This window comes from Aureimonas ureilytica DSM 18598 = NBRC 106430 (assembly GCF_000382705.1).
GTDB classification, from domain to species: Bacteria; Pseudomonadota; Alphaproteobacteria; order Rhizobiales; family Rhizobiaceae; genus Aureimonas; species Aureimonas ureilytica.
The window spans coordinates 389,673-446,267 of the sequence record NZ_ARQE01000004.1; the positions used below are offsets into that span (position 1 = coordinate 389,673).

At 69.0% G+C, this 56,595-nt stretch carries 49 protein-coding genes (1 of these 49 cut by a window edge); 24 read left to right on the forward strand and 25 right to left on the reverse strand.

Going from position 1 to position 56,595, the window contains the following annotated elements:
- The 7 genes from glgC to B146_RS0111880 form a co-directional block, all read left to right on the forward strand.
- Positions 1-672, forward strand: the 3' portion of a protein-coding gene (gene glgC, locus B146_RS0111850) for a glucose-1-phosphate adenylyltransferase (protein WP_026358554.1). Its footprint begins 597 nt before the window's first position; 672 of the gene's 1,269 nt are visible here — the last part of the coding sequence; its start codon lies off the left edge, out of view; its stop codon occupies positions 670-672.
- Complete coding sequence (glgA, locus tag B146_RS0111855) at positions 669-2,117, forward strand: glycogen synthase GlgA (protein WP_019996661.1); 1,449 nt, start codon at positions 669-671, stop codon at positions 2,115-2,117. Before glgC ends, glgA begins: the two co-directional genes overlap by 4 nt.
- Complete coding sequence (locus B146_RS0111860; protein ID WP_019996662.1) at positions 2,114-3,742, forward strand: alpha-D-glucose phosphate-specific phosphoglucomutase; 1,629 nt, start codon at positions 2,114-2,116, stop codon at positions 3,740-3,742. Before glgA ends, B146_RS0111860 begins: the two co-directional genes overlap by 4 nt.
- Positions 3,739-4,338, forward strand: coding sequence for a DUF2585 domain-containing protein (locus B146_RS0111865; RefSeq protein ID WP_019996663.1), 600 nt, complete (start codon positions 3,739-3,741; stop codon positions 4,336-4,338). The genes B146_RS0111860 and B146_RS0111865 overlap by 4 nt, the downstream gene beginning before the upstream one ends.
- Before the next feature lie 40 nt (positions 4,339-4,378).
- Positions 4,379-6,427 (forward strand): glycogen debranching protein GlgX, encoded by a 2,049-nt coding sequence (gene glgX / locus B146_RS0111870; protein WP_244498199.1) that lies wholly within the window; start codon positions 4,379-4,381, stop codon positions 6,425-6,427.
- A 122-nt stretch (positions 6,428-6,549) separates the two neighbouring features.
- Complete coding sequence (gene mutL / locus B146_RS0111875; RefSeq protein ID WP_019996665.1) at positions 6,550-8,490, forward strand: DNA mismatch repair endonuclease MutL; 1,941 nt, start codon at positions 6,550-6,552, stop codon at positions 8,488-8,490.
- A 136-nt stretch (positions 8,491-8,626) separates the two neighbouring features.
- Positions 8,627-8,848 (forward strand): DUF2093 domain-containing protein, encoded by a 222-nt coding sequence (locus B146_RS0111880; protein WP_026358556.1) that lies wholly within the window; start codon positions 8,627-8,629, stop codon positions 8,846-8,848.
- 42 nt (positions 8,849-8,890) lie between these two features.
- On the opposite strand, the gene lpxK is transcribed toward B146_RS0111880, so the two are convergent.
- From lpxK to B146_RS0111910, 6 genes are all read right to left on the reverse strand, one after another.
- The gene (gene lpxK, locus B146_RS0111885) at positions 8,891-9,916 is read right to left on the reverse strand and encodes a tetraacyldisaccharide 4'-kinase (RefSeq protein WP_019996667.1); all 1,026 of its coding nucleotides are present in this window, start codon (positions 9,914-9,916) and stop codon (positions 8,891-8,893) included.
- 2 nt (positions 9,917-9,918) lie between these two features.
- A complete protein-coding gene (waaA, locus tag B146_RS0111890; RefSeq protein ID WP_019996668.1) occupies positions 9,919-11,232 on the reverse strand; it encodes a lipid IV(A) 3-deoxy-D-manno-octulosonic acid transferase in 1,314 nt (437 codons plus the stop codon).
- Positions 11,229-12,038 carry a lysophospholipid acyltransferase family protein gene (locus B146_RS0111895; RefSeq protein WP_019996669.1) on the reverse strand — a complete coding sequence of 270 codons (810 nt, stop codon included), beginning with the start codon at positions 12,036-12,038 and terminating at the stop codon, positions 11,229-11,231. Before B146_RS0111895 ends, waaA begins: the two co-directional genes overlap by 4 nt.
- Complete coding sequence (locus B146_RS0111900; protein ID WP_019996670.1) at positions 12,035-12,271, reverse strand: DUF4170 domain-containing protein; 237 nt, start codon at positions 12,269-12,271, stop codon at positions 12,035-12,037. Before B146_RS0111900 ends, B146_RS0111895 begins: the two co-directional genes overlap by 4 nt.
- Before the next feature lie 72 nt (positions 12,272-12,343).
- Positions 12,344-13,129, reverse strand: coding sequence for a 3'(2'),5'-bisphosphate nucleotidase CysQ (locus tag B146_RS0111905; RefSeq protein WP_019996671.1), 786 nt, complete (start codon positions 13,127-13,129; stop codon positions 12,344-12,346).
- Between the two features lie 4 nt (positions 13,130-13,133).
- A complete protein-coding gene (locus B146_RS0111910; RefSeq protein WP_019996672.1) occupies positions 13,134-14,471 on the reverse strand; it encodes a TldD/PmbA family protein in 1,338 nt (445 codons plus the stop codon).
- A 92-nt stretch (positions 14,472-14,563) separates the two neighbouring features.
- Between B146_RS0111910 and B146_RS25850 the strand changes: the two genes are divergently transcribed.
- Positions 14,564-16,420 carry a monovalent cation:proton antiporter-2 (CPA2) family protein gene (locus B146_RS25850; RefSeq protein ID WP_019996673.1) on the forward strand — a complete coding sequence of 619 codons (1,857 nt, stop codon included), beginning with the start codon at positions 14,564-14,566 and terminating at the stop codon, positions 16,418-16,420.
- 84 nt (positions 16,421-16,504) lie between these two features.
- A complete protein-coding gene (locus B146_RS0111920; RefSeq protein ID WP_019996674.1) occupies positions 16,505-17,542 on the forward strand; it encodes a DNA topoisomerase IB in 1,038 nt (345 codons plus the stop codon).
- Positions 17,543-17,605: 63 nt separating this feature from the next.
- Here the strand turns inward: B146_RS0111920 and B146_RS0111925 are convergent, their stop codons facing one another.
- From B146_RS0111925 to B146_RS25855, 5 genes are all read right to left on the reverse strand, one after another.
- The gene (locus tag B146_RS0111925) at positions 17,606-18,481 is read right to left on the reverse strand and encodes a patatin-like phospholipase family protein (protein ID WP_026358557.1); all 876 of its coding nucleotides are present in this window, start codon (positions 18,479-18,481) and stop codon (positions 17,606-17,608) included.
- Positions 18,482-18,564: 83 nt separating this feature from the next.
- Positions 18,565-19,896, reverse strand: a complete 1,332-nt coding sequence (locus tag B146_RS0111930) for a M16 family metallopeptidase (RefSeq protein WP_019996676.1) — start codon at positions 19,894-19,896, stop codon at positions 18,565-18,567.
- Positions 19,897-19,919: 23 nt separating this feature from the next.
- The gene (locus tag B146_RS0111935) at positions 19,920-21,446 is read right to left on the reverse strand and encodes a M16 family metallopeptidase (RefSeq protein WP_019996677.1); all 1,527 of its coding nucleotides are present in this window, start codon (positions 21,444-21,446) and stop codon (positions 19,920-19,922) included.
- 205 nt (positions 21,447-21,651) lie between these two features.
- A complete protein-coding gene (rsmD, locus tag B146_RS0111940) occupies positions 21,652-22,212 on the reverse strand; it encodes a 16S rRNA (guanine(966)-N(2))-methyltransferase RsmD (RefSeq protein WP_026358558.1) in 561 nt (186 codons plus the stop codon).
- A gap of 12 nt (positions 22,213-22,224) precedes the next feature.
- Positions 22,225-23,775 carry a pseudouridine synthase gene (locus B146_RS25855; RefSeq protein WP_409359846.1) on the reverse strand — a complete coding sequence of 517 codons (1,551 nt, stop codon included), beginning with the start codon at positions 23,773-23,775 and terminating at the stop codon, positions 22,225-22,227.
- An 810-nt stretch (positions 23,776-24,585) separates the two neighbouring features.
- On the opposite strand from B146_RS25855, the gene B146_RS0111950 reads away from it, so the two are divergent.
- Complete coding sequence (locus tag B146_RS0111950; RefSeq protein WP_019996680.1) at positions 24,586-25,014, forward strand: nucleoside deaminase; 429 nt, start codon at positions 24,586-24,588, stop codon at positions 25,012-25,014.
- Positions 25,015-25,027: 13 nt separating this feature from the next.
- On the opposite strand, the gene B146_RS0111955 is transcribed toward B146_RS0111950, so the two are convergent.
- The 5 genes from B146_RS0111955 to B146_RS25860 all read right to left on the reverse strand — a co-directional run bounded on the left by B146_RS0111955 (position 25,028) and on the right by B146_RS25860 (position 32,895).
- Positions 25,028-25,672, reverse strand: coding sequence for a hypothetical protein (locus B146_RS0111955; protein WP_019996681.1), 645 nt, complete (start codon positions 25,670-25,672; stop codon positions 25,028-25,030).
- A 160-nt stretch (positions 25,673-25,832) separates the two neighbouring features.
- A complete protein-coding gene (gene ileS / locus B146_RS0111960) occupies positions 25,833-28,892 on the reverse strand; it encodes an isoleucine--tRNA ligase (protein ID WP_019996682.1) in 3,060 nt (1,019 codons plus the stop codon).
- Positions 28,893-29,135: 243 nt separating this feature from the next.
- On the reverse strand, positions 29,136-30,125 hold the full coding sequence (locus B146_RS0111965; protein WP_019996683.1) for a bifunctional riboflavin kinase/FAD synthetase: 990 nt from the start codon (positions 30,123-30,125) through the stop codon (positions 29,136-29,138).
- Position 30,126: 1 nt separating this feature from the next.
- Complete coding sequence (locus B146_RS0111970) at positions 30,127-30,966, reverse strand: TIGR01459 family HAD-type hydrolase (RefSeq protein ID WP_019996684.1); 840 nt, start codon at positions 30,964-30,966, stop codon at positions 30,127-30,129.
- A gap of 93 nt (positions 30,967-31,059) precedes the next feature.
- Positions 31,060-32,895 (reverse strand): pilus assembly protein, encoded by a 1,836-nt coding sequence (locus tag B146_RS25860; RefSeq protein ID WP_162141941.1) that lies wholly within the window; start codon positions 32,893-32,895, stop codon positions 31,060-31,062.
- A 289-nt stretch (positions 32,896-33,184) separates the two neighbouring features.
- On the opposite strand from B146_RS25860, the gene groES reads away from it, so the two are divergent.
- Positions 33,185-33,481: a co-chaperone GroES gene (groES, locus tag B146_RS0111980; RefSeq protein ID WP_019996686.1), complete on the forward strand. Its 297-nt coding sequence runs from the start codon at positions 33,185-33,187 to the stop codon at positions 33,479-33,481.
- A gap of 118 nt (positions 33,482-33,599) precedes the next feature.
- On the forward strand, positions 33,600-35,246 hold the full coding sequence (gene groL, locus B146_RS0111985) for a chaperonin GroEL (protein ID WP_026358560.1): 1,647 nt from the start codon (positions 33,600-33,602) through the stop codon (positions 35,244-35,246).
- A 102-nt stretch (positions 35,247-35,348) separates the two neighbouring features.
- On the opposite strand, the gene B146_RS0111990 is transcribed toward groL, so the two are convergent.
- Positions 35,349-35,813 carry a DUF29 domain-containing protein gene (locus B146_RS0111990; RefSeq protein WP_019996688.1) on the reverse strand — a complete coding sequence of 155 codons (465 nt, stop codon included), beginning with the start codon at positions 35,811-35,813 and terminating at the stop codon, positions 35,349-35,351.
- Positions 35,814-35,942: 129 nt separating this feature from the next.
- Between B146_RS0111990 and B146_RS0111995 the strand changes: the two genes are divergently transcribed.
- The 4 genes from B146_RS0111995 (at position 35,943) to B146_RS0112010 (ending at position 39,115) form a co-directional block, all read left to right on the forward strand.
- Entirely contained in the window at positions 35,943-36,719 is a 777-nt protein-coding gene (locus tag B146_RS0111995; RefSeq protein ID WP_019996689.1) for a sulfite exporter TauE/SafE family protein, read from the forward strand.
- Between the two features lie 87 nt (positions 36,720-36,806).
- The gene (locus B146_RS0112000; protein WP_019996690.1) at positions 36,807-36,998 is read left to right on the forward strand and encodes a CsbD family protein; all 192 of its coding nucleotides are present in this window, start codon (positions 36,807-36,809) and stop codon (positions 36,996-36,998) included.
- A 191-nt stretch (positions 36,999-37,189) separates the two neighbouring features.
- Positions 37,190-38,581, forward strand: a complete 1,392-nt coding sequence (gene fumC, locus B146_RS0112005; RefSeq protein ID WP_019996691.1) for a class II fumarate hydratase — start codon at positions 37,190-37,192, stop codon at positions 38,579-38,581.
- Between the two features lie 156 nt (positions 38,582-38,737).
- Positions 38,738-39,115 carry a DoxX family protein gene (locus B146_RS0112010; RefSeq protein WP_155897464.1) on the forward strand — a complete coding sequence of 126 codons (378 nt, stop codon included), beginning with the start codon at positions 38,738-38,740 and terminating at the stop codon, positions 39,113-39,115.
- Between the two features lie 56 nt (positions 39,116-39,171).
- Here B146_RS0112010 and hisG read toward each other — a convergent pair whose 3' ends face one another.
- The 4 genes from hisG to B146_RS0112030 all read right to left on the reverse strand — a co-directional run bounded on the left by hisG (position 39,172) and on the right by B146_RS0112030 (position 43,303).
- Positions 39,172-39,864, reverse strand: coding sequence for an ATP phosphoribosyltransferase (gene hisG / locus B146_RS0112015; protein WP_019996693.1), 693 nt, complete (start codon positions 39,862-39,864; stop codon positions 39,172-39,174).
- Complete coding sequence (locus B146_RS0112020) at positions 39,861-41,021, reverse strand: ATP phosphoribosyltransferase regulatory subunit (protein ID WP_019996694.1); 1,161 nt, start codon at positions 41,019-41,021, stop codon at positions 39,861-39,863. The genes hisG and B146_RS0112020 overlap by 4 nt, the downstream gene beginning before the upstream one ends.
- Positions 41,022-41,025: 4 nt before the next feature.
- Positions 41,026-42,528 carry a histidine--tRNA ligase gene (gene hisS, locus B146_RS0112025; RefSeq protein ID WP_019996695.1) on the reverse strand — a complete coding sequence of 501 codons (1,503 nt, stop codon included), beginning with the start codon at positions 42,526-42,528 and terminating at the stop codon, positions 41,026-41,028.
- Between the two features lie 118 nt (positions 42,529-42,646).
- Positions 42,647-43,303, reverse strand: coding sequence for a DNA-3-methyladenine glycosylase I (locus tag B146_RS0112030; RefSeq protein ID WP_019996696.1), 657 nt, complete (start codon positions 43,301-43,303; stop codon positions 42,647-42,649).
- Positions 43,304-43,430: 127 nt separating this feature from the next.
- On the opposite strand from B146_RS0112030, the gene B146_RS0112035 reads away from it, so the two are divergent.
- From B146_RS0112035 to B146_RS0112045, 3 genes are all read left to right on the forward strand, one after another.
- The gene (locus B146_RS0112035) at positions 43,431-44,195 is read left to right on the forward strand and encodes a DUF2927 domain-containing protein (RefSeq protein ID WP_155897465.1); all 765 of its coding nucleotides are present in this window, start codon (positions 43,431-43,433) and stop codon (positions 44,193-44,195) included.
- Positions 44,196-44,353: 158 nt separating this feature from the next.
- Positions 44,354-45,244, forward strand: a complete 891-nt coding sequence (locus B146_RS0112040) for a L,D-transpeptidase (RefSeq protein WP_019996698.1) — start codon at positions 44,354-44,356, stop codon at positions 45,242-45,244.
- Between the two features lie 145 nt (positions 45,245-45,389).
- Entirely contained in the window at positions 45,390-46,178 is a 789-nt protein-coding gene (locus B146_RS0112045) for a L,D-transpeptidase (RefSeq protein ID WP_019996699.1), read from the forward strand.
- A 58-nt stretch (positions 46,179-46,236) separates the two neighbouring features.
- Here the strand turns inward: B146_RS0112045 and glcF are convergent, their stop codons facing one another.
- The 3 genes from glcF to B146_RS0112060 are packed head-to-tail and all read right to left on the reverse strand — an operon-like array spanning position 46,237 to position 50,331.
- The gene (gene glcF, locus B146_RS0112050) at positions 46,237-47,580 is read right to left on the reverse strand and encodes a glycolate oxidase subunit GlcF (protein ID WP_019996700.1); all 1,344 of its coding nucleotides are present in this window, start codon (positions 47,578-47,580) and stop codon (positions 46,237-46,239) included.
- Between the two features lie 4 nt (positions 47,581-47,584).
- Positions 47,585-48,832: a glycolate oxidase subunit GlcE gene (gene glcE, locus B146_RS0112055; RefSeq protein ID WP_019996701.1), complete on the reverse strand. Its 1,248-nt coding sequence runs from the start codon at positions 48,830-48,832 to the stop codon at positions 47,585-47,587.
- Between the two features lie 5 nt (positions 48,833-48,837).
- Positions 48,838-50,331, reverse strand: a complete 1,494-nt coding sequence (locus B146_RS0112060; protein ID WP_019996702.1) for an FAD-linked oxidase C-terminal domain-containing protein — start codon at positions 50,329-50,331, stop codon at positions 48,838-48,840.
- 182 nt (positions 50,332-50,513) lie between these two features.
- Here B146_RS0112060 and B146_RS25865 point away from each other — a divergent pair, with 182 nt between their 5' ends.
- A complete protein-coding gene (locus tag B146_RS25865) occupies positions 50,514-50,720 on the forward strand; it encodes a hypothetical protein (RefSeq protein WP_019996703.1) in 207 nt (68 codons plus the stop codon).
- Positions 50,721-50,779: 59 nt separating this feature from the next.
- On the opposite strand, the gene B146_RS0112070 is transcribed toward B146_RS25865, so the two are convergent.
- Entirely contained in the window at positions 50,780-51,577 is a 798-nt protein-coding gene (locus B146_RS0112070; protein WP_019996704.1) for an SDR family NAD(P)-dependent oxidoreductase, read from the reverse strand.
- 184 nt (positions 51,578-51,761) lie between these two features.
- On the opposite strand from B146_RS0112070, the gene B146_RS0112075 reads away from it, so the two are divergent.
- From B146_RS0112075 to B146_RS0112090, 4 genes are all read left to right on the forward strand, one after another.
- Positions 51,762-52,517 (forward strand): 16S rRNA (uracil(1498)-N(3))-methyltransferase, encoded by a 756-nt coding sequence (locus B146_RS0112075; RefSeq protein WP_019996705.1) that lies wholly within the window; start codon positions 51,762-51,764, stop codon positions 52,515-52,517.
- A 182-nt stretch (positions 52,518-52,699) separates the two neighbouring features.
- Complete coding sequence (locus B146_RS0112080; protein ID WP_019996706.1) at positions 52,700-54,073, forward strand: glutamate--cysteine ligase; 1,374 nt, start codon at positions 52,700-52,702, stop codon at positions 54,071-54,073.
- Between the two features lie 167 nt (positions 54,074-54,240).
- Complete coding sequence (locus tag B146_RS0112085; RefSeq protein ID WP_019996707.1) at positions 54,241-55,083, forward strand: hypothetical protein; 843 nt, start codon at positions 54,241-54,243, stop codon at positions 55,081-55,083.
- A 157-nt stretch (positions 55,084-55,240) separates the two neighbouring features.
- The gene (locus B146_RS0112090) at positions 55,241-56,551 is read left to right on the forward strand and encodes a hemolysin family protein (protein ID WP_019996708.1); all 1,311 of its coding nucleotides are present in this window, start codon (positions 55,241-55,243) and stop codon (positions 56,549-56,551) included.
- The last annotated feature ends 44 nt before the right edge of the window (positions 56,552-56,595 follow it).

A 56,595-nucleotide genomic window follows, 5' to 3' on the forward strand; every position in this document is an offset into this window, starting at 1 on the left:
CCGGACACGGCGCTCGCCTCCATGGGCATCTATGTCTTCAACACGGCCTTCCTCGCCGACCAGCTACGCCGCGACGCGGCCGATCCGAAGTCCAGCCGCGATTTCGGCAAGGACATCATCCCCCATATCGTGAAGCACGGCACGGCCTGGGCGCACTCCTTCAACACCTCCGTCGTGCGCTCGGCCGCCGAATACGGCGCCTATTGGCGCGACGTCGGCACGGTGGACGCCTATTGGCAGGCCAATATCGACCTCACCGACGTGGTGCCGCAGCTCGACATCTACGACCGCGACTGGCCGATCTGGACCTATGCCGACGTGACGCCGCCGGCGAAATTCGTCCATGACGAGGACGGGCGCCGCGGCATGGCGATCTCCTCGCTCGTCTCGGGCGACTGCATCATCTCCGGCGGCACGCTGCATCGCTCCCTGCTCTTCACCGGCGTTCGCCAGAACAGCTATTCCAAGCTCGACGAAGCGGTGATCCTGCCGGGTTGCCATATCGGGCGCGGCACCCGCATCACCCGCGCGGTGGTGGATCGCGGCGTCCATATTCCGGACGGTCTGGTGATCGGCGAGGACCCCGAGCTCGACGCGCAGCGCTTCCGGCGCACATCCAACGGCGTCTGTCTCGTCACCAAGCCGATGATCGACCGGCTCAACTACAGATGACATCCGTTCTTTCCGTCGCATCGGAAATCTTCCCCCTGGTGAAGACGGGGGGCCTCGCGGACGTGACCGGCGCCCTGCCGCTCGCGCTGGAGCCGCTGGGCGTCGCCGTGCGCAGCCTCGTGCCGGCCTATCCGAGCCTTCTGGCGGAGGTGGGGGACACCGCGCCCGTCGCCGAGATCGCCGATCTCTTCGGCGGTCCGGCGCGGATACTCGCCGCGCGCCATGCCGGGCTCGACCTCCTGCTTCTCGACGCGCCGCATCTCTTCGACCGGCCGGGCGGCCCCTATGTCGGGCCGAACGGCTACGACCATCCCGACAACTGGGCGCGCTTCGCCGCGCTCGGCAAGGCGGCGGCCGAAATCGGGATGGGTCTCGTGCCGGACTATCGCCCCGACATCGTCCACGCCCACGACTGGCAGGCCGCGCTCGCGCCCGTCTATCTCGAGGCGGAGGGCGAGGAGCGGCCGCGCACCATCCTGACCATCCACAATCTCGCCTTCCAGGGCGCCTTTCCGCAGACGATCTTTGCCGAACTCGGCCTGCCCGCCAGCTTCTGGGGCATCGACGGAGTCGAGTATTACGGCTCGGTCGGCTTTCTCAAGGGCGGCCTTCGCGCGGCGGACCGGATTACCACGGTCAGCCCCAACTATGCCGACGAGATTCTCCAGCCGGCCGGCGGCATGGGGCTCGACGGGCTCCTGCGCGGCCGGTCCGATCGCCTGACGGGCATCGTCAACGGCATCGACACGGACATCTGGAATCCGGCGACCGACCCGACGATCCCCGCGACCTTCACGCGCGACGAGCTGTTCCGCCGCGCGATCAACAAGCGGGCGCTGGAAGCGGAATTCGCGCTGGACGAGGACGACACGCCGATTCTCGCCGTGGTCAGCCGCCTGACCTGGCAGAAGGGCCTCGACATCCTCGCCGAGGCGGTGGACGACGTGGTGGCGGCCGGCTGCCGGCTCGTCGTCGTCGGCTCGGGCGACCGGCTTCTGGAAGGCGCGTTTCTCAGCGGCGCGGCACGCCATGCGGGGCGCGTCGGCGTTCGCATCGGCTATGACGAACTCCTGTCGCACCGGGTGCAGGCGGGCGCGGACGCGCTGATCGTGCCCTCGCGCTTCGAGCCCTGCGGCCTCACGCAGCTCTACGCGCTGCGCTATGGCTGCCTGCCGGTGGTGAGCCGCGTCGGCGGCCTCGCCGACACCGTCATCGACGCCAATTTCGCCGCGCTCGCGGCGGGCGTCGCGACCGGCGTCATCTTCGCGCCGGTAACGCGCGACGCGCTTCTCGACGGCATCACCCGCATCACCCGCCTTTACGCCGATCCCTCGCTCTGGCGCGATCTCCAGCGCTCCGCCATGGCGGGCGACGTCTCCTGGACCGCCAGCGCACGGCGCTATGCCGACCTCTACTCGAGCCTTTCCGAGGAAAGCCCCCGATGATCCGCACCGTTGCGACGACGCCCTATTCCGACCAGAAGCCCGGCACGTCGGGCCTGCGCAAGAAGGTGCCGCATTTCCAGCAGCCCAACTATGCCGAGAACTTCCTTCAGGCGATCTTCGACGCGACCGAGCGGCCGGCCGGCGCCTCGCTGGTGATCGGCGGCGACGGGCGCTTCTTCAACGCCGAAGTGGTGCGCAAGGCGATCCGCATGGCCGCCGCCAATGGCGTCGCCAAGGTGATCGTCGGCCAGAACGGCCTTCTCTCGACGCCCGCCGCCTCCAACCTGATCCGCCAGCGCAAGGCGGCGGGCGGCATCATCCTCTCGGCCTCGCACAATCCGGGCGGGCCGGACGGCGATTTCGGCATCAAGTACAACATCTCGAACGGCGGCCCGGCCCCCGAGGGCGTGACCGACGCGATCTACAAGCGCACGCGCGAGATCTCGGAATACAAGATCGTCGAGGAGGACGCGCCGGACCTTTCCGTCGTCGGCACCTCGCGCCTCGGCGAGACGGAGGTCGAGATCGTCGATCCCGTCGCCGACTATGCGCGCCTGATGGAAGAGCTGTTCGACTTCGCGGCGATCCGCGAGGCGATCGCAGGCGGTCTCACGCTGCGCTTCGACGCCATGCACGCCGTCACCGGCCCCTATGCCAAGGAAATCCTGGAGAAGCGCCTCGGCGCGCCGGACGGTACGGTCCTGAACGGCGTGCCGTCGGAGGATTTCGGCGGCGGCCATCCCGATCCGAACGTCGTCTGGGCCGCGCCGCTCGTCGATCTCCTTCTCGGTCCGACGGCCCCGGATTTCGGCGCGGCGTCGGACGGCGACGGCGACCGGAACATGATTCTGGGGCGCGGCATCGTGGTGACGCCCTCGGACTCGCTTGCGGTTCTCGCCGCCAACGCGCATCTCGCGCCGGGCTATGCAAAGGGCATCGCGGGCATCGCCCGCTCCATGCCGACCAGCGGCGCGGCGGATCGCGTGGCCAAGAAGCGCGGCATCGGCATCTACGAAACGCCGACCGGCTGGAAGTTCTTCGGCAATCTCCTCGACGCCGGCAAGGTGACGATCTGCGGCGAGGAAAGCGCCGGCACGGGCTCGGACCATGTGCGCGAGAAGGACGGGCTCTGGGCCGTCCTCCTCTGGCTGAACATTCTCGCGGTGCGTAAAGAATCGGTCGCCGAGATCGTCAAGTCGCACTGGGCCGAGTTCGGCCGCAACTACTACCAGCGCCACGACTACGAGGAAGTGGACAAGGCGGCGGCCGAAGGGCTCATGGAAAGCCTGCGCGATCGTCTGGCCTCCATGGCCGGGCAGCGCTTCGGCACGCTCGTCGTCTCGGAAGCCGACGACTTCTCCTACAAGGACCCGATCGACGGTTCGGTCTCCACCGGCCAGGGCGTGCGCATCGTGTTCTCGGGCGGCTCGCGCATCGTCTTCCGCCTGTCGGGCACGGGCACGGTCGGCGCGACGCTGCGCGTCTATATCGAGCGTTTCGAGCCCGACCCGGCCAAGCATGATCTGACGATCGAGGAAGCGCTCGGCGAACTCGTGCGCACGGCGGACGCGATCGGCGAGATCACCAAGCGCACGGGCCGCGCGGAGCCTGACGTGCGCACATGAGCGCGCAAGAGCTTTCGCCCGTCGCCTCAAAGTGGCGGGCGATCCGCCCCGTTCACTGGGCTCTCACTCTCGGGGTCGTGGCGCTCGCCGCCGCGACCCTTCTTCTCATGGGCCGGGTTCCGATCTGCGAATGCGGAACCGTGAAGCTGTGGCACGGCGCGGTGCAAAGCTCGGAAAACTCCCAGCACATCGCCGACTGGTACTCCCCCTCGCACCTCATCCACGGCTTCCTGTTCTACGGCGCGCTCTGGCTGGTCGCCCGGCGCTGGCCGCTCGGCCGCCGGCTGGTTCTGGCGACGCTCATCGAGGCGGCCTGGGAGATCGTGGAAAACACCGATGCGGTGATCCGGCATTATCGCGAGACGACCATCTCGCTCGATTATTTCGGCGACAGCGTTCTCAACTCCGTCTCCGACATCGGCTTCATGATCCTTGGCTTTCTTCTGGCCGCGCGCCTGCCGGTCTGGCTGACGGTCGCGATCGCGCTCGGCTTCGAGATTCTGACCGGCTGGCTGATCCGCGATAACCTCACCTTGAACGTCCTCATGCTTCTCTACCCGCTGGACGCCGTGAAGGCGTGGCAGGGCGGCGCCTGACGGCTCGGCTGCCGGACGCCGTGGGTCGAGGAGCCAAGTCGTGAGAGGCGAAGTCGTGGAAAGCCAGGTCGTGACGGGTATCACTTCGGAGCGCGGCGCGCCCGCCCGGCTGGGCGCGACGGTGGATCGCGACGGCGTCCATGTCGCCGTCTTCTCCGCCCATGGCGAACGGATCGAGCTCTGCCTCTTCGAGCCCGGCGAAACGCGCGAGCGCATCCGGCTGGTGCTGCCGGGAAGAACGAGCGAGGGCATCCATTTCGGCTTCGTGCCGGGTCTGGCGGCGGGCGCGCTCTACGGGCTTCGCGCGCATGGCCCCTTCGCGCCCGAGCGCGGCCATCGCTTCGACGCCGCGAAGCTCCTCGTAGACCCCTATGCGACGCGGCTCGACCGGCCCTTCGTCTACCATTCGCTGATGGCGGCGCCCCCGGAGCGCGGCATCGACACCGCGCCCTTCGTGCCGCGCGCGGTGGTGGAAGATCCGGCTCGCGACGCCGCGCCCCTCCCTTTCGCCAAACCTGGCTTCACCTACGAGCTGCCCGTTCGCGCCTTCTCCCAAACCCGCGCCGAAATCCCCGAGCGGCTGCGCGGCACGCTGGCGGCGCTCGCCGAGCCCGCCTCGCTCGACCATCTGACGCGGCTCGGCGTCGAAACGGTCGAACTCATGCCCCTCGCCGCCGCGATCGACGAGCGCCATCTCGTCGCCCTCGGCCTCACCAATGCCTGGGGCTACAACCCCATCGCCCATGCCGCGCCCTGCCCGCGCCTTGTGCCGGGCGGCTGGGCGGAGGTGCGGCGCACCGTGGACGCGCTCCATGCGCGCGGCATCCGCGTGCTTCTCGACGTGGTCCTGAACCATTCGGGCGAAAGCGACCGGTTTGGCCCGACGCTCTCCTATCGCGGGCTCGACAGTCTCACCTATTACGCCACCTCGGCCGACGATCCGGGCACGCTCGTCAACGACACGGGCACTGGCAACACGTTCGCGCTCTGGCGCGAGCCGGTGGCCCGCATGGCGCTGGACGCCCTGAAGACCTGGGTCGAGGTCGGCGGCATCGACGGGTTCCGCTACGATCTCGGCACGGTGCTCGGCCGCACGCCGGAGGGCTTCCGGCCGGACGCGCCGCTTCTCACGATGATCGCGGCCGATCCGGTTTTGAGAGATCGCGTCCATGTCGCCGAGCCCTGGGACATCGGCCCCGGCGGCTATCAGGTCGGCGCCTTTCCCAAGCCCTTCCTCGAATGGCAGGACCGGTTCCGCGACGATATCAGGCGCTTCTGGCGCGGCGATGCGGGCACCGTCTCGGCGCTGGCGACGCGCCTGTCCGGCTCGCCGGACCTCTTCGACCCGAAATCGCGCCTGCCCTCCGACGGCGTCAATTTCATCGACGCCCATGACGGGTTCACGCTGCGCGATCTCGTCAGCTACAAGCAGAAGCACAACGAGGCCAATGGCGAGGCCAATCGCGACGGCCATGGCGACAACCATTCCTGGAACAATGGGGTGGAAGGCGAAACAAGCGATCCCGCCATCATCGAGCGCCGCCGGCGCGACGTGCGGGCCCTGCTGGCCACCCTGTTCGTGGCGCGCGGCAATCCGATGATCGTCGCGGGCGACGAGATCGGCCGCACGCAAGGGGGCAACAACAACGCCTATGCGCAGGACAACGAGACCTTCTGGCTCGACTGGGCGAGCGCCGACGAGGCGCTGATCGGTTTCACCGCGCGGCTCCAGCGCCTGCGCCGCGCGCTGGAGCCCTTGTCGCGCGACCGCTTCCTGACGGGAGAGACGGTCGGCGGCGAGCCCGACGTCGTCTGGCTGCGCGCGGATGGCGCGGCGATGGCGGATGCGGATTGGGCCGATGCCGGGCGCGCCCTTCTCGGCCTTCGCCTTGCCGGCGAGCGGGAAGCCGCGCTCGTCTATCTCAACCGGGGCCAGGCGCCGGTGGACATTCAACTGCCGACGCCAAGGGACGGGCGCAGCCATTGGCTGGAACTCCTGTCGGACCGGCCGGACGCCGAAGCCCGCCCGCTGGCGAGCGGCGCGTTCCAGCTCGGCGCGCGCGCCGTCGCCATCCTGCGCGAGGGATAGCCGTAGGCCGGAGCGATCCCGCCCCGGCGGTATCGAGCTTGGGATAGCGCGGCGCGCCCCTTTGCGCCGGGGGGCCCGAGCGCCTACATCGGATCGATCCGCCCTTCGGAACCGCGTGCCCCATGCCGATCCAGCTCCTGCCCGAAACGCTCATCGACCAGATCGCCGCCGGCGAGGTGGTCGAGCGGCCGGCGAGCGTCGTGAAGGAGCTTCTGGAAAACGCGCTGGACGCCGGCGCGCGGCGCGTCGAGATCGTCACGGCGGGCGGCGGCAAGAGCCTGCTTCGCATCAGCGACGACGGCTGCGGCATTCCCTCTGCCGAACTCCCGCTCGCCATCCGCCGCCATTGCACCTCCAAGATGGAGGGCGGTCTCGACGCGATCGACACGCTCGGCTTTCGCGGCGAGGCGCTGCCCTCGATCGGCTCGGTGGCGCGGCTGACCCTGCGGTCCCGCGCGCGCGGCGCGGAGGGCGCGCATGAAATCCGCGTTGACAACGGCGTGCAGGACGGCCCGCGCCCGGCACCCCTGTCGGTCGGCACGATGGTCGAGGTGCGCGATCTCTTTCACTGCGTGCCCGCGCGGCTGAAGTTTCTCAAAAGCGACCGCGCGGAAGCCGCAGCCATCACCGAGACGGTCAAGCGCATCGCCATCGCCTTTCCGGCCGTGCGCTTCGAGCTGGCCGGCGAGGACCGCACCGAGACGGTGCTCGCCGCCGGCAGCCCGCAGGCGCGCATCGCGCAGATCGTCGGCACGGAATTCACCGAGAACGCGGTGGAGCTCGATGCCCTGCGCGAGGGCGTCCGGCTCACCGGCTGGGCGGGCCTGCCGACCTATCATCGTGGCAATGCGCAGCATCAATATGCCTATGTGAACGGGCGGCCGGTGCGCGACAAGATGATCCTCTCGGCCATTCGCGGCGCCTATGTCGACTTCGTGCCGCGCGACCGCTGCCCGGTCTGCGTCCTCTTTCTCGACGTCGATCCGCGCGACGTCGATGTGAACGTTCATCCCGCCAAGGCGGATGTGCGCTTTCGCGACCCGGCGCTGGTGCGCGGCCTCATCGTCGGGGCGATCCGGCAGGCGCTCGGCGGCATGAGCCTGCGTGCCTCGACGGAAGGCGCCGAGGGGCTGATGGCGCGCTTTCGCCCCGGCGGCATGGGCGGCGGCATGGCCGAAGGCCCCGGCCCCGGCGCGACGGACGCCCCCTTCCCCGCCGCCGGGCCGGGCGCCTCTCCCGCCTTCGCCCCGCGTCCCGCCGCTCTGCAAGCCGGCATCGGCGCGCGCGCGGCCTCCGTCGTTCTCGGCCGCCGCTCGGGCGGGTTCCGCGAGCGGAGCGAGGCGCCTTTCGACGCCGGGACGAGCTTCTTCCGACCGCTGGAAACGCCTGCCACCCCGCGCGAGCCTGCGCCGCGCATGAGCGGCTTCGAGCCGCAGGCGCGCCCGGTGCGCGAGAGCGAACAGGCCCCGGCGCCGGCCAGCGCCGAGTTTCCGCTCGGCGCGGCGCGGGCGCAGATCGACAAGGCCTTCATCGTCGCCGAAACGACCGACAGCCTGGTGATCGTCGACCAGCACGCCGCGCATGAGCGGCTGGTCTACGAGGCGCTGAAACACGCGCTTCATGCCGACGCCATCCCCGCGCAGATGCTGCTCATCCCCGATGTCGTGGACTGTTCCGAAAGCGAGGCCGAGCGGCTATCAGAGGAAGCCGAGACGCTGTCGCGCTTCGGCCTTGTGATCGAGCGTTTCGGCCCCGGCGCGATCATGGTGCGCGGCACGCCGGCGATTCTCGGCGAAGTCGATGCCAAGGCGCTCCTGCGCGATCTCGCGGACGAACTCTTCGAGGGCGGTCAGGTCGGCCTCAAGGCGCGGATCGACCATGTGGCGGCGACCATGGCCTGCCATGGCTCGGTGCGCTCGGGGCGAAGGCTCCAGCCGGCCGAGATGAACGCACTCCTGCGCCAGATGGAACGCACGCCGGGCTCGGGCCAGTGCAATCACGGGCGGCCGACCTTCATCGAACTGAAGCTCGCCGATATCGAGCGCCTGTTCGGCCGGCGTTGACATCGGCCCGCATCAGGCCGAACACAGTTTCATGACGCCCGGCCGACGGCCGGACCCGCATTGACGATGTTGCCGCATTTTCGAGGGCCAAGCGTGTCCGCTTTGCCGGGAAATGCTCCAGACCATGGACCACAGAATGATGAACCGGATGGACAGCGGCGGCGAGGCCAAGCTGCATTATGGCGACGGCGATTTCGAGGTCGTGCGCCCCGGCGCCTTCGTGCGCTGCGCGGTGACGGGCGAGCCGATCGCGCTCGATCTCCTGCGGTACTGGAATGTCGAGCGTCAGGAAGCCTATCGCGACGCGGGCGCCTCGCTCCAGCGCGAACTCGACCTCGCCCCGCAGCGTCGCAAGTAGGCGTCAGCGCCGACGCTCGACGTCAGCGCCGCTCGAAACGCGTCAGCCCCGCTCGAAACGCTCGAGCGCTTTGGAAAGCAGCGCCTCGGCCGCGCCGGGCTCGGCCCATTCCAGCTCGACCTCCAGCACGCGGGCGAGGCGGTTCAGGCCGCGCATCGGGCCGCCCTCGCTCCGGCCGAAGCGCGCCCGGTCCTTGGCCGTGGTGACAAGGTCGAGACCGAGACTGTCGGCCTCGCTCAAGAGCTCCCGCGCCTCGCTTTCGCTGAGCGTGTGATGGTCCGGGAAGGACCGGGCGACGACGATCTCGGCCCCCGCATTGCGCAGCGAGGCGAAGAACTTGCCGGGGTCGGCGATGCCCGCGAAGGCGAGGCAGCGCCGCCCCTGGAACTCCGCCGCGTTGGGCGCAGCCAAACGGGCGCGGTGAACCGGCAGGCCGCTTTCGGCGAGCCTTCTCCCCAGCGCGTCGCCGCGCGGCCCCTCGCCCACCACGAGCAGCGCGTCGGCATGAGCGAGCTGCGTGTCGAGCGGCGCGCGCAAGGGGCCGGCGGGCAGAAGCGCGCCATTGCCGAGCCCGCGCCTCGCATCCACGACGAGAAGAGCCAGATCGAAGCGGAGGCGGGCGCTCTGGAACCCGTCATCCATGACGATCAGATCGCAGCCGGCTTGATTGAGAAGCGCCGCGCCCGCCGCGCGGTCCTTCGCGACGACGGTCGGCGCGAGGCCGGCGAGCAACAGCGGCTCGTCGCCCACGAGATCCGCGTCGTGCCGAGCGGAGTCCACCAGAAGCGCGGCTCTGGCCTGCCCGCCATGGCCGCGCGACAGGAAGCCGGGCCGGCGGCCGATCGCCAGCGCCGCGCGCCCGAGCGCCAGCGCCGTCGGCGTCTTGCCGCCGCCGCCGACCGTCAGATTGCCGACACAGACGACGGGAAGCGGAACGCGCACGCGCGGCCCGCGCTCCAGATTGCGCCGGGACACCGCGCCATAGGCGAGCGAGGGCAGCGTGAGGGCGCGGGACAGGAGGCCCGGCTCGCGCCACCAGAAGCCGGGAGCGGTCCCGAACAAGGGCATTGTCAGCCGCCCCAATCCATGCGGCAGGACAGGCGCAGCGGCAGGAGGAACGGGTCGAGCGCCGCCATGGTGCGCTTCAGCGCGCCGCCCATGTCGGCGACGCTTTCGCGGGCCGCCTCGATCATCTGCCGGCGCGCGGCAGGCCGGTCGAACAGCTCCGACACGGCGGCGCCGAGTTCGGCCTCGTCCTGCACGATCCAGGCCCCGCCCTTGTCGATCAGGCGGTGATAGACCTCGCGGAAATTCTGCACATAGCGGCCCGACAGGATCGCCGTGCCGAGCATGGCGGCTTCCAGCGGGTTCTGCCCGCCCTCGCCGCTGATCGACTTGCCGACAAAGGCGATCTCGCTCAGCCGGGCGTAGAAGCCCATGTCGCCCATCGTGTCGCCGAGAAAGATGTCGGTGGTCGGCAGGGGCAGCTCGCCCCGGCTCCAGCGCGCCACCTGAAGGCCGCGCGCTTCGAGATCGCGCGTGATCGCGTCCGCCCGGTCCACATGGCGCGGCACGATCACGGTGAGCAGCCGGCCGCGCTCCTCGCGCAGGCGCATGTGGATGTTGGCGGCGATCTCCTCCTCGCCCTCATGGGTCGAAAGTGCCGCCCAGACGGGGCGCATCCCGATGCTCCGGCGGGTTTCCTCGAGATCCTCGCGGTTCACCGGCGGCGCGCCGACATCGGCCTTCAGATTGCCGGCGACGGTCACGGCGCGCGCCCCGAGAAGATGGTAGCGCTCGCCGTCGATCTCGGACTGCGCCACCACATGGGCGAGCTTGGAGAGAAGCGCCTCGGCGACGCCCGGCGCCGACTTCCAGCGCTTGAACGAGCGGTCCGACAGGCGCGCATTGACGAGAACCTGCGGAATGCGGCGCGCGGCGAGCTCCGTCATCGTGGTCGGCCAGATCTCGCTTTCGGCGACGATGGCGAGTTCCGGCTGCCAATGGTCGAGAAAGCGCGACACGCAGGGCTTGAGGTCGAGCGGAACATATTGATGGATGACGCGGTCGCCGAGGCGCTCGCGCACCGTGGCGGCCGAGGTCACGGTGCCCGTCGTCATCACCACCGTGATGCCGTCCTCGGCGATCGCCGAGACGACGGGCGCCACCGCCGCGCTCTCGCCCATGGAGGCGGCATGGACCCAGACCAGCGGCACGCCGGGCGGCCGGATTTCGCTCGGCACGCCGTAGCGCTCGCGCCGGCGCTCCTTGTCTTCCTTGCCCTTGGACGCGCGCCAGCTCACATAGGAGCCGACGGCCGGATAGGCGAGCGAGCCGGCGACGCGATAGGCGGTCAAGGCCGCCTTGGCCCATCTGTCGTTCAATGATTCGTCTTTCGGTCCGCCAATTCCGCCGCCCGCCGGTTCGCCCGTTCGATGGCGAGCGTCAGCTGGGCGCGAATCGCCTCCAACTCCTCCGCGCCGGCATCGGACGGAACGAAGATCGGCTCTTCCATGACCACGGCAATGCGGCCGAAGGGCAGCGGAATGGTGGTCTTGTCCCAGGTTTTTTCGAGGACGCGCCGCCGGCTCGTCACCGCCGCGCTCGGCACGATGGGCCGGCCCGACAGGCGGGCGAGCGTGACGATGCCGAGGCCTGCCTCACGCGGGGTGCCCTTCGGCACGTCGGCGATCATGCAGATGCCGAACCCCTCGTCGAGCGCGCGTTTCATGCGCAGCAGCGCGCGCACGCCGCCCTTTTCGGACGCCGCCTCGCGCACCCGCCCGCCCGAGCCGCGCACCGTCTCGATGCCGAAACGCTCCACCACGGCGGCGTTGATCTCGGCATCGGCGCTGCGCGACAGGAGCGCCAGATAAGGCAACTCGCGCGGCCGGAAGAAGGGCGCGAGGAGATGCTGCCCATGCCAGAGCGCCACGATCGCGGGATGCCGCGCATGGAGGATCGCGCGGAAGTCGCTCGAGCCCTCCGCCTCGCGCTGCGAGGCGCGAAGCCCGCGCAGGGCCTCGAAGATCAGGCGTCCGACGAGGCGCACGGCGGCCGGCGAGCGCGAGGCCGCCTTCAGCCGGCGCTGGACGCGCACGCGCCAGCGGCGACGCTTCGGCCGCGCTTCGCCGGATGCGGTTTCGGGCGCGGAAGCGGCCGGCGCCGCCGGGCCTTCGGGCTCGGTCACTGGCCCTGCGGGTCGAGCAGCCGGTGCATGTGGACGATGAAATAGCGCATGGCCGCGTTGTCGACCGTCGACTGCGCCTTGCCGCGCCAGGCGGCGAGCGCCGAGGCGTAGTCCGGGAAGATGCCGACGATATCGAGCTGCGACAGATCGCGGAAATCGACCGTGTCGAGGCTGATCAGTTCGCCGCCGAACACGAGGTGAAGCAGCTGCTTGGGCTTTTCTTCGCTGACCATTCGAACAGTCTCCAGTTTCGCGAGGCGTGGATCGGGTCGATCGCCCGTTCAGGCGCCGGTTCGGGCGCTCATTCAGCCGAGGGCTTCGGCGCCGTAGCCGAGCAGGCGCGCCATCGAGCCATCGGCGCCGGCCACGAGGACGCCATGCCTTTCCGGCGCGGGATTGTAAAGATGCGGCTGTCCGTCGGCGCGCACGAGACGCCCGCCGGCCCGCTCCAGGATCAGATCGCCGGCCGCGATGTCCCAGTCGTTGGCGCGCGCGCCGACCAGCGTTCCGTCGAGCCGGCCGCTCGCGACCATGGCGAGGCGGTAGGCGAGCGAAGGGACGTTCGGGGCGAAATCGATCTCCTCGCTGCGCGGTGCCTCCAGCTTGCGGCGCATGGAATCGGGCATGGACAGAAGCAGCTTGCGCTTGCGCCCGGCGCCGGACACCGCGATCGGCTGGCCGTTCAACGTCGCCGGCCCGTCCTTCGTCGCCGAGAAGACCTCGCCGAGCGCCGGGGCGTCGAGAACGCCGGCGACGGGCCGCCCCGCGCCGATCACGGCGACGGAGATGCACCAGGTCGTCTCGCCCCGCAGAAAGGCGCGCGTCCCGTCGATCGGGTCCACCACGAAGAAGCGCTGCTCGCCCGCATCGGCGGCCTGCGCGGCGGTTTCCTCCGAAATCCAGCCGTAATGCGGCCGCGCCTCCAGAAGCACGCGCCGCAGATGGGCGTCGGCGGCGAAATCCGCCTCCGACACGGGCGAGGAGCCCTTCCACCACACTTCCGGCTCGCGCTTCCAGAAGCCGAGCGCGATGCGCCCGGCCTCGGCGGCGGCGGTTCGGATCAGGGCAAGGTCCTCGTCGGGCGTGAACATGCCGCTAGCGACCCGCCACCGTCATCTCGCCGATGCGCAAGGTCGGCACGGTCAGCGAGAAGCGCGTGTCGCCGTCATTGGCGGGCTCGATCGACCGGAACATGTCGCTCAAATGGCCGGCGATGGTGAATTCCGAGATGGGGCCGGTCAGCTCGCCGTTCTCGATCAGGAAGCCGGACGCGCCGCAGCTGTAGTCGCCGGTCACGAGATTGGCGCCGTGGCCGATCGTTTCGGTGATGTAGAGGCCCTGGCCGGTGTCGCGGATCAGCTCGGCCGGCGTGCGCGCGCCGTGCGTCAGCGTGACATTGGTGGAGGTCGGAGACACGCCGCCGGACGAGCGCGCGGCGCGCCCGTTGGAGCGAAGGCCAAGCTCGCGCGCCGTGGCGCTGTCGAGCGTCCAGTTGCGCAAGATGCCGTTCTCGACCAGCAGGAGGCGCTCGCCGCGCAAGCCTTCGCCGTCGAAGGGGCGCGAGCCCGGCCGGCGCGGCAGGAGCGGATCGTCCACGAGGTCGAGCCCTTCGGGCAGGACCTGTTCGCCCATGCGCTCGCGCAGGAAGCTGGTGCGCCGCGCGATCGAGGCGCCGTTGAGCGCGCCGACCAGCGCGCCGATCAGCGAGCGCGACACGCGCGGATCGAGAACGATCGTGTAGCGCCCGGTCGCGACCTTGGCGGGACGCAGCCGCCGCACGGCCCGCTCGCCGGCGCGACGGCCGATCGTCTCGGGTGCTTCCAGATCGGCAGAATGCAGGCGCGAATCGAAATCATAGTCGCGCTCCATGCCCGTCCCCTCGCCGGCCAGAACGCTGACCGAGCGCGAGAAGCCCGAGCGGCGGCGCGCGCCGGAAAAGCCGGTGGAGGTGACGAGCACGAGGCCGGACGTGCCGAAGCCCGCCGTGGCGCCGCTGGAATTCGACACGCCGGACACGGCGAGCGCCGAAGCTTCCAGCGCCTTGGCTTCCTCGGCGAGACTGTCGCCGGAGGGTTCGGTCGGGTCGAAGAGGTCGAGCCCATCGGCGCCGTCCGAGAAGCGCTCGGGATCGCCGAGCCCGGCATAGGGGTCTTCCGGCGACACGCGCGCCATGGCGACGGCGCGCTCGGCGAGGCGCTCGGGATCGGAGCGCAGGTCCGAGGACACGGTCGCCACGCGCCGGCCGACGAAGACACGCAGCGAGACCTCGTCGCTTTCACTGGATTCCAGCTCCTCCACGCGGCCCATGCGCACCTGCGCGGAGCGCGAGCGCGCGCTCACCACGGCCGCGTCGGCCGCGTCCGCGCCGCTCTTGCGGGCGGCCTCCACGAGCCGGGCGCCGAGGTCCAGGAGGCGCGGGATATCGTCATTCATGGGGGAACCGCCGAAACTTTTGCACTTGCACCATCTATTATGCCATTCGCTGCCTTCAAGCCGACTCGCCCGACATGCCCTGGAGGATTCCCATGGAACAAACCGTCCCGTTGTTTCTGGAAATCCTTCTCATCCTGGGCGGCGGGATCGTGGCCGGCACGCTGTTCAAGCGCATCGGCCTCGGCACGGTTCTGGGCTATCTCTTCGCCGGGATCGTGCTCGGGCCGCTCCTGCGCGTGGTGGAAAGCGGCCAGAACGAGATCCTGCATATCGGCGAACTCGGCGTCGTCTTCCTTTTGTTCATCATCGGGCTCGAACTCAAGCCCTCGCGCCTCTGGTCGCTGCGCCGGCAGATCTTCGGCCTCGGTCTGGCGCAGGTCGTCCTGACCGGCGCGGCGCTGACGCTCGGCCTGTCCTTCCTGTCGCTCGGCTGGGGCGCGGCGGCGGTGATCGGCTTTGGCTTCGCGCTTTCCTCCACGGCCTTCGCCTTGCAGCTTCTGGAGGAAGCGGGTGAACTCAACACGCGCTTCGGCCAGACCTCCTTCTCGGTTCTCCTGTTTCAGGACCTTGCCATCGTGCCGCTTCTAGCGGCGCTGCCGCTTCTGGCGCCGGGCGGGGGCAACGATGCGGGGATCGACCTTCGCGAAGTCGCCATGAGCTTTGCCGCGCTCGGCGCGCTGGTTCTGTCGGGCCGCTATCTCATCAATCCGCTGTTTCGGATTCTCGCCAATTCCGGTGCGCGCGAGGTGATGATCGGCGCGGCGCTCTTCGTGGTTCTGGCCTCGGCGCTCCTGATGGCGCTCGCCGGCTTCTCCATGGCCATGGGCGCCTTCATCGCCGGCGTGCTGCTGGCCGAATCGAACTACCGGCACGAGCTGGAAGCCAATATCGACCCGTTCCGCGGCCTGCTTCTCGGCCTGTTCTTCATCGCCGTCGGCCTGTCGCTCGATCTCGGCGTGATCCGCGACAATTGGTGGATCATTCTTCTGGCCGCGCCCGCCCTCATGCTGGTGAAGGCCGCGATCCTCGCCCCGCTCTGCCTTCTCTTCGGCGAAAGCCGGCAGACGGCGCTGCGCACGGCCCTGATCCTGCCGCAGGGCGGCGAGTTCGCCTTCGTGCTCTTCTCCGCCGCGTCCTCGGCCGCGATCTTCGACGGGCAGATCGGCTCGCTTCTCGTCTCGATCGTCACCCTCTCCATGGCGCTGACGCCGCTCACCGCCTATCTCGGCCGCCGCCTCACCGGCGAGGACGAAGAGCTGGAAGAGCTGGAGGAGGATTTCGCGGGCGCGGGCGCCGGCATCCTGATGATCGGCTTCTCGCGCTTCGGCCAGATGGCCGCGCAGGTGCTCCTGTCGAGCGGACAGGACATGACGATCATCGATTCCTCGGCCGAGCGCATCAAGTCGGCCGGCCGCTTCGGCTTCCGCATCTATTTCGGCTCCGGGCTGCGGCGCGACGTCCTGGCCGCCGCCGGCATCCGGCAGGCCAAGGTCGTGCTGGTCTGCACCAACAAGCCGGAGGTCACCAACGGGATCGTGGATCTGATCCGCTCGGAATTTCCCGACACGCGGCTCTTCGTGCGCTCCTACGACCGCAACCACTCGCTGAGCCTTCGCGAGCGCGGCGTCGCCTTCGAGCTGCGCGAAACGCTGGAATCGGCCCTGCGCTTCGGCGGCGAGACGCTGCGCGAGCTCGGCCTCGACGATGCGCGCGCCCGCGAGATCGTGGACGACGTGCGCCGGCGCGACGCCGAGCGCCTCGCCCTTCAGCAGGCGCGGGGCGCGGGCGTTGGCGGCGGCAGCGTGCTCGCCCCCTCGCGCGTCTCGCCCGAACCGCTCACCCGCCCGCACCGGGCGGACGGCGCCGAGCGCCAGCCGCGCGGTGCTCCGCCCCGCCACCTGCAGGACGCCGCGCTTCGCGAGGAGGCGCAAACCGCGCCCCCGTCCTGATGCCGCAGGGCGGAACTCGGGCCGCGCGGCGGAGTTTTGGCTGACCCGCCGCATTCCCCAGTATCCGCCCCCAGTGTCCGCCTCATGAACAAGCGCCTCGAATTCCACGCCGATCGGCTCGGCCTCGTGATGGTCGATCCCAGCCAGTTCGAAATCGTCCAGCGCCGGCACGGGCGGGGCAACCGCGTCTGCTTCGCCTCGGGCGAGACCGTCACCGACAAGCGCATCAAGGCACGGATCAAGGCGCTGGTGATCCCGCCCGCCTGGTCGGACGTGCGCATCTGCGTCGAGGAGAACGGCCATATCCAGGCGGTCGGGCGCGACGAGAAGGGCCGCATCCAGTATCGCTACCACGACAGCTGGGTCGGCGTGCGCAACGCGGTGAAGACCGAGCGCCTGCTGCGCTTCGGGCGCTCGCTGCCCAAACTCCGCCGCCGCATCCGCAAGGATCTCCGCCGCCGCGAACTGGACCGGCAGACGACATCGGCCGTCGCGGCGCGGCTGATCGACGTCGCGGCCATGCGCCCCGGCCACGAGAAATATGCCGAGGACGGCGGGCGCGGCGTCGCCTCGCTGCGCAAGACCAATCTGCGCCTCGGCAAGAGCCGCGCGACGCTGCGCTTCGTCGGCAAATCCTCCAAGCTGAACCTCGTGGAGATCGAGGATCGCCCGCTCGTGCGCTCGCTCGAAAAGATGCGCGCCCAGAAGGGCAAGCGCCTGTTTCGCTATCGCGGCGAGGACGCCAAGGCGCACGACCTCACAGCGACGCGCCTCAACGACTATCTGAAGGACGCGGCGCGGGCGAAGATTTCGGCCAAGGACTTCCGCACCTTCCACGGCTCGGCCGAGGCGCTGCGCTTCCTGATCGAGGAGGTGAAGCCGGCGGAAGCGGACACCGAGGCCAAGCGCCGCCGGGTCATCGCCAAGGCGATGAAGGCGGTGAGCGAGATGCTGCGCAACACGCCGGCCGTCGCGCGCGCGTCCTACGTCCATCCCGAGATCGTCTCGGCCTTCGAGGAGGAGCGCCTGCCGCGCGATCTCCTGAAAGGACGCTGCCGCGACGGGCTGACCAAGGCGGAAAGCGGCCTCATGCGGTTTCTGGAGGAAACCGCGACGCACTGACCTTGAGAGCCCGGGCCAAAACCTCGCGGGGTCGGCTGGAGGTTTCGGCCCCGGCTCTAAGGCCTATCCGGCAAGGCTCAGCCGCGCTTCCAGCGCCTCGCCAATGCAGCGCTTGGTTTCTTCCCGCACCGGCGCGGTTTCTTCCAGGATCAGCCGGGCGCGCATGAAGTCGAGCACCTTGTAGGTCGAGACCTCCGGCCGGATCAGGACGTCGGGCGCGACGCAGCCGAGCTTGGCGCGGATGATCGCGTGCATCATGAGCTGCGAGGCGCCGAACATCGCCTCCATGGGCGAGGGCAGAACCGAGCCGGAATCCAGCGGCCCGCCGGTGACGTCGGAGGCCACCACGAAATCGGTATGCTCGGCCACGATGTCGAAGGGCAAGGGATTGCTGATGCCGCCGTCGATCAGCACCTCCCCGTCGCGCCGCACGGGCCGGAACACGGCCGGCAGCGCCACCGAGGCGCCGACCGCGCTCGGCAGGTCCCCCTCGCGCAAGGGCCGCTCGCAGCCCGCGAAAAAGCTCGTCGCCATGACGGTGAGCGGCGTGCGAAGCTCTTCGAGCTTTTTCGGCACGGCGTCCGGCAGGAAGACGGAGACGACGCGCTCGGCGTTCAGCTGGCCGAAGCGGAAGCCGCCATCGGCCAGGAATTCGCCGAGGCTGGTCGGTCGCGTGCGCCAGAGCTTGCCGACCACGAGACGGCGATGGGCGAGCGACTGGAGAACGTGGTCCTCGATCTCGAGACCCGTCAGACCCGCCGCGTAGGCCGCGCCGATCAGGGCACCGATCGAGGTTCCCGCGATATGGGCAGGGCGCAGCCCGAGTTCGTCCAGCGCGCGCAGGACATGGATATGGGCGATCCCCCGCGCCCCGCCGCCGCCGAGCGCAAGGCCGAGGCGGGGCGAGGACGAAGGGGAAGCGGCAAGGGGCTGGCTCATGGCGATCGTCGGCTCGGCTCGTGGCGGCGCCTCGAACATGGGACGCCGATGGCCGCTCGCCAAGCCTTCGGAAGGAATGCCGGTCAGCTTCCGGCCGGCCCGACCGTGATGATCGTCGGATCGGCGCTCAGAAGCTCCTTGGCGACCCGCTTGGTGTCGTCCAGCGTGACCGCGTCGATCAAGCCCTGGCGCTTGTCGATATAGTCGACGCCGAGGTCTTCGAGCTGAATGCCGACCAGCGTCGAGGCGATGGCGAGCGACGAGGACAGGTTCTGCACCGCGTAGGAGCCCTTCACGAAGGCCTTGGCCTTGGCGAGCTCCTCGGCGGTCGGGCCGTTCTCGGCCATGCGCTTCAGCTCGGCGCGGATGATCGCGACGCTCTCGTTGGCCTTGTCGGCGCGTGTCGCAGTGGAGCCGGCCAGCATGGCGGCGTGGTCGAAGCTCGAGAGGCCGGTTCCGACGCCATAGGCCAGACCCCGCTTCTCGCGGATTTCCTGGTAAAGGCGCGACGAGAACGTGCCGCCACCCAGCACATGGTTCACGAGATAGGCGGCGAAGAAGTCCGGGTCCTTGCGCTGGACGCCCGGCAGCGCGAACTGGATCTGCGTCTGCGGCACGTCGAGCGTCACCGCCTCGCTCTTGCCGGCCGCCGGCGTGATGTCCGCGATGTCCGCCAGCTCGGCCTTCTCGCGCAAGGGGCCGAAGGTCTCGTCCAGCCGCCGCTTGAGGGTTTCCGGGCTGATCGCGCCGACGACGCCGACCACGAGATTGTCGCGGCCGAAATGCGTCGAGCGGAAGCTCTTCAGATCGTCGGCCGTGACGGCGGCCAGCGATTCCTGCGTGCCATCGGACGGGCGCGCGTAAGGATGGTCCGGGAACACGGTGCGGCGGAAGGCGCGCGAGGCGAGCGTGCCGGGATCCTGCTCGTTGGCGCGGATATTGGCTGCGATCTGCCCCCGGATGCGCGCCACCGGCTCCTCGTCGAAGCGCGGCTCGTTGAGCGAGAGCTTCAGAAGCTTGAAGGCCTCGTCCTCGTTCTCGACGATGGTGCGGAAATTGCCGGAGAAATTGTCGTAGCCCGCGTCATAGGAGAGCGCGACGCCGAGCTCGTCGAGCTTGGCCTGGAAGGCCTGGCTCGTGATGTCGCCGGCGCCCTCGTCCAGAAGGCCGGACAGGAGATTGGCCGTGCCCTCCTTGCCGGGCGCATCCTGCGTCGAGCCCGCGCCCTTGAAGGCGAAGCGCATGGCGATCAGCGGGTTGGTGTAGTCCTCGACCAGAAGGGCGTGAATGCCGCCGGGGCTGGTCACTTCCTTTATCTCCACCGCCTCGGCGGCGGTGTTGACCGAAAGGAAGCCGGCGGCGGCAAGGCCGAGCATGGCGGCGGCGCGGCGCAGGGGCGCGGTGAAAGCGGTCATGGCTGAAATCCCTCTGCGATACGTCAGGAGCGGGTGTCGCCGGGCACCGGCGCGCCGGCGGTCGGGTCCACCGCGCCGCTGGCGGCGGGCGAGCCTTCCGGCGCCTTGGCTTCGGCGCTGGTCTCGGCCGAGGCCGGCAGGAGCGTGCCGACCACCGCGCGCTTCTTCTGGAGATAGGTGCGCGCGGCCGCGTTCACCTGATCCACGGTCACGGCCTCGATCCGCTCCGGCCAGCTCTCGATCTCGGCGATTGTCTGCCCGGTGGAGAGCGCCGCGCCGTAGCGCCGCGCCATGGCGGCCTGGTTGTCGGCTAGGTAGATCAGCGCCTTGCGCACCCGGTTCTTGGCGGCGTCGAGCTCGGCCTCGGTGACGCCCTCGCGCACGAGCTTGTCCACCTCGGCATCGACGCCCTTCTGCACCTGCTCCAGCGTGGCATCGCCGCGCGGCGTGCCATAGGTCATGAACTGGCCGTCATCGAGCGCGGTGCCCTGGTAATAGGCGCCGGTGCCGGCGGCGATCCCCTGCTCCACCACGAGCGAGCGGTAGAGACGGCTGGTCGCCCCGCCGCCCAGAATGTCGGCCAGAAGATCCAGCGCTTCCGACTCGCCGTCCTTGGCCGTGTTGTCGGAGGGCACGAGATAGGTGGTCTGGACGCTCGGCTGCGTCACGCGCGGGTCCGACAGGGTGACGGTGCGCGCGGCGCGCGGCTCGGGCTCCTGCGGGCGCAGGCGCTCGCCGGGCGCGGCGCGGCGCTTCACCTTGCCGAAGGTCTCCTCGGCCATGGCGCGGACCTGATCGATCGTCACGTCGCCGGCGATCAGCAGCGTCGCGTTGTTGGGCGTGTAATACTTGTCGTAGAAGCGGATCGCGTCCTCGCGCGAGAGCTTCTCCATCTCGTGCCGCCAGCCGATCACCGGAATGCCATAGTGCGAATTCTGGAACAGGGCGGCGTCCACGGCCTCGGACAGCTGCGCGCCCGGATCGTTGTCGATGCGCATCCGGCGCTCTTCCAGGATCACGTCGCGCTCGGGCAGGACGACCTCGTCGGTCAGCACCAGATTTTCCATCCGGTCCGCCTCGAAGCCCATCATCTCCTTCAGCTGCTCCACCGGCACCTGCTGGTAGTAGGCGGTGTAGTCGTAGGAGGTGAAGGCGTTCTCCTCGCCGCCGATCGACGACACGGCGCTGGAGAACTCGCCCTCCTTGTGGGTCTTGGTGCCCTTGAACATGAGATGTTCGAGAAAATGCGCGATGCCGCTGACGCCCGGCGTCTCGTCGGCCGAGCCGACCTTGTACCAGACCATCTGCGTGGCGATCGGCGCACGGTGGTCGGGCAGGACGACGACCTGCAGGCCGTTCTCCAGCGTGAAGCTCTCGATCTTCGGCCGCTTGGCCTCGGCTTCGGCGCTGGTCGTCGTCTGTGTCTGCGCGGTGGGTGCCGGCGCGGCGGGTTGGGGCGCAGGCGCTTGCGCGAAGGCGGGCGTCAGCATGGAGCCGCCCAGAAGAGCGGCAAGGCAGGATGCGCGCAGGCGGCGAAGAGGAGACGTCATGAAAGGGCTGTTCCTCGCGTTCGGGTCTTCGTCGGTCAGGTTGCCGATATGCCCGCTGACAGCAAAAGGCACCAATTACGTTTTTGTAAGGACTGGGCTTTCGGCAAGAGCGGGACGAAACGGCGCGGCCATGGCCGCGCCCGGCTCCAGGTCCTCGCCTTGCCGCCAAAGGGATGGAGGCGGTCTCCGGCCGATGCCCCTGCGCTCAGGCGGCGGCGGGTCGCAGGAAGCGCAGCCGCGTTTCGCCCATGGCGCGCTCGTCCACGAGGCCGAGACCGGCCACCGGCTCGAAGGGCGCGTTCAGGGCTTCTTCCAGAACGACGAGCGCGTCCGGCTTTAGCCAGCCGCCGCCAAGCGCGCCTGCAAGGGCGGCTTCGCCGAGGCGCTTGCCATAGGGCGGGTCGAGAAGAACGAGGTCGAAGGGCTCGATCGTGCCCGCCGGGCCGAGCTTCGTCGCGTCGCGCCGCAGGATCTTGGTGCAGCCACCAAGGCCGAAATTCTCGATATTGGTGCGGATGAGACCGCGCGCCTCGACACCCTCCTCCACGAAGGTGCCGAACCGGCAGCCGCGCGAGATCGCCTCCAGGCCCAGCGCGCCGGTTCCGGCGAAGAGGTCGAGCACCCGCGTTCCGTCGAAGCGGAAGCCGAGCCCGTGCTGGAGAATGTCGAACAGGGCGCCGCGATGGCGCTCCGAGGTCGGGCGGATGCCCTCCCCCTTGGGTGTGGCCAGCGGACGCCCTTTCAGGGCGCCCGCCACGATGCGCATGGCCATGCGGCGTCAGGACCGATCGCCGCGCGGCGGACGACCGCCGCCGCTGCCGCCCGGGCGCGGACCGCGCGGACGATCGCTGCCGCCGGGACGCGAGCCGCCGGCCGGACGTGGCGTGCGCGGCCGGTCGCCGCCGGAGCGCTCGCCCCCGAAAGGCCGGTCGCCACGCGGGCGATCTCCACTCGGGCGCTCGCCGCGCGAGCGATCTCCACCCGGGCGCTCGCCGCGAGGCCGCTCGCTCGCGCCCTCCGCGCGGGGGCGGAAGGTGCGGGGCTTGGCGTCGCGCTCCGCGAGGCGCTCTTCGCGCTCGCGCTTCTTCTTCTCGCCCATGGCGCGGGCGCCGGGCGCCATCCAGACATTGGACGAGCGCTTGGACGGGGCCGCACTCGGGCGGCGGGCCGGACGCTCGCCGGCCTCCGCGCCCTCATTGGGACGCGCGCGGAAGGGCTTGCGCGCACCGTCCCGGTCATCCCGCCCGCGATCGCCTCGATCGCCGCGATCGGCACCCTCGCGGGCCGGGCGGAAGGGGCGCGAGCCCCGCTCGCCATCGCCATCGCGCCCGGTGCGGGGACCGCGCGGCGCGCGCGTGTCCATGCGCGCCAGCGCGTCCTCGCGCTTGGCGGCGCCGAACTTCTTGCGGTTGGGCGTCACGTCGGAGGCCGAGATCCATTCGCGGCCGGCGCGCTTGGGCTTGTCCTGGCCATCCGCCGCGCTGTCGGTCGAGCGGCGTTCGGCGACAACGGGCTTGTTGGAGAAGGGATTGACGATCGGCGCGTCGAAATCGGCGCCCGATTCCTCGATCAGGGTCGGGCCGAGCTGCTCGCGCAGCGTGCGGCCATTGATCTCCTGCACCGCGCCCTCTTCCAGCTCGCCGAGCTGGAAGGGTCCGAAGCTCAGGCGGATCAGGCGGTTCACCTCAAGACCGAGATGGCCGAGCACGCGCTTGACCTCGCGGTTCTTGCCCTCGCGAAGGCCGAGCGTCAGCCAGACATTGGAGCCCTGCTTGCGGTCGAGCGTCGCCTCGATCGCGCCATAGAAGACGCCCTCCACGGCCACGCCGTTGCGCAGCTCGTCGAGCTTGGCCTGGTCGATCTCGCCATGGGCACGCACGCGGTAGCGCCGCATCCAGCCGGTGGCGGGCAGCTCCAGCGTGCGGGCGAGACCGCCATCATTGGTGAGAAGCAGAAGCCCCTCGGTGTTGATGTCGAGCCGGCCGATGGTCAGGACGCGCGGCATGTCCTCCGGCAGGCGGTCGAACACGGTCGGGCGCCCTTCGGGGTCGCGATTGGTGGTGACGAGCCCGGCCGGCTTGTGGAACAGCCACAGGCGGGTGCGCTCGATCGCCGGAAGCGGACGCCCGTCGATCTCGATCCGGTCGCTCATCTTGACGTCGATCGCCGGCGAATCCAGCCGCTTGCCGTTGAGCGTCACGCGGCCGTCGGCGATCATGCCTTCCGCGTCGCGGCGCGAGGCGATGCCGGCGCGCGCCAGACGCTTGGCGATGCGCATCGTGTCGTCGCCGGACGTCGCCGCCGGACGGGGCGAGCGATCCTCGCGCATCGGACGCGCCTCGAAGCGACGCGGGCGCTCGCCGCCGCGATCCTCGCCGGACACGGCGCGCGGCTTGCGGTCGCCGCTGGTGCCATGCGACAGGCGGCCATAGGAGCGGGGCTTGTCGACCTTGCCGCCTTCCCCGCCGCGCACGTTGCCGCCATGGCTGTACATGCCGCGCGAGCGCGGAACGAACGGCTTGTCGCCGCCCTCGCCCCGGCCCTCGCCGCCCTCACGGTTCGCCCGGCCACCCTCGCGCGAGCGGAACGGACGGCCTTCGCCGCCTTCCGAGCGATCGGGCCGGGGACGGAACGGACGATCGCCCCCTTCGGAGCGGGAACGGGGCGCGCCGCCCTCGGAGCGGCCGCGGAACGGCTTGTCACCGCCTTCGGAGCGGGCACGTGGCGCGCGGCCCTCACCGCCTTCGCCGCGCGGGCGGAACGTGCGCTCGCCGCCCTCGCTGCGCGCGCGGGGCGCGCGACCCTCGCCGCCTGGCAAGCGCGAGCGCGCCGGCCGGCCTTCGCCGGCGGCGCCTTCCGGCTTGGCGCGGAAGGGCCGATCGCCCCGCTCTCCCCGTGCGCCCTTGCCGGCCGCGCCCGCCGGCTTGTCGCCGCGCGGTGCGCCCGTCCTGCCGGTGCCCGGCCGTGCGCCCCGTGGGCCGCCCTTGCCGCTGCCGCCGCGCGTGGAACCACCCTTGCCTTTGCCGCCCGAAGGGCCTTGCGTGTCGTCGCTCATCTTTTCGCTATGCCTTGTTTCGCGCGACGCATATCAAAAACCCGTCGTTGAAACGAGGGAAACCGCGTGTCCCGCTTGAGTTCTATGGATGAGGCGTTAATCGAGGCCCGTCTGGCCGCCGGCCGGGACGAGACGCCCGTCGGCGCCGTGATCGTGTTCGAGGACCGGATCATCGCGCGAGCGGGGAATGAAACCCGCGCCCGGCGCGACCCGACCGCCCATGCCGAAGTTCTGGCGATCCGCCGCGCCTGCGAGCTGGTGGGCGAGGAACGCCTGCCCGGCTTCGATCTCTACGTGACGCTGGAGCCCTGCGCCATGTGCGCGGCGGCGATCTCCTTCGCCCGCATCCGGCGGCTGTATTTCGGCGCTCCCGACCCGAAGGGCGGTGCGGTGGAGAACGGGCCGCGCTTCTACGCCCAGCCGACCTGCCACCATGCGCCGGAGGTTTATTCCGGGATCGGCGAACGCGAATCCGCCGACCTGCTTCGCGATTTCTTCCGCGCCCGGCGCTGAGCCGGCGGCGCGATCAGAAGGGCAGAAGGCCCTTCAGCTTGGAGCCGAGCGACGTGTCGCCCTGGGCGCGGCGCGCCTTGACCTCCTCGTCCACGCCCTGGTCGCCGACCGGCGCGGTGGCGGAGGGCTGGCGGTAGGCGAGCGGCGGCTCGGACAGGTACTTGCGCTGGTCCGGGCTGCCCTGGCGGCCGATGCTCTGGCGCTGCTGCGCGGCGACGCGCTGCCCCGCCATGTCCTTCGGGCTCAGCCAGCTATTGTCCTCTTCCTGCCGCGTGCGGAACTTGGCGGCCGGCGTTTCGGCCTCCATGCCTTCCTTCTGCGCGGTCATGAAGCCGACCGGCAGCGGGCCGTCGGAATTGGGCGCGGCGGCCTGAAGGCGCGCGCGGCGCATTTCGGGCGTTTCGGGCAGGTTGGGATCGACGCTCGCCTCGCGCGGCGGCGGCAGCGGTCCGATGGATTTCGGCTTCACCAGCTCGGCGCGCGGCGAATAGTCGACGCGCGGCTTGGAGGAGCCGAGCGTCACGGCGCTGTCGAGATCGTTGAACAGCTGCTGGCCCTGGCTGACGCCGGTGCCATAGGTCGGACCCATGCAGCCGGTCGCGGCAAAGGCGCAGCCCAGAAGAGCGAGAACCCGCAGGCGGGCCGTTGCAGACGTCATGCTGGATTCTTCCCCTCACGCCTCGAGCCGCCCGCCCTCGACAAGCGGCCTCGAAACCTTATTTCGCGCGATCCCACGACATTCCGGCGATTTTGAGAAGCGGCTTTAGCTCAAAGCCGCTTCCCCGTCCAGAAACGTTAAGTTTCTCTCAACGCCTGTTTCAGGCGGCGCTGCGCAGGGCGCCGAGCTCGCGAAGCGCTTGCGCGTCGCGCGGCGTCACGTCCGGGAACTCCGGATCGCTGCCGACCTCGGGCGAGATCTTCCACGAACGCTGGCACTTGCGCCCCTCGGCCCGCGCCGGCACCACGGCGACGCCCGGCGTGTCGGCGAGGCGGAAGGCGCCCTCCGGCCCCGCCCCTTCGCTGAGGGTCAGATCGCTCGTGATCGCGATCTCGGCGAAATCGACGCCGGCCAGAAGCGCGCGCAAAGCCTCGTCCTCGACATGCACCACGGGCGCGGCTTCCAGCGAGGAGCCGATGCGCTTGGCGCGCCGCTCCTCCTCCAGCGCGCCGGTGACGACGCGGCGCACCCGGCGGATCTTCGCCCAGCGCTCTGCGAGCGCGGCGTCCCGCCAGGCGGGGTCGCAGGCGCGGAACTGCTCCAGATGCACCGAGCGGGCGTCCGGATGGCGCGACAGCCAGGCTTCCTCCATCGTGAAGGGCAGGAGCGGCGCCAGCCACGTCACCAGCCGGTCGAACAGGATGCGCACGACCTGGAGCGCGGCCCGGCGACGGGTTGAGGACGGCGCGTCGCAATAAAGCGCGTCCTTGCGGATGTCGAAATAGAAGGCCGAAAGCTCCACCACCATGAAGTCGAGAAGCGTGCGGGCGATGCGCTTGAAGTCGAAGGCGTCATAGGCCTTCAGCACCACGTCCTCGATCTCGCCGAGGCGATGCAGCATCAGGCGCTCCAGCTCCGGCATGTCGGCGAGCGCGACATCCGAGCCGTCGTCATGCGCCAGCGTGCCGAGCATCCAGCGGATCGTGTTGCGCAGCTTGCGGTAGCTGTCGATATTGGTCTGGAGGATCGTCTTGCCGAGGCGCAGGTCTTCCGAATAATCGGACGACACCACCCAGAGGCGCAGGATGTCGGCGCCCGACTGGTTGATCACCTCCTGCGGGGTGACGACATTGCCGAGCGATTTGGACATCTTGCGCCCTTCCTCGTCCATGACGAAGCCGTGCGTCAGCACCGCGTCGTAGGGCGCGCGGCCACGTGTGCCGCAGGCTTCCAGAAGCGAGGAATGGAACCAGCCGCGATGCTGGTCGGAGCCTTCCAGATAGAGATCGGCCGGCCATTTCAGGTCGGGGCGCTTTTCCAGGCAGAAGGCGTGGGTGCTCCCTGAATCGAACCAGACGTCCAGGATGTCGCGCACCATGGTCCATTTCTGGCCGTCATGCTCGTTGCCGAGGAAGCGCTCCTTGGCGCCTTCCGCGAACCAGGCGTCCGCGCCCTCCTGATCGAAGGCCGCGAGGATGCGGGCATTGACCGCCTCGTCTTTGAGGACCTCGCCGTTCTCGTCCACGAAGACGCAGATCGGCACGCCCCAGGCGCGCTGGCGCGACAGGACCCAGTCCGGCCGGTCCGCGATCATGGCGTGGAGGCGGTTCTGCCCGGCGGCCGGGACGAAGCGTGTTTCCGAGATGGCCTTGAGGGCACGTTCGCGCAGCGTGTCCTGCCCGGCCACGGGCTTGTCGGAACCATAGCCGTTCAGGTCCTTGTCCATATGGACGAACCATTGCGGCGTGTTGCGGAAGATCACCGGCTTCTTCGAGCGCCAGGAATGCGGGTAGGAATGCTTCAAGCGCCCGCGCGCCAGGAGATGGCCGACCGCGACCAGCGCGTCCATCACGCGCTTGTTGGCGTCGCCCTTCTTGCCCTTGTCGTCGATGACGCGCGCCGCGCCGCCCTCACTGTCCGGCCCGAAGCCCGGCGCGTCCTTTGTGTAGAAGCCGTCATCGTCCACCGGGAACGGGATCGTGGAGTCGATGCCGCGCGCTTCGAGATCCCGGCGCGAGTTGATCCAGACGTCGAAATCCTCGCGGCCGTGGCTCGGCGCGGTGTGGACGAAGCCGGTGCCGGCATCGTCGGTCACATGATCGCCGGGCAAGAGCGGCACCGCGAACTCGTAACCGCCGGCCAGCCCCTTCAGCGGGTGGTCGCACAGGAGCCCGGCGAGATCGGCGGCGGACACGTCGCGCAAGCGTCGGAAGCCGCCGTCCGGCACGCGCGCCTTCGCGAAGGCGTCGGCGGCCAGCGCATCGGCCAGAACCAGCCGCTCGCCATGGCGCGCCCAGCGCGGGTTCTCGGAATCGTCCGGCGCCGTCACCTCGTAGAGGCCGTAGGCGACGCGATCCGAATAGGCGACGGCGCGGTTGCCGGGGATGGTCCAGGGCGTGGTCGTCCAGATGACGATGCGCGCGCCATCGAGCGGCCCGACCTCGGGCGCGCCGGCCTTGGGAAAGCTCGACAAGGCTCCGCCGAAGGCTGCGGCGTATCCGGTCGCGGCCGGACGCACCGGGAATTTCACCCAGATCGTGTCGGACTCGTGGTCGTGATACTCGACCTCGGCTTCGGCGAGCGCGGTCTTCTCGACCACCGACCACATGACGGGCTTGGAGCCGCGATAAAGCTGGCCGGACATGGCGAATTTCAGGAGTTCGCCGGCGATCACCGACTCGGCCCCGTAATTCATCGTGAGATAGGGGGTCTTGAAGTCGCCCTCGACACCCAGGCGACGGAACTCGCCCGACTGCACGCCGACCCAATGTTCGGCATAGGCGCGGCATTCGCGGCGGAAGGCGAGCATGGCGGCCGAATCGAGAAGGTCGGGCTTGGGCTTGCCCTTGGCGCGGTAGTTCTCTTCCTCGATCTTCCACTCGATCGGCAGGCCGTGACAGTCCCAGCCCGGAACGTAGTTGGAATCGAAGCCGCGCATCTGGAAGGAGCGGGTGATCGCGTCCTTCAGAACCTTGTTCAGCGCATGGCCGATATGGAGATGGCCATTGGCATAGGGCGGGCCGTCATGCAGCACGTATTTCGGACGCCCGGCGGATTCGCGGCGCAGCGTGCCGTAGAGGTCCATCGCGTCCCATTTGGCGATCCACTGCGGCTCGGCCTGCGGCAGGCCGGCGCGCATGGGAAAGGCCGTCTCGGGCAGATACAGGGTCTTGGAATAGTCGGGCGTTTCGGCCGTCGCTTCAGTCTGGGGTCCGGTCATGGGTCCGCTTTCGAACGGGCCTGCATCGGGCAAGGGGCGCCCGGAAAGGCGTGTCTCAACTGGAAAAGTCTCGTGGGAACTCGGCGCCGCCAGGCGGGCCGCTTCAGGCGCATCCCGACCCTCGCCCCCGCCGGTGTCAGCGGGCGGCGCAGGCCGGGCGACTAATTCGCCGGGGAAAACGGGGAGCGTTCGGGTTCCGCATGCGCCCTCTCTATCAACCGCGCCGCGCGGAATAAAGCCCGTTCAAAAGGCGATCGCGGCATCCAGCGCCGAGAGGGGCCGCACCCCGGAGAGAAGCGCCCTCGCCTCCTCGGCATCCACATCCATGCGCCGCACCAGGGCCTCGACGCTGTCGAAGCGCTCCTCGCCCCGGATGAAGCCGAACAGCGAGACGCTGGCGGCCTCGCCATAGAGATCGCCCGAGAAGTCGAAGAGATAGGTCTCGAACAGCGCCGCGCCGTTGTCGAAGGTCGGGCGGCGGCCGAAGCTCGCCACGCCATCGTGCAGCGCGCCGTCCGCCCGGCGCAGGCGCACGGCATAGATGCCATGGGCGAGCACGCAGTCCTCGCCGAGCATCATGTTGGCGGTGGGATAGCCGAGCGTGCGCCCGAGCTTGGCGCCGTGCCCGATCGTGCCCTCGAAGGTCCAGCGATAGCCCAAAAGCCCCGCCGCGGCCGCCACGTCGCCGTTCATCAGGTCCTCGCGAATGCGCGAGGAGGAGACGACGAGCGCCCCCTCGTCGGCAAAGGCTTCCACCGCCGAGACGCCGAAGCCGAGCCGCGCGCCGCTTTCCTTCAGGAAGCGCAGGTCGCCCTGCCGCCGCGCGCCGAAGCGGAAGTCGAAGCCGACCACGACATGCGCGGCGCCGAGATCGCGCGCCAGGGTGTCGGTCACGAAGGCCTCGGCCGGATGGGCCGCGTAGTCGAGATCGAAGCGCTGCTCCACCACGGCCTCGACGCCGAGCGCGCCGAGAAGCCGCGCCTTCAGGGGCGCGGGCGTCAGACGCGAGACCGGCGCCTGCGGGCGGAAGACGCTGCGCGGATGCGGCTCGAAGGTGAGGCAGAGGAGCGGCCGCCCTTCGGCCTCGGCCACCGTGCGCGCCGCCTCGATCACGGCCTGATGGCCACGATGCACGCCGTCGAAATTGCCGATGGCGACGACGCCTCCGCGCAGATGCTCCGGCAGGTCGCCGGCCGAGCCGAAGCGCGCAATCGGCGTCGCGAGCGCGCTCATGTCAGCGCAGGAACGGCTGGACGAAACGGGCCGTCAGCCCCTCGCGCGCCAGCGCCTCGGCAAGGCGCGCGGGATCGTCGCCGGCCTCGGCGAGCGCGTCGCGATGAATGCCGTCGGAAATGAACAGGCAGTCGGCGCCGAGCGTGTTGGCGCCCTTCACGTCGGTGAACATGCCGTCGCCGATGCACAGGATCGGCACGTCGCCTCTGGGCAGGAGCGAGCGCGCGACATCGTAGATCGGCGGATGCGGCTTGCCGGCGAGATGCACCACCTGCCCCCGTTCGGCATAGACCTTGGCGATCGCGCCGGCGCAATAGATCAGCCGCTCGCCGCGATGCACGACGATGTCGGGATTGGCGCAGATCATGGGCAGGTCGCGCGCGGCCAGCCGATCGAGCAGCGCGGCGTAGTCCTCGGGCGTCTCGGCCTCGTCGTCGAAAAGACCGGTGGCGACCACGAGGTCGGCCTGTTCCGGCTCCAGAAGCTCCAGATGCAGCCCGTCGAACAGGTCCTCGTTGCGCTTCGTGCCGATATGGAAGACGCGACGGGAATTGGCCGAGATCAGCGCGCGCGTCGCGTCGCCCGAGGTGACGATCGCGTCATAAGCGTCGCGCGGGACGCCGAGCGCGTCGAGCTGTTCGCGCACGCCCTCGGCCGGGCGCGGCGAGTTGGTGAGGAGAATCACCTGCGCCCCGCCCCGGCGCGCCTCCGCGAGCGCGGCGACCGCCGGCGGGTTCTGCGCCACGCCGTCATGCACCACGCCCCACACGTCGCAGAACACGGCGCCGTAGCGGCCCGACACGTCGGTCAGCCGATCGATCGCTTCCAGTGTCTGCCCCATATGCGCTCTCGCTTTTCGCCCGTGTCCTGCGCCCCCGCGATATCGGAGCGGCCGGGGACGGGTCAAGGCGGCCCGTTGCCCCGCCCGCCGCGCTCAGCGCGCGATGCGCAGGTTGGTCAGCGACGCCATGATATCGCTGAACGCCGTTTCGAGATCCTTGGCGTTGGAGGCGCTGTAGAAATACTTGCCCTTGTCGCGATACGGCAGGCTCGTGTTGCGCAGATCGTTGAGCTTGTAGGAGGCGCAGCCCTGCAGAAGACCGTTGACCATGGTCCGGTACTGAAGCGGGATGTCGAAGGCGATCGTGTAGATCAGGATTCCGTCGCGCGACACCGGCCCCCGCTCGTCCTTCAGCTGCGCGCCCGAACCGTCCTTCAGCTTGATCCGGCCGTCGCCCTTGGCGTTCTCGCAGATGGCCGCCAGCCGCCCGTTGAGGGCCGCCGTGTAGTTCGCGTCGGTCGTCGCCGTCGAGACTCCGGCCTTGTAGTCGAACAGGCGCGGAACGCCCGGGCTGGGCCGGCCGGGTTCGTCGTAGCCGGTGTAGCCATAGGCGCCAAAGGCCGAAACGGCTGGACTGTAGGAGTTGTAATAGGTGTTCTGACCGTCGGTCATGACGATCATCGCCTTGATGTTGTTCTCTTCTCCCGCCGCGCGCCCTTCCGTGAAGGGTTCGTTCTTCGACAGAACCTTCCAGCCCCATTCGACGCCCTGCGGCACGTTGGTGGCGCCGCTCGCCGTCAGATTTCGCACGGCCCCGAGTGCCTTGGATTTATCCTTGGTCAGAGGGGTCAGCGATGGCGAATCACACATGAAACTCGGCGAGTTGATGTAGTTCGCACCCAACCTGCCGTGCGACTGAACGTTGAGGAAGTATTTTCCAACCTTTCGGGTTTTTTCTTCATACGATGGATTGCTCCAAAGGCCACCGACTCCGTCCCGCACGTAGCTGTTGCGAAAACTATATGGAGAATCGTCCGGCTCGTCTGGCGCAAAGAAGGGAACATACAGCGTCGTGGGGTCGAGTTCGGTGGGCGGCGTATCCAGAAGGGCATGTTTCGCAGGTCGCGATTCCACGCAGCCGCGATAGGCCCAGTCGGCGTTCTTCGAGCCGAGCGAGGCGTAGATGAGCTGGCGTGTTCGAATGACCCCCGGAGCCATGCCTGGCAGAAGATCGGAACCGCCCCAACTCAGATTCTCGTGGTGGATCGGCGACAGGCCCTTGGGGTCCATCCACCAGTCGTTGAGATGCTCCGGCCCGACATTCACCCCGCCCGAGAACGGCACGATGCCGACGCGCACGGGGTCTTCCGAGCCGGAGGGGCCGCCCGAGCCGAAGATCGTGTTGATCGCCTTCGTCGCCTGCGTGCGCAGGGTCGCGATCTTGGCCTCGCCGCCGGCGGCCGGGCTGTCGCCCATCGAACCCGACGTATCCAGAACGAAAGCCACCTCGACCGTGGTCGAGCCGACCGCGACGACGCTCTGCATCTGCGAGCAGTCCGATCCCTTCAATCCGGGAAAGGAGATCCGCAGCGCGGAGAGGAAGAACGGGTCGTAGCTGGAACAGGCGGAAATGCGCAGCTCGCGCGTGCCCCCCGGCGTCCACTCCGTTCCCTCGTATTTCAGGACGCTGGTGGTGCGGGTGAGCCCTTGGGTGTTGGCGCTGAAGACGCTTTGCGCGTAGCGCTGCAGCTCGGCCGCGTCCGGGGTCAGGGCGAACTGCTTGGCGGCCGCCAGCGCCGCCGCGTCCGCCGCGCTCTGCACCGCCGTCCGGTCCCTATAGAAGAGGCTGATATCGGCGACGGCGGCGATCGACATAAGGAGCGGCACGAAGACCACGGCCGTGACGATGGCGAAATTGCCGCCCCGATCCGCTCGGAAGCGGCGCGCGGCGCCGAGCGCGCTTTTCGACGAATGCGACGAACGATCCATGCGACTCCGATCGTTGGCCGCGCGCATTCCTTCCGGCGCGACCCTCCCTCACCCGATTTATGGGCCGGGAATCTTTCGAAACCTCTGCCGCAATCGGTCGAACTCGCCGCGTTCACCATATCGGTTACAGTCGCGCGACCCGACCGCTTTGCCGTTGCGTCCGCCTTGACAGTGCCGTACCCGCTCTCCTATCTAGCGGCTCGTTAGCACTCCACGTCAGCGAGTGCCAAGTTCCCGGATCGCCGCCTCCGGCGCGCGATCCCCCCAAAGCCAAGAAGGTTCGACTGAGATGGCCAACGTGAACTTCCGCCCCCTGCACGATCGGGTCGTGGTGCGGCGCGTCGAGTCCGAGAGCAAGACGGCTGGCGGCATCATCATCCCGGACACCGCGAAGGAAAAGCCGCAGGAAGGCGAGATCGTCGCCGTCGGCGCCGGCGCGCGTGACGAGACCGGCAAGGTCAACCCGCTCGAGGTCAAGGCCGGCGACCGCATCCTGTTCGGCAAGTGGTCGGGCACCGAGATCAAGCTCGGCGGCGAAGACCTGCTCATCATGAAGGAATCCGACATTCTCGGCATCGTCGGCTGAGCTGTCGTTCGGGGTTGAGCGATCACCCCGAGGGTCGAGCGATCGACCCGGCTTCTTTCCCCATCCCCTTTCTTGAAACGGCGCGGACCGCTTTCCGGCGCGCCGAGGAGACGAGAACATGGCTGCCAAGGACGTAAAATTCGGTCGTGACGCCCGCGAGCGCATGCTGCGCGGCGTCGACATCCTCGCCGACGCGGTGAAGGTCACGCTCGGCCCCAAGGGCCGCAACGTCGTGATCGACAAGTCGTTCGGCGCGCCTCGCATCACCAAGGACGGCGTGTCCGTCGCCAAGGAGATCGAGCTCGAGGACAAGTTCGAGAACATGGGCGCCCAGATGGTGCGCGAAGTGGCCTCGAAGACCAACGACAAGGCCGGTGACGGCACCACCACCGCGACGGTTCTGGCCCAGGCCATCGTCCGCGAGGGCGCCAAGGCGGTTGCCGCCGGCATGAACCCGATGGACGTCAAGCGCGGCATCGACGCGGCTGTCGCCAAGGTCGTCGAGACGCTCGTCTCCTCGGCTCGCAAGATCGAGACCTCCGACGAGGTCGCTCAGGTCGGCACCATCTCCGCCAATGGCGAGAAGGAAATCGGCCAGATGATCGCCTCGGCGATGCAGAAGGTCGGCAACGAGGGTGTCATCACCGTTGAGGAAGCCAAGACCGCCGAGACCGAGCTCGAAGTCGTCGAAGGCATGCAGTTCGACCGCGGCTACCTCTCGCCCTACTTCGTGACCAACGCCGAGAAGATGGTCGCCGAGCTCGAGGACGCCTACATCCTCCTGCACGAGAAGAAGCTCTCCAACCTCCAGGCGATGCTCCCGGTTCTCGAAGCCGTCGTGCAGTCGGGCCGTCCGCTCGTCATCATCGCCGAGGACGTGGAAGGCGAGGCTTTGGCCACGCTCGTCGTCAACAAGCTGCGTGGCGGCCTGAAGATCGCCGCCGTCAAGGCGCCGGGCTTCGGCGATCGCCGCAAGGCCATGCTCGAGGACATCGCGATCCTCACGGGCGGTCAGGTCATCTCCGAAGACCTCGGCATCAAGCTCGAGAGCGTCACGCTCGACATGCTCGGCCGCGCCAAGAAGGTCTCCATCACCAAGGAGAACACCACGATCGTCGACGGCAATGGTGAAGCCGACGGCATCAAGGCGCGCGTCGCCCAGATCAAGCAGCAGATCGAAGAGACCTCTTCGGACTACGACCGCGAGAAGCTCCAGGAGCGCCTGGCCAAGCTCGCCGGCGGCGTCGCGGTGATCCGCGTCGGCGGCTCGACGGAAGTCGAAGTCAAGGAAAAGAAGGACCGCGTTGACGACGCGCTCAACGCGACCCGCGCGGCCGTGGAAGAAGGCATCGTCCCCGGCGGCGGCGTGGCTCTGCTGCGCGCGTCCAACGCGGTCGACCTGAAGGGCGAGAACGCCGATCAGGACGCCGGCATCGCGATCGTCCGCAAGGCGCTCCAGGCTCCGATCCGTCAGATCGTCCAGAACGCCGGTGGCGAAGGCTCGATCGTGGTCGGCAAGATCCTCGACAACGGCTCGCTGACCTTCGGCTACAACGCCCAGACGGGCGAGTATGGCGACATGATCCAGGCCGGTATCGTCGATCCGGTGAAGGTCGTCCGCTCGGCTCTGCAGGACGCGGCTTCGGTCGCCGGCCTTCTCGTCACCACCGAGGCCATGATCTCCGAAGCGCCCCGCAAGGACTCCGGCGCTCCGTCGATGCCCGGCGGCGGCGGCATGGGCGGCATGGGCGGCATGGACTTCTAAGTCCGGTCGGCCAGCAGGCCCCGAAATCGAAAAGCCCGGCGGAGCGATCCGCCGGGCTTTTTCGTGTCGGGCGTTGTGCGAAGCCGGATGCGATGGGCCGGGTTACTCCGGCAGGAAATCCTGATCGCGAAGCTGGTCGAGCGAATAGGGGCAACCGCGCGGAAAAATGTCGAGCCCTAGCCGCGTTTCGACGGACGCTTCACGGCGCGCCGTCCGGTAGGCTTCGTCCGCAATCGTCTCCGCCGTCGCCTTGAGGGAGGGATTGTCCTGCTCGCGGTCCAGGATGTTGCCCCGCTCGCGCACGATCGTGAGCTGCCACGACCGCGAGCGCCGCGCCGGCTGGAACTGCCATTTGAGAAGATGCGCGATCAGGACGCGGTAGCTCGACCGAAGCGCATTGCGCTGCTCGCGCCCCATGCTTTCCACCTCTTCCACGAGATTGGCGAGATCGACTTCCCCGAACCGCTTGAGACGCAGCAGCTCGGCCTGCTCGAAGGCCCAGGCGTGGAAATCGTCCTCGTAGTCGGTCGGCGAGGCGAAATAGGGTTTTTCCTTGGCAAGGCTCATGGGCGGCGCTTCCCTTTCCCGTTCCCTCCGAATCTAGCGTTCCCACCGTCGTTTTGCACGGGCCTGTGCATTGTCAGCGCCCCCTCCCCGCGCCAATAAGCCTTCGGTCGCATTGCGGGGGCGGTTCGTTTGAGTGAATTCTTCATCTTCTTCTTCGTGGGGTCGCTGGCGCAGCTGGTCGACGGCGCGCTCGGCATGGCCTATGGCGTCATCTCCTCGACGGTCCTGATGAGCTTCGGCGTGCCGCCATCGGTCGCCTCGGCCTCGGTCCACACGGCCGAGCTCTTCACCACGGCGGCGTCGGGCACGGCGCATATCGCCAATCGCAATATCGACTGGAAGCTGTTCTGGCGCCTCGTGCCCTTCGGCATCCTCGGCGGCGTGCTCGGCACCTATGTCCTCACCTCGATCGACGGCTCCACGATCCGTCCCTTCGTCGCGGCCTATCTGGCGGTGATCGGCGTGATGCTGACGCTGCGATCCTTCCGCAAGATGCCGCGGGCGCAGACGCCGATGGCGCTCGTGCCGCCGCTCGGCGCGGCCGGCGGCTTTCTGGATTCGGTCGGCGGTGGCGGCTGGGGGCCGATCGTCACCTCCGGTCTCCTCGGCGCCGGCGGTCAGCCGCGCTACGTCATCGGCACGGTGAACGCGGCGGAGTTCCTCGTCACGCTCTCGGTCTCGCTGGCCTTTCTCGCCGCGCTCCTGACCGGGCATTGGGAGGAAGCGGGCGATCTGTCCGACCATGCCCTCTCGGTGCTCGGCCTGATCGCGGGCGGCGTCCTCGCCGCGCCCCTCGCCGGCTATGCCGTGAAACGCATCCCCGAGCGGCTGCTTCTGCGCATCGTCGGGTTTCTGATCTGCGGGCTGGCGCTCCAGCAGATCTACGGAATCCTGTCTAAAATGTAATACGGAGCCGGGAACGGATCGTCCGCGATGCGTGTTCTCCTTCTCGAAAATCGGACACGGCGTCCGATCAAATTTCGGGAGACTGACATGGTCGACAAGAACGAAATCTCCGGCGGCGCCAAGGAACTCGGTGGCAAGATCAAGGAAGGCGTCGGCAAGCTGGTCGGCAACGACCGCCTGCGCGCCGAAGGCATGGCCGACCAGGTCGAAGGCAAGACCGAGAAGAACTACGGCAAGGTCAAGGACGCCGTGAAGGATCAGGTCGGCTCGAAGCACTGAGCCAGACCGACCGAGTCTTCAGTTGCGTGAATTGCGTAGGAGCCAGCCGCAAGGCTGGCTCTTTTCGTTGGTGCGGAGCCTTCTCGCGCACGGGAAGGGTTTCGCCCCCCGCATCTGTCGTGATAACCGCGCGAGTGCGCCGCTTTCGAGACTCGAAAAGCTTGGGGCGCCTTGTCGCGAGGGGAAGACCGATGACCAGCACCAGACGCGAGACCGATTCCATCGGCGCGATCGACGTCGCGAGCGACCGCTACTGGGGCGCCCAGACGGAGCGCTCGCTCAACAATTTCCGCATCGGCACGGACAAGCAGCCGATCGCCGTGATCCACGCCCTGGCCACCGTCAAGAAGGCCGCCGCGCGCGTCAACACCGCCATGGGCAAGCTGGACGGCAAGATCGCCGAGACGATCGAAGCGGCCGCCGACGAGGTCATCTCCGGCAAGCTCGACGATCACTTCCCGCTCGTGGTCTACCAGACCGGCTCGGGCACGCAGACCAACATGAACGTCAACGAGGTGATCTCGAACCGGGGCATCGAGATGCTCGGCGGCGAGATGGGCTCCAAGAAGCCGATCCACCCGAACGACCACGTCAATATGGGCCAGTCGTCCAACGACGTGTTCCCGACGGCCATTCACGTCGCCGTCGCCATCGAGGCGACCAAGCGCATCCTGCCGGCGATCGACGCGCTCCACGCCTCGCTCGACGCGAAGGCGCGCGAGTTCGATCCCATCATCAAGATCGGCCGCACGCACACGCAGGATGCGACGCCGATCACGCTCGGCCAGGAGTTCTCCGGCTATGCCGCCGCGTTGAAGCTGGGCAAGCGCCGCATCGAACAGGCGATCGAGGACGTCTATGCGCTGGCGCAGGGCGGCACCGCCGTCGGCACCGGCCTCAACGCCCCGGTCGGCTTCGACGTGAAGATCGCCGAGGAAATCGCCAAGCTCACGGGCCTGCCCTTCCGCACGGCCGAGAACAAGTTCGAGGCGCTCGCCTCGCACGGCGCGCTCGCCTTCTTCCACGGCTCTCTCAACGCGCTGGCGACCGATCTCTTCAAGATCGCCAACGACATCCGCTTCCTCGGCTCCGGCCCGCGCTCGGGCCTCGGCGAGCTCTCGCTGCCCGAGAACGAGCCGGGCTCCTCGATCATGCCGGGCAAGGTCAACCCGACCCAGTGCGAAGCGCTGACCATGGTCGCGGCCGAGGTCTTCGGCCACGAGACGACCGTGACGGTCGCGGCCTCCCAGGGCCATTTCGAGCTGAACGTCTTCAAGCCGGTGATCGCCAATGCCGTGATCTCCTCGATCCGGCTTCTCGCCGACGGCATGGATAGCTTCCGCGAGCATTGCGTCGACGGCATCAAGGCCAACGAGGACCGCATCAAGGACCTCATGCAGCAGTCGCTCATGCTGGTCACGGCGCTCGCCCCGACCATCGGCTACGACAATGCCGCGACCATCGCCAAGACGGCCCACAAGAAGGGCACGACCCTGCGCGAGGAGGCCCTCGCCTCCGGCCTCGTCTCGGGCGAGGACTATGACCGGATCGTCGATCCGGCGGCGATGACCCGTCCGGGCTGATCGCGTTTCCCCAGACGATTGGTCTGATGAGGCGTCCCAATCCCCCGGATTGGGACGCTTTTCTTTGACGATCAGTCGCGCAAAGAATCTCTATCGCAAAGGGCGGGCCTTCGGCACTGTGCGCGCCATCGCAACACCGCTCCGATGGACGAACCCATGAATTCCGGTCTCCTGCTTCTCGCCCGCATCCTTCTGTCGATTCTCTTCATCGTGGCCGGCTTCGGCAAGCTGGCGGGCGCTGCCGGCTTCGCCGGCTATCTCGGCAATCTCGGCATCCCGGGCGGCGTGGCCATGGCCTATCTCGTCGGCGCCTTGGAGTTCTTCGGCGGCCTCGCCATTCTCGTCGGCTTCCAGACGCGGCTCGTCGCCTATGTGCTCGGCGCCTTCTGCGTGGCGACGGCTCTGGTCGCCCATATGGGCCCGGACCAGTCCACGGCCCTGATGAAGAATCTCGGCCTGTGCGGCGGCTTCCTGGCCCTCGCGGCCGCCGGCGCCGGTGCCTATTCGGTGGACGGCCGCTCGCGTCGCGCCTGACACCTGCTCCCTCGAGCTTTCGCCGCGGCCGCCTTCGGGCGGCCGCTTTCGTTTCGTCAGCCCTCGAAACGGCGCAGAAGATCGGCGAGCGCCGCGTCGTCGCCCGCAGAGCGCGGTGTCGTCGTCAAGGCCAGACAGGCTTCGGAGCGCAGGATCACCCCGTCCTTCAGGACGCGTAGGTGGTTCGCCGTCAGCGTCGATCCGGTGGAGGTGATGTCGACGATGATGTCGGCCGAGCCCGCCGCCGGTGCGCCTTCGGTGGCGCCGAGGCTTTCCACGATCCGGTAGCTCTGGATGCCGTGGCTTCTCGTGAAGAAACCCTGGCAGAGCCGCCAGTATTTCGTGGCGATGCGCAGGCGGCGTCCATGGCGCTGGCGGAAGGAAGCCGCGACGTCGCCGAGGTCTTCCATCGTGTCGACGTCGATCCAGCTGTCGGGCACGGCCACCACGACATCGGCATGGCCGAAGCCGAGGCGCGAGACGATGCGCCCGCGCGCGTCGAAATCGGGCATGGTCTCGCGCAGCAAGTCCTCGCCGGTCACGCCGAGATCGATCGCCCCGTCGCGCAGCTCGCGCGCGATCTCGGAAGCCGAGAGGAGCAGAACCTCCAAGCCGTCCGCGCCCTCGACGCGGGTGCGGTAGGAGCGCGCGTCCTCGCTGGGGTGCACGGTGATGCCGGCCTTGGCCAGCGCGCCGACGCACTGGTCCTTGAGGCGGCCCTTGGAGGGGATGGCGAGCGTCAGGGTCACGACCGGACCTCCCGTGCGGCGGCGATGCGATCGAGGTCGAGCGCGAAGCCGACGGCCGGGATCGGCTCGGCCGCGCCGAGATAGGAGACCAGCCGGTCGTAGCGCCCGCCGCCGACCAGCGGCGCGCCGTCGGCGGAAGCCGCGATCTCGAAGACGAGGCCCGTGTAATAGTCGAGCGTGCGGCCGAAGGCGGCGCGGTAGCGGATCGTGGAGAGATCGACGCCCGCCGCCGTCAGCGCCGCGTTGCGGGCCTTCAGGAAGGCCAGCGCGCCGCCGAATTCCAGCCCCGAGGCCGCGCCCATCTCCTCCAGCCGTTCGGCGGCTTCGCTCATGGGACAGTCGAGCGCCAGGAAGGCGCTGAGGCGTTCCAGATAGGCCGTGCGCAGCCGCGTGTTGGCGAGCGCCATCTTCTCGATCAGCCGCTCGGCGATCTCTTCCGGGCTGCGGCCCCGGTTGGGCGGCAGACCGCCCTCTTCCATCATGGCGCGCACATGGGCGGCCAGCGCCTCGGCCGAGCCCGCGCGCAGGAGCGCGCGGATCGTCGGATCGAGGTCGAGCGGATCGCCGTCGGCCTCGCGCGACAGGGCGGCCAGCGCGTTCCGAAGAAGATCGTCGCGCCCGAAGCAGCGCACGAGCCGGCGCTGCCAGCCGGCCGGCAGGTCGAGCGCGGTCAGGAAGGCCTCGAACAGCGCCTGATCGCCGACGGTGACGAGGAGCGAACCCTCGAGGCCGCAGGCGCGCAACGCCGCCAGCGCTTCGGCGAGCGCGTGGGCGTCGGCCGTGGCGCGGTCGGTCTCCCCGAGATTTTCGATGCCGGCCTGACGGAACTCCGCCGGCTCGCCCCGCCGCTGGCGGAAGACCGCGCCATTATAGGCATAGCGGCGCGGCAGGCCGGCCGCACCCTCGATATGGGCGAGGCAGACGGGGATCGTGAAATCGGGCCGCAGGCAGAGCGTCTCGCCGCCCTCGCCGCGCGTCAGAAAGATACGGCGGCGTAGATCCTCGCCGGCCGTGTCGAGATAGGGCTCGGCGCGCTGAAGGAGCGGCGTCTCGACGAGAACGGCGCCGAGCCGATCGAACAGAGCGGAAAGCTCGGCGTCGAAGGGCGAAGCGCCGCCGCCCGGCCGCGCCGCCCCGGAACCGGTGAGAAGGCTCATAGCGTCAGGCCGCCCCGCCGGCGCGGGTGAGGATCGCCTTCACGGCCGAAACCAGATCGGCCTCGTCCACGAGTTCCTGTCCCGCGCGCATCTCGCGCCATTCGGCATTGTCCTCGACGCCGGCCGAAAGCTCCTTGCCGAGCGCGAGATCCTTGACCTGCACCTTACCAGCCGCCTTCTCGTCGCCGCCCTGGATGACGACGACGGGCGCGCCGCGCCGGTCGGCATATTGCAACTGCTTGCCGAACTGCTTCGGATTGCCCTGGAACACCTCGACGGGCACGACGGGCTGGCCGGGGCCGTTCAGCGCCGCGCGAAGCTTGGTCGCCATCGCCTGATAGTCGGCCATCCGGTCACGATCCATCACGGTAACGACGACGGGACCGGCGCGCTTTTCGCCGTCGAGACGGCCGAGATTCTTCAAAGCGGTCTGGAGGCGCGAGACGCCGATGGAAAAGCCGGTGGCCGGCACGGGAGTCGAAAGGAAGCGCGACACGAGCCCGTCATAGCGCCCGCCGCCGCCGACCGAGCCGAACTGCACCTTCTGGCCCTTCTCGTTGACGACGTCGAACAGAAGCTCGGCTTCGAAGACGGGGCCGGTGTAATATTCGAGGCCGCGCACGACGGAGGGGTCGATCTTCACGCGGTCCGCCTCGTAGCCGGCCGTGCGCGCGAAGCTCTCGATCTGCGCGAGTTCGTCCAAACCGCCATCGACTCCGGCATGGCCGCCGAAGGCCTCGCGCACGCCCGACAGGCCGTCCGCGTCGAAGATCTTGAGAACGCGCGCGATCGTCTCGGCGTCGAGCTCCGCGCCCTTGGTGAAGTCGCCCTTGCCGCCGCTTTCGTCCAACCGCCCGGCGCCGAGGAGAAGGCGCACGCCCTCCGCGCCGAACTTGTCGAACTTGTCGAGCGCGCGCAGCACCGTGAGGCGGCGGCCCTGGTCGCCCTCGAGGCCAATCGCGTCGAGGATGCCGTCGAGCACCTTCCGGTTGTTGACGCGGATGACATATTGCCCGCGCGCAATGCCGAGCGCTTCCATCGTGTCGGCCATCATCATGGCCATCTCGGCATCGGCCGAGACGTTGGGCGCGCCGACGATGTCGGCGTCGAACTGCATGAACTGGCGGAAGCGGCCGGGGCCGGGCTTCTCGTTGCGGAAGACATAGCCCGCCCGGTAGGAGCGGTAGGGCTTGGGCAGTTCCTCGAAATTCTCGGCCACGTGACGCGCGAGCGGCGCGGTCAGGTCGTAGCGCAGCGAGAGCCATTCCTCGTCGTCGTCCTGCAACGAGAAGACGCCCTCGTTGGGACGGTCGCTATCGGGCAGGAACTTGCCGAGCGCGTCGGTGTATTCGAAGAAGGGCGTCTCCACCGGCTCGAAACCATAGGTCTCGTAGACATGGCGGATCGTCGCCAACATCTTGTCCTGCGCGTAGAGATCGGCGGCGCTGCGATCCACGAAGCCGCGCGGCTGGCGCGCCTTGACGCGGGTGGGCTTCTTGGGGGCCATGGGATTGCCTGCGAGATAGGTAAGGACTGAGTTACCCGGCGTCCTAGCCCATCGCGAGCCGCAGCGGCAAGCTTCGCGCGTCCTTGAGCTTCGCGCGCCCCCCAAGCCGCGCGCGGTTTCAGACGGGCCGCACGAAGGCCTTGCGCGCCGCCTCGCATTCGCCCCGCACGCAGCAGCCGTCCATATGGTCGTTCACGAAGCCCATGGATTGCAGGAAGGCATAGGCCGTGGTCGGGCCGACGAAGCTGAAGCCCTCGGCTCGCAGCGCCTTGGACAGGCGCTTCGAGGCGGGCGTCTCGGGATTGGCGCGCGCCCAGGCCAGCGTCATGCGCTCCGGCCGCTCCTCGGGCGGCGGCTCGAAGCGCCAGAGAAAGCTGGCGAGGCTCGCGCCCGTCTTCTCGCGCAGCGCCAGCGCGCGGCGCGCATTGTTGATGGTGGAAGCGATCTTGCCGCGATGGCGCACGATGCCGGGATCGGCGAGAAGGGATTCGATCCGCGCCTCGTCGAAACCGGCGACGCGCTCGATCTCGAACCCTTCGAAACGCTCGCGGAACCGCTCACGCTTGCGCAGGATCGTGATCCAGGAGAGGCCCGACTGAAAGCCTTCGAGGCAGAGTTTCTCGAAGAGCCTCGTGTCGTCGGCGCTCGGCCGGCCCCATTCCGCGTCATGGTAGCGGACATAGTCCTCGCCTGTGCCGGCCCAGGCGCAGCGCGCCGTGCCGGCCGGCTCGAACAGAAGACCCGATTCGGCGGGCGTCTCGTCAAGTTCGCTCATGCCGATCCTTGTGCCGCCGAGCCGAGGCCCGGCGCAAGCGATGATCCCCATTCTTCACCCGAAGGCGACTTGCATTCGGCAAGTCTTGCGCCGCACAAACAAGGGGACGCCGCCCAACGAGCCCACCATGACCGCCCGCGCTTTCCCTGCCCGTTTTTCGCCATTCCCGCTGTTTCGCGCCCGCCCGGCCGTTGCTGCGGCGCTCGCCCTTCTCCTCGCGTTTCTCGCCCTGCCGGCGGGGGCGCAGTCGCTTCCCAACGACGCGGGCCTGATTCGCGGCTTCGAGGCGGTGGTGTTCGGCGCCGAGATCACCGGCGCGTTCAGCGATTCCAGCTACCTGAAGAAATTCGCGGGGCCGGTGCGCGTTCGGGTCGAGAACCCCGCCGAGATCGACCGCAAAGCCGCCGTCGCCGGCTTCGTGCGCCAGCTGAACCGCGACGTGGACGGGCTCGACATCGCCATGGCGGGCCGGGGCGAAGCGGCCAATTTCGTGGTTCATGTGGTGGATCGCGACGACTACCAGCGCGTCGGGCGTCAGGTCTATCATCGGCCCTTCGGCCACACGCCCGGCAATTGCATCGTGCGCTCCAGCTATGGACGGGGCGGCATCACGCGCTCCGACGCGATCGTGGTGTCGGACGAGGGCGACCGCCTGTTCCGTCGCTGCCTGATCGAGGAGGTGCTGCAGGGGCTCGGGCCGCTCAACGAAAACACCGACGCGCCCCAGAGCGTCTTCAACGACACCTCGCGCCTGACCAATTTCACGCCCTACGACCGGCTGATCGTCAACATGCTCTATGACGAGCGCCTGCGGCCGGGCATGAGCCTTGAAGAGGCGCGCCCTCTCCTGCCGGCCGTCCTGAAGGACGCCAAGCGCCGCCTGCGCCTGTGACGGAGCGTTAGCGGCGCGTTCACCACGATCGGACGGCAAGGGGTGGAACGTGCCGGGAAGCGGCTCGGATTCACCAATCGCTCGGATTTGCGGCGGCATCCTGCCCCGAAGCGGCTCGGCCATCCGAGCCCACCCGTGGTCTTCCGAGGTGCCCGCCGATGTTCGTTCGCCGTGTTCTGGCGCTTTCGCTCGTTCTTGCCGCCGCATCGGGCGCCGAGGCGCGCGACCACCGCCCGCTCTATCTCGACCGGGACGACGCGACCCAGCGTGTCCTGCAATTGTCGCCCGGCAGCGGCGTCGTTCCGGGCTACCAGCGCCCGACGCTCGCCCAGGCCTATCCGGCCGGCACCGTCGTGTTCGAAGGCAATATTCCGGTCGGCGTCGTCAGACGCGACGGCGGCCCGGTGGAGCCGCTCGGCTCCTATCGTCACGCACAGCCCATCGTTCTCGGCGCCGAGCCGGCCCCGCCGCGCCCGCGCGCCGAGCGCCGCATGGCGCGCCAGCCGCTCTTCGCCAGCGCCGCCGCCGCGCCCGCGCGTCGGATGGCGGAGCCGCGCCGCGCCGCCGAGCCCCGCCGCACGCAACCGCGCGGCCTCGACCCCGCCTTCCTGCCGCAGGAGGTCGCCTATTCCGGCTATGCGCCCGGCACGATCGTGATCGATACGCGCGCGCGCTTCCTGTATCTCGTCGAGCCGCAGGGCCGGGCGATGCGCTATGGCGTCGGCGTCGGCAAGCCGGGCTTCGAATGGGCCGGCACGCACCGCGTCACCCGCAAGGCGGAGTGGCCGGACTGGACGCCCCCATCCGAGATGATCGCCCGCGAGCGCGCCAAGGGCCGCATCCTGCCCGCGCGCATGGACGGCGGCCTCGACAACCCGCTCGGCGCGCGCGCGCTTTATCTCGGCTCCTCGCTCTATCGCATCCACGGCACCAACCAGCCCTGGACGATCGGTCAGGCCGTGTCCTCGGGTTGCATCCGCATGCGAAACGAGGACGTGACCGATCTCTACGAGCGCGTGCCCGTCGGCGCGCGGGTCGTTGTGCTCTGAGAGCAACAGGGGGCGCAAAAGGCACGCGCGGGCGCTGCCCGGCCTGTCCCGCGCCCCATGTTCCCCGCACAGTAAGGCCGGCAAAGCTTCCACCATCACGGTCTTGTTTTCATTCAAATTTTCGTCCGTTCCGAGGGGTTGTTCGATGCGTCTTCCGAGTTTGAAAGCGGCGGCCCTGGCGGGCCTTGCCACCTTGGCGCTGACCGGCGCGGCCAGCGCCGAAGCGCGCTATTTCGACCACTCCTCCCAGACCTGGGTGACGACGGGCGCCAACGGGCGCGCCGCGATCCGCACGGGTACGCCCGAGCGCGCAACCGTGAGCAATGGTCGCGCCCCGGTCCGCGTCGCGCGCCAGCCGCAGGCCATGCGCACGGTGGACCCGCGCTTCAAGCGCCAGGAAGTCCGCCTGTCCACGAGCGAGAAGCCCGGCACGATCATCATCGATACGGACCGCAAGTTCCTCTACTTCGTGGAAGCGGGCGGCCGGGCGACGCGCTATGGCGTCGGCGTCGGCAAGGAAGGCTTTGCCTGGGGCGGCACGATGAAGATCGGCCGCAAGGCCGAATGGCCGGGCTGGACGCCGCCGGCCGCCATGATCGCCCGCGAGCGCGCCAAGGGCCATATCCTGCCGGCCTATATGGCGGGCGGCCCGGAGAACCCGCTCGGCGCGCGCGCCATGTACCTCTATCGCGGCGGCGGCGATTCCATGTTCCGCATCCACGGCACCAACCAGCCCTGGACGATCGGTCTCAACATGTCCTCGGGCTGCATCCGCATGATGAACGAGGACGTGACCCATCTCTACAGCCGCGCCGATCGCGGCACCAAGGTCATCGTTCTCGGCCCCGGCCAGTCCGGCAAGGGCGTCTATGCCGAAACCGGCACGATGCGCCCGGCCGGCCGCGGCCTTCTCGCCGCCGTGTTCGGCGGCTGAGCCAGCCGTCTTCCGACATCGAAAGGCCCGCCGAAAGGCGGGCCTTTTTCGTTTCCGCTCACTCGGCGGCGGTGGCTCGCGCCAGCCGCGCGAAGGCGCGATCCCCGAGCTTGGCCGGCTTCTCGCCGCCGAAGGCCCAGTCGAGAAGCTCCACCGTGTGGAGGATCGGAATCCCCGTCGCCGAGCCGATCTGCGTCATGCAGCCGATATTGCCGGTGGCGATGAGGTCGGGCTTCACGCGCTCGATATTGGCGACCTTGCGGTCCCGCAGCTTGGCGGAAATCTCGGGCTGCAGGATGTTGTAGGTGCCGGCCGAACCGCAGCAGAGATGCCCTTCCGGCACGTCGCGCACCGTGAAGCCGGCCTGCGCGAGCAGCACTTTGGGCGCGCTCGTGATCTTCTGTCCGTGCTGCATGGAGCAGGCCGAGTGATAGGCGACCACGGCCTCGACCGGGTTCGCCGGCACGGGCAGATCGAGCGTCGCCAGAAACTCCGTCACGTCCTTCGCGAGAGCCGACACGCGTGCCGCCTTCTCGGCATAGGCCGGGTCGAGCCGCAGCATGTGGCCGTAATCCTTGATCACCGTGCCGCAGCCGGACGCCGTGACGACGATCGCGTCGAGCTGGGAGCGCTCGGCTTCCGCCGCCCAGACATCGACATTGCGACGGGCGAAATCCAGCGCTTCCTCCTCGCGGCCCATGTGATGGGTCAGCGCGCCGCAGCAGCCCTCGCCCTCGGGCAGCACGATCTCGACGCCGAGCCGGTTGAGAAGCCGCACCGTCGCCTCGTTGATGCCGGGGTCGAGCACGGACTGGGCGCAGCCGCGCAGCAGGGCCACGCGTTTGAGCGCCGGCCCCTTCGCCTCGCGCCGGCCCGGCCGGTCGTTCGGCGAGGCGGCCGGAACATGCGGGGGCGCGAGCTTCAGCATGGCACCGAGCGGCTTCAGCGGCTTGATGCCGGCCAGCGCGTCGGCGAAGGGCCGCGCGACACGCGCCAGTTTCAGGCTCCAGCGGAAGCGCTCCGGGTAGGGCAGGACATGCGCCAGGACCTCGCGAATCACCCGGTCCATGAGGGGCCGCTTGTAGGTCCGCTCGATATGGGCGCGGGCGTGGTCCACAAGATGCATGTAGTTCACGCCCGAGGGGCAGGTCGACATGCAGGACAGGCAGGACAGGCAGCGGTCGATATGCTTGACGGTGCGCTCGTCGGCCGGGCGGTTGTTCTCCAGCATCTCCTTGACGAGGTAGATGCGCCCGCGCGGGCTGTCGAGCTCGTTGCCGAGCGTGACATAGGTCGGGCACGTCGCCGTGCAGAAGCCGCAATGCACGCATTTGCGGATGATCGAGGCGCTTTCGGCGGTGTCGGGATCGGCGAGAGCCGTGGGGGTGAAGGCGGTCTGCATCGGGTCAAGCCATCCGGCCGGGATTGAGGAGGCCGCGCGGATCGAACTGATCCTTGAGGCGGCGGGACAGGGCGGCGAGCGGGCCGGGCTGCGGCTGGAAGACCGGCACGGCCAAGCGCTCGGCCTCGGAGGCGCGCACCAGCGTCGCGTGGCCGCCGCCATGGCGATCGAGAAGCGCGCGCAGGAGATCGGCTTCCGCCGCGCCCCCGTCCATGCGCAGCCAGACGAGGCCACCCTGCCAGTCGTAGAAGGCGTCCGCCGCCGCGTTCATGCGCAGCGCCATGACGAACTCGGCGCCGGACATGGGCGGCAGCGAGACGCGCCAGACCGGGCTCTGCGTTCCGTCGGCAAAGGGCGCGACATCCCGGACATCGCGCCAGAAGGCCTCCGAGCGCTCGCCCTCCAACTGCTCCAGCGGGCCGATGCGCGAGAGACCCGCGCCGAGATGCGCCGCGCGCGCGGCGACGGAGGGGCCGAACCCGTCGAGCCGGATCGCGGTGGCGGCGTCGCGCCCGAGCTCGCCCGTGAGAACGCGTCCCGCCACGCCATAGGGCAGATGCGCCGCGCCCGAGGCTTCGACGGAGGAGCCCATGGCGGCGCTCATCGCCTGCATGGCCTCCTCGTCGCTAAGGCCGCGCAGGAGCAGCGTCGTCTCGGCCGAGGAGCGCGGCATGGTCTTGAAGATGACGTCGGAGAACACCGCGAGCGTGCCGAAGGAGCCGGCCATGCCCTTGGACAGGTCGTAGCCGGTGACGTTCTTCACGACGCGCCCGCCCGAGCGGAAGATTTCGGCGCGCCCCGATACGGCGGTGACGCCGAGAATATGATCGCGCGCAGCGCCCTGCTTCAAGCGGCGCGGGCCGGCGAGATTGCAGGCGAGAACGCCGCCGATCGTCCCCTCGCCGGCCGGGCGGCCATGGAGCGGGCCGTAATCCATCGGCTCGAAGTCGAAGCGCTGGTTGTGCTCGGCGAGAAGCGACTCGATCTCGGCGATCGGCGTGCCGGCCTTGGCGGAGATCACCAGCTCTTCCGGCTCGTAGAAATTGACGCCCGTGAGCGCCGAAATGGAGAGCGTGCGGGCCGCCTGCACCGGGCGGCCGAGCCCGGCCTTGGAGCCCCGGCCCTCGACGGCGAGCGGCTCCTCTCGGGCCAAGGCCTCGGCGAGCACGTCGCGCAGCGCCTCGACGCTGTCGGGCCGGACCGGATCGGCTTCGGGGGTGAGATGGGCAGCCGGGTTGGGGGAAAGGGACATGCGCGTCAGAACCTCGGCAGGTCGGGAAAGGGCAATTGGCCCTTGTGGACATGCAGCCGGCCGAGCTCGGCGCAGCGATGCAGCACGGGGAAGACCTTGCCGGGATTGAGGAGATGGCGCTCGTCGAAGGCGCATTTGACGCGGATCTGATGTTTCAGATCGTCCTCGCCGAACATTTCGGGCATGAGGTCGCGCTTCTCGATGCCGACCCCGTGTTCGCCGGTCAGTACCCCGCCGACCTCCACGCAAAGGCGCAGGATGTCGGCGCCGAAATCCTCCGCCCGTTGCAGCTCGTCGCTCTTGGACGCGTCGTAGAGGATGAGCGGATGGAGATTGCCGTCGCCGGCATGAAAGACATTGGCGACGCCGAGCCCGTATTTCTCCGACAGCGCCTTCATGCCGGCGAGAACGCGCGGCAGCTCCTTTCGCGGGATCGTGCCGTCCATGCAGAGGTAATCGGGCGAGATGCGGCCGACCGCCGGGAAGGCCGCCTTGCGCCCGGCCCAGAAGCGCATCCGCTCCTCGGCCGATTGCGACACGCGCGCCGTGGTCGCGCCGTTCTTCGTGGCGATGCGCTCGACTTCGGACAGGAGATGGTCGACCTCGGCCTTCACCCCGTCGAGCTCGACGATCAGGAGCGCCTCGACATCGAGCGGATAGCCGGCATGGACGAAGGCTTCCGCCGCGTGGATCGCCGGCCGGTCCATCATCTCCATGCCGCCGGGAATGATGCCCTTGGCGATGATCTCGGCGACGCAGGCTCCCGCCTGTTCCGAGGTCGGGAAGCCGATCAGGACGGCGCGCGCGGTTTCGGGCGCCTGGAGAATGCGCACGGTGACTTCGGTGACGACGCCGAGCAGGCCTTCCGAGCCCGTCATCAGGCCGAGAAGATCGTAGCCCTCGGCGTCCAAACGCTTGCCGCCCAGGCGGATCACCTCGCCTTCCATGGTGACGAACTCGACGCCCAGCACATTGTTGGCCGTCAGCCCGTATTTCAGGCAGTGCACGCCACCGGAATTCTCCGCCACGTTGCCGCCGATGGAACAGGCGATCTGCGAGGACGGGTCGGGCGCGTAGTAGAAGCCGGCATGCTCGACGGCTTTGGTGATGCCGAGATTGGTGACGCCCGGCTGCACCACGGCGCAGCGATTGTCGAAATCGACGTCGAGAATGCGGTTGAAGCGCGACAGGACGAGAAGCACGCCGTCTTCCAGCGGCAGCGAGCCGCCCGAGAGCGAGGTGCCCGAGCCGCGCGGCACGACCGGAATGCGCTCCGCATGGCAATAGCGCAGGACGGCGGCGACTTCGGCCACCGTCTCGGGCAGCACCACGGCGAGCGGCAATTGCCGATAGGCGGTCAGCGCGTCCGTCTCGAAGACGCGCATCTCGACGCTCGCATCCACCACGCCCTCGCCCGGCACGATGGCGCGCAGCGCGGACACGATCTCCTCGCGCCGGCGCAGGATGTCGCCGCTCGGCTTGGGCATGGCGATCGTCATGGCTTTCTCCCGTCCTCCACGACACCGGCGGCTCGCTCGACGCCGCCTGTTTGGAACGATGCTAAAGGCTGCACTCACCCATTGACAGGTGCCAGGACGCTAAAAAGCGCGGCATCTTCGCGCCGCGACCGGGAACGCGAGCGGGCCCGCCTCCATTCCTTCCGGGAACAGGGAGACCCCTCATGACCGATAGCGACACCAAGCAGACCCCGCTCGACCCCGAGACCGGCCGCCCCTCCACGGAAGGCGTGACGCCCGGCGGGCAGCACCGCCCGATGACGGAGGACGAAAAGCTCGACGAGGCGCTGGAGGAAACCTTCCCGACCTCCGACCCGATCGCGCCGAGCCGCATCGACGGCCCCGCGATCGACCCCGGCAAGCACGCCTGAGCGCGGCGCCCTCGAGATAAGGGATCGGGCGGCCTTCGGGCCGCCCGTTTCGTTTGCGCTCAGTTCTGCACCGCCTGGACCGAGCCGCCATCGACCCGGATATTGGCGCCGTTGATGAAGGAGGCGCGGTCCGACACGAGGAGCGCGACGGCCGCCGCGACCTCGTCCACCGTCCCGCGCCGCTGCTGCACGATGCCGGGGCGCTCTTCCTCCAGGAAGGAGCGGATCGCCTCTTCCTTGCTGGTGCCGTTTTCCTCGGCGCGCTTGTCCATCATCTCGTCGGTCATCGCCGTCTCGATGAAGGCCGGGGCGACCGTGTTGACCAGCACGCCGTCCGCCGCCAGCTTGTAGGACAGGCCCTTACAGAAGGCGGCGAGCGCGGCCTTGGCGGCGTTGTAGGTCGCCTCTTCCCAATAGGGCTGCACGGCGTTTTCCGAGGTGATGGCCACGAAGCGGCCCCAGCCGCCCTTCTTCATCTCAGGGATCGCGGCGCGCGCGACGCGCACGGCCGACATGAAATCGCTCTGCCAGGCTTCCTCGTAGTCGGCATCGGTCAGTTCCAGCGGATCGCCCTTGGCGCCGGTTATGCCCGCCGTGTGAACGGCGATGTCGAGCTTGCCGAAGCGGGCGAGCGCCTCGGCGACGATGCGCTCGGCCTCGCCGCCCGCCGTCAGATCGGCCTTCACCAGAAGCGTGTCGCCGGGCAGTTCGCCCCGCCGCGCTTCGGCCTCGGTGAGCGTCCTGTCGGCCAGAACGAGCTTCACGCCCTCGTTGGCCAGAAGCTTCGCCACGGCAAAACCCATGCCGCCATCGGCGCCGGTGATGAGCGCGACGCGCCCGCTGATTCTCAGATCCATCGATGGAAAACTCCTTGAGGAAAACGCTGGCCCCAGCGCAAACGGCGGGCAAAGCCGCGCGACGGCTGGAAACCGCGGCCGGTTTGGCTAAAACGCTTGGGGTCGAAGCCGGTCTCTGCCGGCACAACGAAGGGTCCGGCGGATGGTTTCGCCGACCCGAACAGGCCGCCGGCTCCGAGGTTCGATGCCAGACTACGACATTTCCGGCCAACGCCTGTTTCTGGACGCGCCGCTCGTGGCGGGTGCCGCCGTCGAGGCGAGCCCGGCGCAGGTGAATTATCTCCTGAACGTCCTGCGTCTGGAGGACGGCGCCTCGATTCTCGTCTTCAACGGGCGGGAAGGCGAATGGCGCGCGCGCCTCCAGCGCGAAGCCAAGAAGCGTCTGTCGCTGGTGCCCGAAGAGAAGCTGCGCGACCAGACGCCGCGCCCGGACCTCCACTGGCTCTTCGCGCCGCTGAAAAGCGCGCGGCTCGACTACATGGTGCAGAAGGCCGTGGAAATGGGCGTGGGGCTGATCCAGCCGGTGATGACGCAGCATTGCCAGGCGCCGCGCTTCAACACCGAGCGCGCGCAGGCGAACGCGGTGGAAGCGGCCGAGCAATGCGGCGTTCTCGCGGTGCCCGAATGCCGCGACATCCTGCGGCTCGACAAGGTTCTGGCGGGCTGGGACGAGGGGCGCACGCTTCTCTTCTGCGACGAGCGCGCGGGTGCGGCGAGCCCTCTCGAAACGCTGGCGCCGCTCGCCGGCAAGCCCCTGTCGCTCCTGATCGGGCCGGAGGGCGGCTTCTCACGGGACGAGCGCGACAGGCTGCTCGCCCTCCCCTTCGTGACGCCGATCTCGCTCGGCCCCCGCATCCTTCGCGCCGACACGGCGGCGGTCGCGGCGCTCGCCGTGATCCAGGCGGCGGCGGGGGATTGGCGCAGCGAGTCATCGGCATGAACGGATCAGCGTCCGCAGCGTTCACCGCCGGGCTCTTGCGTCCGCGCGGGAAAGCGGACAGACACCCGAAAGATTGGGCTCGTCCCGCCCCGGCCGGGGATGGGCGAGGCCCCGGTGTCCCTCTTTCCGCCGCGCCGATCCCGGCGCCGGCGTCCTGAACCGTTTCCGTCCCGGAGCTCTCGATGGCGCGCGACACGACCGACCTCACCCCGATCCGCTCGCTGGACGAACTGGTGGACCATATCCGCGCGGGCGAGAAGCCGGCCTCGGCCTTCCGCCTGGGGACGGAGCACGAGAAATTCGGCTATCGTTTGGCCGATCTCTCGCCGGTTCCCTACGAGGGCGAGGACGGCATCCGCCGGCTTCTCGACGAATTGCAGGCGCGCACCGGCTGGGAGCCGATCGTCGATGACGGGCGCATCATCGGGCTCGCCGGCGGTTCGGGCGAAGGCGCGATCTCGCTGGAGCCGGGCGGGCAGTTCGAGCTTTCCGGCGCGCCGCTCGAAACGCTGCACGAGACGCTCGACGAAACGCAGACGCATCTCTCCCATGTGAAGGCCATCGCGGACGGGCTCGGGCTCGGCTTCCTCGGCCTCGGCGGCAGTCCGCTCTGGACGCTGGCGGAGACGCCGGTCATGCCGAAATCGCGCTACAACATCATGAAGCGCTACATGCCGAAAGTCGGCACGCGCGGACTCGACATGATGTTCCGCACCTGCACGATCCAGGTGAACATGGACTTCTCCGACGAGCGCGACATGGCGCGCAAGATGCGCCTGGGCCTCAAGCTCCAGCCGCTCGCCTCGGCGCTCTTCGCCAATTCGCCCTTCACCGAGGGCAAGCCCAACGGCTTCCTGTCCTGGCGCTCGGGCGTCTGGCTCGACGTCGACAACCAGCGCTCCGGCCTCCTGCCCTTCGCCTTCGAAGAAGGCTTCGGCTATCGCGACTATGTCGAATGGGCGCTCGACGTGCCCATGTATTTCGTGATGCGCGACGGGCGCTATCACGACGCCACGCACGTCACCTTCCGGCAGATGCTGGACGGCGCGCTCAAGGGCGAGGTGCCCGATCCCGAGCCCAATATGGGCGACTGGGCCAACCATCTCTCCACCGTGTTTCCCGACGTGCGCCTCAAGCGCTTCCTGGAAATGCGCGGCGCCGACGGCGGGCCGCTCGCCGATATCGTCGCCCTCCCCGCCTTCTGGTGCGGCCTTCTCTACGACGCGGCGAGCCTCGACGAGGCCGAAGCGCTGGTCGCGGACTGGAGCTTCGAGGAGGTGGACCGGCTGCGCTCGGCCGTGCCGCGCCTCGCGCTCAACGCGCCGTTCCGCGAGGGCACGCTTCTCGACGTCGCCCGCCGCATCCTGCCGCTGGCCGAGGCCGGCCTGGAGCGACGCGACCGGCGCGACGCGGAAGGGCAGAGCGAGGCGATCTATCTGCAGCCGCTCCGCGAGCGCGTGGCGACCGGCCGCACGGCGGCGGACGATCTCCTTGCCCGATTCGAGGGCGAATGGGCCGGCAGCTTCGGCGATCTCTTCGCCGCGCGACGCTTCTGAGGCGCGAGCGGGCGGCTTTCGCGCCGCCCCGATCGGCCAGCATCCTGTGAAGACAGAGGGGCCGACGCGGTTTCGCCTTGGCAGCGCGGCCTTGCGCGCCCATCCTTGCGGCCGATAGCGGGTCGCGCGCCGCCGGCCCCGGCCGGTTGCGGCGGATGGGAGGCGGAATGACGGATTTCTTCGACTGGCTGAAGGCCGCCGGCGCGGGCGAGGCGGCGGACAAGCTCGCCCTCCAGTTTCGCCTGAGCCCCGAGGAAATGCGCGCCACCACCGACGCGCTGGTGCCGGCCTATATTCTGGGCATGCAGCGCGCCATGATCGACCCCCAGAGCTGGGCCGAACTGGCGGAGCGTTTCGGCAAGGTCGGGGGCTTCGGCGCCAACGGCTTCCTGCCCGGCCCGGCGGGCGAACTCGTGACGCGCTCGCTGTTCGGCCCCGACCTCACCGCCGCGATCGCGCGCAACGCCTCGCTCCTGACCGGCCAGGCGCCCGACACGCTGCAGAAGATGATGGCGCCCTTCGGCGCCGTGGTGTTCGGCGCGGCGCTGCAGACCATGGCGGCGGGCGTGGCGAACTGGCCGAAGGGCTACGCCACCGACACGGCGGGGCAGGCGCTGGCCGAAGCCATGCGCCGCTCGGCCAATGCGGTGGAAGCCTTCCACCGCCCGTCCGACACGGGCGCGGCGGCCCTTCCGGGCACGCCCGCCGCGATGATGAACCTCTTCTCGGACGCCTGGCGCAGCGCCTTTCCCTGGCTGCCGCAAACGCCGCGCGCCGCACCGGCCGCGCCCGCCTCGCCCTTCGATCCGTTCGGGATGATGAGCGCCATGACGCAGGCCTTCGCGCCGCCCGCCCCCGCGCCGGCCCCGGCCCCGGCAAAGGCGCCTGATTCGCGCGAAACGCGGCGCGATCCGGTGCTCGACATGATCACAAACGCGCAATCGCTCCAGGCGGACTACATGAAGTCCATGGTGCGGCTTTTCGAGAAAAACACCGATCCCAAGCCTTGAAAGCGGCGGCGGGGTGGAACACCTCGCGCCTTCGACAGGCCTAGATTTCCGGGGCCGGGCGCAAAAGTTTGGCTTCGATCTATTGGATCATGACGAACCTACCCCCTATACTCCCGAAATCTTCAACGGGAGGCCGGTGCGCCTCCATGGACACCGGATGCTGATCGTCAACCTTCTGATCGTCGTTTTCCTGATCTTCTTGAACGGGTTCTTTGCAATGTCGGAGCTGGCCATGGTCTCGGCCCGGCGCATTCGGCTCCAGCAAATGGCACAGAACGGCAGCAGAGGGGCAGCGGCAGCCCTGAAGCTGGTGGACGACCCGACCGGCTTCCTGTCCACGGTTCAGGTCGGCATCACGCTGGTCGGCATCTTCGCCGGCGCGTTCGGCGCCTCGGCCTTTTCGGGTCCCGTGGCGGCCGCCCTGGCCGAAGTGCCGCTGATCGCGCCCTATGCCGAGACCGTGGCCTTCGTGCTGGTGGTCGTGCTCATCACCTATTTCTCGCTGATTCTCGGCGAGCTGGTGCCCAAGCGCTTCGCGCTCGCCCATGCCGAATCGATCGCCGCCTTCGTCGCCCCGTCCATGCGCCTCCTGGCGCTGATCGGCGCGCCGATCGTCTGGTTCCTGCGCGTCTCCACCGAGACGGTCAGCAAGCTCGTCGGCGCCAGCGCCGTGTCCGAGAATTCGGTCACGGAAGAGGAAGTGAAGGCGATGATCGCCGAGGGCACCGAATCGGGCGTCTTCGAGGAAAAGGAGCGCGAGATGCTGGAAGGCGTCCTGCGCATCGCCGACCGCAACGTGCGCTCGATCATGGTGCCGCGCCCGGACGTGGCCTGGATTTCGCTCGCCGACGATCCGAACGCGATTCTCGACGAGATCCATTCCAGCGGCCACTCGCGCTTTCCCGTCGCCAAGGAGGACGTGGACGATCTCGTCGGCGTCGTTCAGGCCAAGGATCTGCTGGAGCAGTATCGCCGCACCGGCACGATCGACGTGAAGGCCGCCGTGCGCGAGCCGCTCTATGTCAACGAGACCATGCCGGTCCTGAAGCTGCTCGACCGCTTCCGCTCCGTGAACATCCACATGGCGATCGTGATCGACGAATACGGCTCCTTCGAGGGCGTCGTGACGCCGACCGACATCCTCGCCTCGATCGCCGGCTCCATGCCGGAAGGGGCCGAGGAGGATTATTCCGTCGTGCAGCGCGAGGACGGCTCCTATCTCATCGACGCCGGGATGCCGATCGACGACGTGGAACGGCGTCTGGGCGCCGGCAGCCTGCCCAAGGAACGCGACTACGAAACGCTCGCGGGCTTCATTCTCGACCAGTTCGGCCACATTCCCGAGGTCGGCGAGTTCATCCAGTACGGCTCCTGGCGCTTCGAGGTCGTGGATCTCGACGGCCGGCGCGTGGACAAGATCCTCGCCTCGCAGCTCGGTGAGATGGAGGTCGCGCGCGAGGAGGCCTGAGCCCCCTTGCCGCCCCGTCACGCGCCACCCCATTCCCCATGAAA

Bases quoted from the DNA above. Each gene is read 5' to 3' on its own strand.
- B146_RS0112085 (WP_019996707.1), top strand. From the start codon at position 54,241: ATGACGGATTTCTTCGACTGGCTGAAGGCCGCCGGCGCGGGCGAGGCG.
- B146_RS0112060 (WP_019996702.1), bottom strand. From the start codon at position 50,331: ATGACGATCGCCATGCCCAAGCCGAGCGGCGACATCCTGCGCCGGCGC.
- ileS (WP_019996682.1), bottom strand. From the start codon at position 28,892: ATGACCGGACCCCAGACTGAAGCGACGGCCGAAACGCCCGACTATTCC.
- B146_RS0112010 (WP_155897464.1), top strand. From the start codon at position 38,738: ATGAATTCCGGTCTCCTGCTTCTCGCCCGCATCCTTCTGTCGATTCTC.
- B146_RS0111880 (WP_026358556.1), top strand. From the start codon at position 8,627: ATGATGAACCGGATGGACAGCGGCGGCGAGGCCAAGCTGCATTATGGC.
- B146_RS0111920 (WP_019996674.1), top strand. From the start codon at position 16,505: ATGAACAAGCGCCTCGAATTCCACGCCGATCGGCTCGGCCTCGTGATG.
- B146_RS0112020 (WP_019996694.1), bottom strand. From the start codon at position 41,021: ATGAGCCTTCTCACCGGTTCCGGGGCGGCGCGGCCGGGCGGCGGCGCT.
- B146_RS0111970 (WP_019996684.1), bottom strand. From the start codon at position 30,966: ATGGGGCAGACACTGGAAGCGATCGATCGGCTGACCGACGTGTCGGGC.
- B146_RS0111900 (WP_019996670.1), bottom strand. From the start codon at position 12,271: ATGGTCAGCGAAGAAAAGCCCAAGCAGCTGCTTCACCTCGTGTTCGGC.
- groES (WP_019996686.1), top strand. From the start codon at position 33,185: ATGGCCAACGTGAACTTCCGCCCCCTGCACGATCGGGTCGTGGTGCGG.
- glcF (WP_019996700.1), bottom strand. From the start codon at position 47,580: ATGCAGACCGCCTTCACCCCCACGGCTCTCGCCGATCCCGACACCGCC.
- B146_RS0111865 (WP_019996663.1), top strand. From the start codon at position 3,739: ATGAGCGCGCAAGAGCTTTCGCCCGTCGCCTCAAAGTGGCGGGCGATC.
- glgA (WP_019996661.1), top strand. From the start codon at position 669: ATGACATCCGTTCTTTCCGTCGCATCGGAAATCTTCCCCCTGGTGAAG.
- groL (WP_026358560.1), top strand. From the start codon at position 33,600: ATGGCTGCCAAGGACGTAAAATTCGGTCGTGACGCCCGCGAGCGCATG.
- mutL (WP_019996665.1), top strand. From the start codon at position 6,550: ATGCCGATCCAGCTCCTGCCCGAAACGCTCATCGACCAGATCGCCGCC.
- B146_RS0112000 (WP_019996690.1), top strand. From the start codon at position 36,807: ATGGTCGACAAGAACGAAATCTCCGGCGGCGCCAAGGAACTCGGTGGC.
- B146_RS0111905 (WP_019996671.1), bottom strand. From the start codon at position 13,129: ATGTTCACGCCCGACGAGGACCTTGCCCTGATCCGAACCGCCGCCGCC.
- B146_RS0112075 (WP_019996705.1), top strand. From the start codon at position 51,762: ATGCCAGACTACGACATTTCCGGCCAACGCCTGTTTCTGGACGCGCCG.
- B146_RS0111965 (WP_019996683.1), bottom strand. From the start codon at position 30,125: ATGAGCGCGCTCGCGACGCCGATTGCGCGCTTCGGCTCGGCCGGCGAC.
- B146_RS25855 (WP_409359846.1), bottom strand. From the start codon at position 23,775: ATGCGCGAGGATCGCTCGCCCCGTCCGGCGGCGACGTCCGGCGACGAC.
- B146_RS25860 (WP_162141941.1), bottom strand. From the start codon at position 32,895: ATGGATCGTTCGTCGCATTCGTCGAAAAGCGCGCTCGGCGCCGCGCGC.
- lpxK (WP_019996667.1), bottom strand. From the start codon at position 9,916: ATGCCCTTGTTCGGGACCGCTCCCGGCTTCTGGTGGCGCGAGCCGGGC.
- B146_RS0111930 (WP_019996676.1), bottom strand. From the start codon at position 19,896: ATGACCGCTTTCACCGCGCCCCTGCGCCGCGCCGCCGCCATGCTCGGC.
- hisS (WP_019996695.1), bottom strand. From the start codon at position 42,528: ATGGCCCCCAAGAAGCCCACCCGCGTCAAGGCGCGCCAGCCGCGCGGC.
- B146_RS0111950 (WP_019996680.1), top strand. From the start codon at position 24,586: ATGGATGAGGCGTTAATCGAGGCCCGTCTGGCCGCCGGCCGGGACGAG.
- B146_RS0111860 (WP_019996662.1), top strand. From the start codon at position 2,114: ATGATCCGCACCGTTGCGACGACGCCCTATTCCGACCAGAAGCCCGGC.
- rsmD (WP_026358558.1), bottom strand. From the start codon at position 22,212: ATGCGCATCGTGGCGGGCGCCCTGAAAGGGCGTCCGCTGGCCACACCC.
- B146_RS25865 (WP_019996703.1), top strand. From the start codon at position 50,514: ATGACCGATAGCGACACCAAGCAGACCCCGCTCGACCCCGAGACCGGC.
- B146_RS0111955 (WP_019996681.1), bottom strand. From the start codon at position 25,672: ATGACGTCTGCAACGGCCCGCCTGCGGGTTCTCGCTCTTCTGGGCTGC.
- B146_RS0112040 (WP_019996698.1), top strand. From the start codon at position 44,354: ATGTTCGTTCGCCGTGTTCTGGCGCTTTCGCTCGTTCTTGCCGCCGCA.
- glcE (WP_019996701.1), bottom strand. From the start codon at position 48,832: ATGTCCCTTTCCCCCAACCCGGCTGCCCATCTCACCCCCGAAGCCGAT.
- B146_RS0112045 (WP_019996699.1), top strand. From the start codon at position 45,390: ATGCGTCTTCCGAGTTTGAAAGCGGCGGCCCTGGCGGGCCTTGCCACC.
- fumC (WP_019996691.1), top strand. From the start codon at position 37,190: ATGACCAGCACCAGACGCGAGACCGATTCCATCGGCGCGATCGACGTC.
- B146_RS0112035 (WP_155897465.1), top strand. From the start codon at position 43,431: ATGACCGCCCGCGCTTTCCCTGCCCGTTTTTCGCCATTCCCGCTGTTT.
- B146_RS0112070 (WP_019996704.1), bottom strand. From the start codon at position 51,577: ATGGATCTGAGAATCAGCGGGCGCGTCGCGCTCATCACCGGCGCCGAT.
- B146_RS0111990 (WP_019996688.1), bottom strand. From the start codon at position 35,813: ATGAGCCTTGCCAAGGAAAAACCCTATTTCGCCTCGCCGACCGACTAC.
- B146_RS25850 (WP_019996673.1), top strand. From the start codon at position 14,564: ATGGAACAAACCGTCCCGTTGTTTCTGGAAATCCTTCTCATCCTGGGC.
- B146_RS0112030 (WP_019996696.1), bottom strand. From the start codon at position 43,303: ATGAGCGAACTTGACGAGACGCCCGCCGAATCGGGTCTTCTGTTCGAG.
- B146_RS0112080 (WP_019996706.1), top strand. From the start codon at position 52,700: ATGGCGCGCGACACGACCGACCTCACCCCGATCCGCTCGCTGGACGAA.
- B146_RS0111935 (WP_019996677.1), bottom strand. From the start codon at position 21,446: ATGACGTCTCCTCTTCGCCGCCTGCGCGCATCCTGCCTTGCCGCTCTT.
- B146_RS0112090 (WP_019996708.1), top strand. From the start codon at position 55,241: ATGCTGATCGTCAACCTTCTGATCGTCGTTTTCCTGATCTTCTTGAAC.
- B146_RS0111925 (WP_026358557.1), bottom strand. From the start codon at position 18,481: ATGAGCCAGCCCCTTGCCGCTTCCCCTTCGTCCTCGCCCCGCCTCGGC.
- B146_RS0111910 (WP_019996672.1), bottom strand. From the start codon at position 14,471: ATGAATGACGATATCCCGCGCCTCCTGGACCTCGGCGCCCGGCTCGTG.